We start from the raw sequence: 57305 nt of genomic DNA on the forward strand, positions 1-57305 counted from the left end.
GCGCGCCAGCTCCTCCACATACTTGTAGCGCTTGCCCGGCTTCTCCAGCGGCTTGGCGTCGCCCAGGACGTGCCAGTGGGACTCGATCCGCGCGGCTTCCCGGGCGTCGCGCAGCAGTTCCCCGCCCGGAGCGGGGCGGCCCTTCCTGCGGGACTTGCGGGTGGCTTTCGACTTGGCGCCGGAACCGGCGGGGGGCTCGGCGGCGGCGTTGGCGGCATCCATGGGCGGTCTCCGGCGGCTCGGTTTCTCCCGTTCCGCCGACGCTACGGGGCTCCGTCATGAAAATGCAACCGCCGCCCGGCGGGAGTGACAATTTTGCGCACATACCGTTCGCGTCTTCCGCGAACTCCTGACTCGTAAATCGGCGGTTAACCGACGCGGCCGTACCGTTCGACCGGCCGGCGGAGGCGGCGGGGCACGAACGGGTGGACGGGCGGTGGCGCAGGTCAGCAAGACATCGGGGGTACTGGGGCTGCGCAACCGGCTGCTGCTGCTGATCCTGGCGGTGCTGGCGCCGCTGGCGGCGCTGGTGGTGATGCAGAGCCAGGAGATGCGCCGCAGCGCCGTCGCCGGCGCCCAGGCGGAAAGCCTGGAGCTGGCGCGCATCGCCGCCCTTCAGCAGGACCAGATGCTGGAGCAGGTGCGCGCGCTCGCCCGCGCCGTGCGCGACCGCGTCGCCCGCCTGCCCGCCGACGCCTGCGCCGAACGGCTGCGCGACATCGCCGCGACGCAGCCCTGGATGACCAACCTGATCGTCGCCCGCGCCGACGGCGCGGTGGTGTGTGCGGCGCGCACCGGGCCCGGCCTGCAATCCCTGGGCGACAGCCCCTACCTGCGCGCGGTGGTGAAGGACCGGGCTCCGGTCGTCAGCGACTACATCATCGGCCGCACCACCGGCAAGCCGCTGCTGGCGGTCATGGAGCCGGTGTTCGGGCCCGACGGCGCGGTGGACCTCGTGGTGTCCACGGGCATCGACCTGGGCTGGGTGGGACGCCTGGCCGAGCAGGCGACCGAGGGCAGCAAGGATTTCGTCCTGGTGGTCGACGGCGCCGGCCGGGTGCTGGCCCGCTATCCGGCGGCCGACGATGCGGTGGGCCGGGACATGGCCCGCCATCCCTTCGTGGCGGCCATGCTGGCGGCATCGGAAGGGCGGCTGGAACTGCCCGATCTCGACGGGGTGGTGCGGCTGGCCGGCTTTACCCGGCTGGGGTCGACCGACCTGCGCATCGCCGTGGGAATGCCGCGGGCGGCGGTGCTGGACCGTGTCGACGCCGGTTTCCGGCGCAGTCTCGGCGCGCTCGCGGCGATCACCGTGTTGGCCTTCGCCATCGGCTGGGCGGGAGTGGAGCTGTCGGTGATCCGCTGGGTGAGCGGCCTGCGCGGCGCCGTCGACCGGATCGCCGCCGGCGACCGCACGGCGCGCGCCGCCGGCCCGGCGGGAACCAACGAGTTCGCCGTGCTGGCCGCGGCCTTCAACACCATGGCCGACCGCCTCGACGCCGCCTACGCCGACCTGGCGGGGCGCGAGGCGCGGTTCCGCGACCTGACCGAGGTGTCGACCGACTGGTACTGGGAAACCGGGCCCGACCACCGCTTCATCTTCGTGTCCTCCGGCGTGCGGGCGCTGAGGATCGCGCCGGAGGCGCTGATCGGCCGCACCCTGGAGGACGTCGCCGGCGACGCCGACCGGACCGAGAAGTGGGCCGCCTTCCGGGCCGGGCTGGACGCCGGGGAGCCGTTCCGCGACGTCGCCACCACCCTGTACGGCGCCGGCGGACTGGCGTTGCACATCGCCCTGTCGGGCCGGCCGTACCGCGATGCGGCCGGTGCCGTCGCCGGCTACCGCGGGGTCGGGCGCGACGTCACCGCCGTGATGGAAGCCCAGACGGCGCTGAGCGAGAGCGAGGCACGGTTCCGCCTGCTGGCCGACAACGCCTCGGACGTCATCGCCCTGCATGCGGCCGACGGATCCTATCTGTACGTCTCGCCGTCCAGCCTCCGCGTGCTGGGCTACGCCCCGGACGCCCTGGTGGGGCGCAGCCCGGCACCGCTCATCCACGCCGCCGACCGGGCCGTGGTGCGGACGATGCATCGGCACCTGATCGCGACGGGGGCGTGCGAACCCGTCACCTACCGCATGCGTCGCGCCGACGGCGCCTGGATCTGGGTGCAGACCGCCTGCACCCTGGTGACCGACGCCGACGCGTGGCCGCGCATCGTCACCGCGTCGCGCGATCTGACCGAGCGCGTCCGGCACGAGCGTGAACTGCGCGCCGCCCACGACAGCCTGGAGCAGCAGGCCGCCCGGATGGCGGCGCTGGCCGAGGACGTCGACCGCGCCCGCGAGACGGCGGAGGTGGCCAATTCCGCCAAGTCGCAGTTCCTGGCCAACGTCAGCCACGAGATCCGCACGCCCATGAACGGCGTCATGGGCATGACGGCGCTGCTTCTCGACACCAACCTGGATGCGGATCAGCGGGCCTGTGCCGAGGCCATCCGCGACAGCGCCGATTCGCTGCTCGGCATCATCAACGACATCCTCGACGTCTCCAAGCTGGAAGCCGGGCGGGTCGAGCTGGAGGAGGTGGACTTCGTCCTCGACGAGCTGGTGGACGGTGTGGTCGCCATCCTCGCCCCGAAAGCCCGCGAGAAGGGGGTGGAGATCGGTGCCGTTCTCGCACCGGACGCGCAGGGCGCCTACCGCGGCGACCCCACCCGGCTGCGCCAGATCCTCCTGAACCTCGCCGGCAATGCGGTGAAATTCACCGAACGCGGCTCCGTGGTCATCAGGGCGGCGGTGGAGACCGAAGGGGAGGACGGCGGTGTCCATCTCGCGGTCGCCGTCGCCGACACCGGCATCGGCATGGACGCCGGCCAGGTGGGCCGTCTGTTCGCCAAGTTCACCCAGGCCGACAGCTCCATCACCCGGCGGTTCGGCGGCACCGGGCTGGGGCTTGCCATCTGCCGCGAGTTGGTGGCGCTGATGGGCGGCACCATCGGCGTCGACAGCGAGCCGGGCAGCGGCAGCACCTTCCGTTTCTCCGTCCCGCTCCACCGCGCCGCCGCGCCGCTGGTCAGCGGCACCGGCCTGCCGGCCCAGCTCCGCGGCGTGCGCGCGCTGGTCGTCGATGACCTGGAGTTGAACCGTCACGTGCTCCAGCGCCACCTGGAGAGCTTCGGCATGACGGTGACCGCCGCCGCCGGCAGTGGCGAGGCGCTGGCCGCGCTGGGCCGTGCCTGGCGGTCGGCGACCTCGCCCGACGTTATCCTGGTCGATCACCTGATGCCCGGCATGGACGGGGTGACGCTCGCCTCGTGGATCCGCCACCATCCGCAGTTCACCGAAACCCGGCTGCTGCTGATCAGCTCCGCCGGCGAACCGGACACCGCCACCGACTCGATGCTGTTCGACGGGGTGATCGTCAAGCCGGTGCGTCCGGCGGCGCTGCTGGACGCGCTGAAGCGGGTCTTCGGCGTGCGCGGAGGACCCTGTGTCCCCTGTGCCGCCCGCGAAACGTATGCTGACGATGCCGACGCCGCGGCGGATCGCGGCGGCCGGCGGGTGCTGGTGGCGGAGGACAATCAGATCAACCAGCGCATTGCGCGCATGATGCTGGAGCGCGCCGGCTACGTCGTGGAGGTTGCCGAGGACGGGGCGCGCGCGGTGGAACGGGTGTTGACGGACGGTTTCGACGTCGTCCTGATGGACGTGCAGATGCCGGTGATGGACGGGCTGGAGGCGACCCGGCGCATTCGTGCCGGCGAGTCGGGGCGGCGCACGCCCATCGTTGCCATGACCGCCAACGCCATGCAGGGGATGCGCGAGGAATACCTCGCCACCGGCATGGACGATTACGTCGCCAAACCCTTCGATCGGAACGCCTTCCTCGCCACCGTCGCCCACTGGGCCGGGGCCGGGGTGCGGGTTTCGGCATCGGCTTCGGCCGCCACCGGCGACGACGGGGGGCCGCCGCTTCTCGACGCATCCGTGCTGGAGACCCTGCGGGAGCTAACCACACCCGACGAGTTCGCCGGGCTGCTGGACGGGTTCTCCGAACAGTGCCTGGAGCGGATCGCCGGCGTGCGCACCCTGGCCGGGGCGGAGGATCTGGCGGGACTGCGGGTGCAGGCCCATGATCTGGTGTCCACCGCCGGCAACGTCGGCCTGCGCCGGCTACAGACGCTGGCGGGGGAACTGGACGCCGCCTGCCGGGCCGGCGACCGCGCCGGCGCCGCGGCCCTCGCCATCCGCGTCGCCGATGTCGGCGGGGCGAGTCGGGAAGCGCTGCGGCAACGTTTCCTTACCTGCTCCGGAACCACCGGCTGAAACAACCCGTCAACCTGTGTCATATATGATAGTAGGCGATTGGGTGGCAGGGACGGTGCAGGCGATGAGCCAACCGGATAACGGAACCTTCGAGCAGGACCTGGCGGAGCTGTCCGAGCTGTACCGCGGCACGTTGCGGGACAAGGCGGATCGCATCGTCGCGGCATGGGCGCCGGCGCGCGACGGTGCCGCCGATGCCATGGCGGACCTGATTGCGTCCGTCCACACCCTGGCGGGCTCGGCGGAGACGTTCGGCTACGAGGAGGTGTCGCGGCTGGCCGGTGCCGCGGAGCGGCTGCTGCGCACCGCGGCGGGCCCGGACCATCGCATGGCCCCGGACCGCGCCGAACAGATTTCCGTCGTGCTGGCGGCCCTTCAGGCGGCCGTCGACGCCGGTCTGCGCCGGCGCCCGGCCATGGGCCTGACGGTCCGGGACGCCGCCGCCCGCGGCGGGTCGTCCACCGTGTTCCTGGTCGACGACGACGAACCCCTGACCCGCTGGCTGGCCGAAACGACGGAACCGTTCGGCTATCGCCTGCGCTGCTTCACCGCCATCGACGACGCGGCGGCGGCTGCTGCCCGGGAGCGGCCGGAGGCGGTCATCCTGGACCTCGGCCTGCTCGGCGTCGAGTCGCCCGGCGACGTGGCGGAGCGTTTCGGGGTGGGCGTGCCGGTGGTGCTGCTCACGGCACGTTCCGACTTCGCCGGCCGGCTTGCGGCGGTGCGGGCGGGGTGTGCCGGCTATGTGGTGAAGCCGGTGGACGGGCTCGACCTGGTGCACGCCCTGGACGACCTGACCGGCAAGCGCGAGGCGGAGCCCTACCGCATCCTCATCGTCGATGACGAATCGGCCCTGTCGGAGGTGTTCGTGCTGGCCCTGCGGCGCGCGGGCATGGAGGCGACGGCCCTGCACCGTCCCGACGGCATCCTGGAGGCGATGGCCGAGGTGGCGCCCGACCTGGTGCTGCTGGACGTCTACATGCCCGGCTGCAACGGCATCGAGATCGCCCAGGTGCTGCGCCAGCACCGCCGCTTCCTGGCCACCCCCATCGTCTTCCTGTCGCGCGAGGGCGACCGCGACCTGCAGCTTGCCGCCATGCGCCCCGGCGTCGACGATTTCCTGACCAAGCCCATCCGCCCCGACCACCTGGCCGAGGCGGTGCTGCTGCGGGCCGAGCGGGGCCGGGCGTTGCGCGCGGCCATGCAGGCCGACAGCCTGACCGGCCTGCTCAACCACGCCCACTTCAAGCAGCGCCTGGCCGCGGAACTGATGCGCGCCCAGCGCGGCGGCGGCCCGATGGCCGTGGCGCTGGTCGACCTCGACCATTTCAAGCAGGTCAACGACCGCTACGGCCATCTCGCGGGCGACCGGGTGATCCGCACGCTGTCCCGGCTGCTGACCCGCCGACTGCGCCGCGCCGACGTGGTGGGGCGCTACGGCGGCGAGGAGTTCGCCGCGGTGCTGCCCGACGCCGATGCGGCGACGGCGGCCCGCGTTCTGGAAGAGGTGCGGGAGGCGTTCGCCCGCATCGTCTTCAACGAAGGCGGGGCCTCCTTCTCGGTGACCCTCAGCGCCGGTGTCGCGCATTGCGACGACGGCTGCCCGACGACGGCCGCGGCCCTGCTGGCGCGCGCCGACGACGCCCTCTATGCGGCCAAGAGCGCGGGGCGCGACCGCGTGGTGACGGCCGCCTAAACCGGTTTCCCGAACTCCTCCCACAGGGCCCGCACCCGGTCGGCCAGCGTCATGGGATCGAAGGGCTTGGCGATGACGCCGGCGGCGCCCAGGGCGGTGTAGCGGCGGGCATCCTCGGGCGTGACGCCGGCGGTGACGAAGATCACGGGCAGGCCGGCCAGGGCGGGCTCGGCCCGCAGGGCCGCCAGGATTTCCGGGCCGCCGCTGCCGGGCAGGTTGACGTCCAGCAGCACCAGATCGGGGGCGAAGGCCAGCGCCGCGGCGACCGCCGCGGCCCCGTCCCGGCAGCCCTCCACCGTGAAGCCGCCGCGCCGGCCCAGCACGATCCCCGCCAGCGCCTGCAGCATCGGGTCGTCGTCGATGTAGAGGATGCGCCGCAGGGCGGAGGGCGGGGGCATGGGCGGTGGCTCCGAACGTCGCGCCGGTCAGTCTGGACCATCGGCGTGGCGATGTCACCGGTCCGTGCCGCGCTTTCCATGGCACGGCCGCGGGTGGACTGCTATAGGAACAACGGCGTAATCGCCCGGGAACGAACCGCACATGATCGCACCGAACCGGACATCGACCATCCTCGTCATCGGCGCACAGGGCCAGGTGGCCCGTGAGCTGGCGCGGGCGGTGCTGCCCCCGGGCTTCGCCCTGCACACGGTCGGCCGACCCGGCCTGGACGTCAGCGATCGTGCGGCGGTGCGGGAGTGCGTTCTCGGCTCCGGCGCCGCGGCGGTGGTGAACGCCGCTGCCTACACCGCCGTCGACCGCGCGGAATCGGAGCCGGAGATGGCCTTCGCCGTCAACGCCGCGGGGCCGGGCCACCTGGCCGCGGCGACGGCCGAGGCGGGTCTGCCGCTGATCCACCTGTCCACCGACTACGTCTTCGACGGAACCCGGCAGGGGCCCTACCGCGAGGACGACCCCGTGGCACCGCTGGGTGTCTACGGCGCCAGCAAGGAGGCGGGGGAGCGGGCGGTGCGCGAGGGCAACCCGCACCACGTCATCCTCCGCACCGCCTGGGTCCACAGCCCGTTCGGTGCCAACTTCGTCAGGACCATGCTGCGCCTGGGCGCCGAGCGTGACGAGCTGCGCGTGGTCGCCGACCAGCGCGGCTGTCCGACCGCCGCCGGCGATCTCGCCGCGGCGATCGTGGAGATCGTCCGGCAGCTCGTGGCGGACCGCCGCGACGACGCGTGGGGCACCTATCACCTGGCCGGGACCGGCGAGACCACCTGGCACGGGTTCGCCGAAGCGATCTTCGCCCGCGCCGCCCCGCGGCTCGGCCGCCACCCGGTGGTGCACGCGATCACCACCGCGGAGTATCCCACCCCGGCGCGCCGTCCGGCGAATTCGGTGCTGGACTGCGCGCTTGCCGGCCGCCGCTTCGGTGTCGCCCTGCGGCCCTGGCCGGAGGCGCTGGCCGCCGTGGTGGACGAACTGCTGCCCGCCACCTGATCGTCCTTCCTTGCGCCGGGGACGCCCCTGCCCGTGATCACCATCGCCCACCTCATCACCGGACTGCAGACCGGCGGTGCCGAGACGATGCTGGCGAAGCTGGTCCGCGCCATGGATGGGCGGCGCTTCCGCAACGTCGTCATCTCGATGACCGACGGCGGCAGCATCGCGTCGGAGCTGGCCGGGCGCGGCGTGCAGCTCCGGTCGCTGGAGATGAAACGGGGGGTGGCGGATCCGCGCGGCCTGGCCCGGCTGGTGCGGCTGCTGCGGACGGAGCGGCCCGACGTGCTGCAGACCTGGCTCTACCACGCCGACCTGATGGGCACCATCGCCGGGCGCATCGCCGGGGTGCCGCGCATCGCGTGGAACCTGCGCTGTTCGGACATGAACCGGCCGAACTACCGATGGATGTCGCGCAACCTGCCCCTGCTGCTGGCACGGCTGTCCGGCCTGCCCGACGCGGTCATCGTCAATTCCGTTGCCGGCCGCGCCGTCCATGAGTCCTACGGCTACCGGCCCCGGCGCTGGCAGCTCATCCCCAACGGCTTCGACACCGAGCGGTTCCGGCCCCGCCTGCAGGAGCGGGCGGCGCTGCGCGCGGAACTCGGCCTGCCCCGCGACGCGATCCTCATCGGCCTGCCCGCCCGTCTGGACCCGATGAAGGACCATTGCGGTTTCCTGGCCGCCGCCGCGACGCTGGCGCTGCGGGAGCCCTCGGTCCATTTCGTTCTGATGGGCGCCGGGCTGGAGGCGGGCAATCCCGCGGTGATGCGGATGGTCGGGGCGTGCGGCCTCGCCGACCGGGTGACGCTGCTGGGGGAGCGCCGGGACATGGACCGGGTGCTGCCGGCCCTGGACGTGGCGACCCTGTCGTCGGCCTTCGGCGAGGGGTTCCCCAACGTGCTGGGCGAGGCGATGGCGTGCGGCGTGCCGTGCGTCAGCACCGACGTGGGCGACGCCGCGATGATCGTCGGCGGCACCGGCGTGATCGTCGAGCCGCGCGACCCCGTGGCCCTGGCGATGGGATGGCGGCACATGCTGCGGCTGGGGCCGGAAGGCCGCATTGCGCTGGGGGCCGACGCACGGGCGCGGGTGTTGGCGTCCTTCTCGTTGCCGGTGATCGCCGCCAGTTACGAGGCTTTCTACGGCGACCTGGCGCAGCCATGCGACCACCCGGCGGCCCCCGCCCTTCCGGATTGCGCCTGACGGAACCCCCGCCTTTCCCTTCCTGTTGGCATGGAGGCGGAACTCCACGCCGACAGGGAGAGAGACGTCATGATTCGTGCATCCGTGCTGGGGGCGGCGCTGCTGGCCGCAACCGTCGGTCTGGCCGGGGCCCAGGGATTCGGAACGTCACAGGGCAACGCCCACGGCGGCCCGCAGGCCGCGGCCCCCGGTTATTCGCTGATGGCGCTGCAACGGGCCCTGCAGCAGGCCGGCTACGATCCCGGTCCGGTGGACGGCGCCATGGGTGCGCGCACCCGTGCCGCGATTCGCGCCTACCAGCAGGATTCCGGGCTTCCGGTGACCGGCGAGCCAAGTCCGGGCCTGTACGCACGCCTTTCCGGCGCCGCCACGGCCGGCTCCGCTGACGCGTACGGCCGGGCGCCGTCCGGAGCGTACGGTCAGGGCGGGACGTACGACCAGGCCCCTCCGGCCGTCCGGGGGCAGCTTCCTCCGGCCGGCGCCATGGCCGCCGATCCGGATCTGATCGCCGACGTGCAGCTTGCGCTGCGCCGCGAGGGCTACGGCATCGCCACGGTGTCGGGCACGCTGGACGCCGAGACGCGCGCTGCGATTCGCGCCTATCAGCGCGACTCGGGGCTGCCGGTGACCGGTGAACCCGATCGTCGCCTCCTCGCCGCCTTGCGGGACGGCGGCGGAATGGGCGCCGGCACCGGTGCGGGTGCCGGCTCCACGGGAGGACGCGCCGCCGTCGAGCCGCGGGACGCCGGGATGAGCGGCGTGGATGTCGCCCGCGAGGTCGAGGCGCGCCTGCAGAACAAGGGCTTCACCGTCGGTCCCGTGGACGGCGAGATCGACCCTCAGAGTGCCGAGGCCATCCGCCGGTACCAGAGCCTGCGCGGCTTCGAGCCCACGGGCATGGCGAGCCGCCAGTTGCTGGAGGATCTGCGGGCGTCCAACGTCACCGCCCAACAGGCGCAGCCCCGATCCGGCGAGGGGCTGGCCGATTCGCTGCTGCGGGGACTCGGCCGCCAGCTCGGGCAGCCGCAGCAATAGACCCGACGGGGGGCGGCTTGCCCCTTGCCGGGGACGGGATTGCCCGCGTACACCGCTGACGAGAGAGCGGTCCGCGCGGGAGTCCCGGCCATGGCACCGAAGATCGTCATCCTGACGGAGCCCAAACACTCCGTCGTCCTGCTGGCCATGATCGAGCATGTGGCGCCCGACGCCGTCGTGCGCTTCCTGTCCGACGAGCGGGACCTGCGGGACTGGTTCGCCACCGAGCCGCCGTCGCCGGAGCAGCCGGTCCGCTTCCTGGCCTTCTTCACCGCCGTGGTGGTGCCCCCCGACATCCTGGCGGGGCTGGGTGGCCCCGCCTACAATTTCCACCCCGGCCCGCCGGCCTATCCGGGGCGCTATCCGGTGGCCATGGCGCTCTACGACGGTGCCCGCCGCTTCGGGGCGACGCTGCACGTCATGAGCCCACGGGTGGACAGCGGCCCGATCGTCAGCGTGGTCGAGTTCGAGGTGGCGGACGACGCCGACCTCGACTGGCTGAACACCCGCACCCACAAGGCGGGCCTGCGCCTGTTCCAGCACGCCTGCCCGGCGCTGGTGCGCTCGTCGGCGCCGCTGCCGACGCTGGACCGCGCGTGGTCGGACCGGCGCTCCACCCGGCGCAGCGTCGAGCGGCTGTGCGACATCCCCCCCGATATCGAGCCCGACGAGCTGGACCGCCGCCTGCGCGCCTTCGCGCAACTGGCGCCGCAGCCGTTCCGCATGACGCTGCACGGCCGCCGTTTCCACCTGGTGCCGGACGGCACCGATCCCGGCTAGGACGGCATCGGCGGGCCGCACACCATGGGCGCCATCCACGACCTGATCCGCACCCACGGTTACGAAGCCGCCCGATCCCTGGTGGCGGAGGCCGACCGCCGGTACGTCGATCTGGCGGCCCGGGCGCTGGAGTTCGACCCGCGTGCCGTCGCCCATCTCTATTCCGGTTTCGCCATGACGGCGCTGCCCCACCGGCAGCCGGCCAGCGCACGGGACATCTGGCACCGCCGCAACGGCCCCTTCACCCTGACCGTCGAACCGGGAACCCTGCCGGCGCCGGTTGGCCGGCCGCCGCGGTTCGGTACCCCCTATGGCAGCCGCGCCCGGCTGATCCTGATCTATCTGCAGAGCGAGGCCATGCGCACCGGCTCGCCCGTGGTGCGTCTGGGCCACACCATGCGCGACTGGATGGAGCGCATGGGCGTGGCGTCGGGCGGCAGCAGTTACGCCGCCGTGCGCGATCAGGCCCAGCGCCTGTCCGCCTGCTCCCTGACCGTCGGCTGGACCAAAGGCGGTCCCCATGACGAGGTGCACCAGGCGGGCATCGTGGAAACCGCCATGCTGTCGCCGCGCCACATGCAGCGCGGCGCCTGGGACGAGTCGGTGCGCCTGTCCGACGCCTTCTTCGAGGCGCTGCGCCTCCACCCGCTGCCGGTGTCGGCCGCGGCCATCCGGGCTGTCCAGAACTCCAGCACGGTGATGGACACCTATGTGTGGCTGTGCCATCGCCTGGGGACGGTCAGCAAGCCGGTGCACAAGCCGTGGGCCGAACTGCGCCGCCAGCTCGGCCCGGAGTACAAGGAGGTCCGCCAGTTCCGGGCCAAGTTCGTGCCGGTGCTGAAGGAGGCGCTGGCCGTCCATCCCGGCGCCAACGTGGAGATCGGCGACGACGGCATCCTGCTGCTGCCGTCGGCCCCCGCCGTGGCCGTCCGCCGTCTGGTGATCATCGGCCGGCCGGTCGACCCCATGCGCTGGACCGGAATCTGAAAGCGCGCCGGGGCGGCGGCATCCGTCACGGTGCGCGCAGCACCACCAGCCCCATCTTCAGCAGCCAGGCGACGCTGCGCTGCACCCGCTCGCTCTCCCCGGGATGGGCCTGTTCCAGGTCGGCCAGCGTCAGCGGGCCGGCGGCCAGCCGGTCGAGAAGGGCGCGCAGCGCCCCGTCGTCGAGATGCCAGTAGCGGGCGAAGCTGTTGATCTCCAGGGAGCGCAGGGGCTTCAGCCGGGCCGGCGCGTCGGCGTCGGCCAGCGCCAGGACGGTGCCGGCGTCCATGGACCGGGTGGCGAATCCGGCGAACAGGGCATAGGGGTCCTGGTGCAGCGGGTAGGCGGCGTGGGCCACGCCCGCCTCGGCCCGGCGCACCTCCGTCAGCTCCGCCCACAGGGCCCGGTATTGCGCGGCGATCACCGGCCAGTCGTAGACGGTGCGCGCCCGCTCCCGCCCGGCGCCGCCGAAGCGCCGGCGCCGATCGGCGTCTTCGGCGAGCGTCAGGAAGGCGTCCGCCGCCGCCGCCACGTCCACGGCGATGCCCTGGCTCACGGCCCCCACATAGTTCTGGTAGCTCATGATGTGGGAGGCGTGCGGGCGGACGATGTCCAGGCCGCTGCCGGCCGGGGGCAGGACCGTGGGGATGCGGAATCCTGCCACGCCGTCGGGGATGGTGTCCTTGTAGCCGTCCCAGTCGCTGGCCACCACCGGCAGGCCGGCGGCCATCGCCTCGATGGGGGCCAGGCCGAAGGTTTCCTGCACGTTGTCCACCAGCGAGGTGAAGACGTCCGCGGCGAACCAGATGTGGGCCCGCACGTCGGGGTCGTTGCCGTCCACGAAATGGACCTTGACCGACGGCGCCGCGCCGGCGGCCAGGCGGGCGTACTGGGCGCGGTGGGAGTCGTGGGGGAACCAGCCGGCGAACACCAGGTGCAGCTTCCGGCGGCTGCGCCGGGCCGCCGACTCGGCGGCGGCCAGGGTGGCGAAGGGATGCATCTTCTCGAAGAAGGACAGCCGGCCCATCCACAGGATGGCCACGTCGTCGCCGGCGATGCCCAGCCGGTCCCGCCACGCCTGTCCGGCCGCCCGGCGCTCCGGCGTCGGCTCGAAGGCGTCGCAGTCCACCCCCAGCGGGATCACCGGCAGCCGCGGCAGAGGCGCGCGCGCGCCGCCGAAGCGGGCGCCGATGAAGTCGCCCCAGCTCTCCAGCAGCGCGGTGGTGGTGCGCAGCACGGCGGTGGAGGTGCACACCAGGGCGTCCCACGGCTGCACCGGGGCGGTCAGCACCTTCGCGATCACCTCCTGGGTCGCCGGCGGGGCCAGCGTGTGGATCAGGCCGCACAGGCTGTAGGCGCGCGCCTGCTCCGGCCGCCGCGTCCAGGCGAAGTGATAGATGTTGGGTTGGCCGTGCATCAGCACGCCGACACCGGGGGTGTCGGGGATGGCGTCCGGCCGCAGGACGGCGAGGCGGGCCTGTGTTGCGGCATCCAGGCCGAAGTGGCGGGCGACGTCCTGCGGGGTGCGACCGTCCAGCGCGCAGAAGCGCTGCGGCCGGTCCGGGCTTGCCGCGAGCTGGGCCGCGACCAGGGCGCGGATCAGGCCGGCGTTGGCGACGTCCTTGCCGAACAGGCGCGGGCCGGTGTTGCTGGTGCCCTCGGTCAGGAAGATGGCGGCATCGTGCATGGCGGGACCGGCGGATCAGGGGATGAAACCGGCCGTTTTCGCTTGGCCGGTGCGGCGGGAGCCGCTAAGCGTACGATTCGAATCGTCGAACTAGCAGGAAGGCGACGCCTTGAGCAATCCCGTGCGTGTCGGCGTGCTCGGCTGCGGCCGGGTTTCGCAGCGCTATCTCGAAGTGTTCCGCGACGAACTGGCGGACGAGGCGCAGGTGGTGGCCTGCGCCGACCCGGTGGCGGACAGGGCCCGCCGATTCGCCGATGCCCTGGGCGCCGCGGTGGTGGACGGCATCGACGGGCTGGCCGCGGCAAAGCCGGACCTGGTGTGCGTCCTGACCGAATCCGGCAATCACGCCCGCCACACCCTGGCGCTGATCGAGCGCGGGCTGAACGTGGTGGTGGAAAAGCCGGTGGCCCTGCGCCCCGACGACGCGCTGGCCATGCGCGACGCCGCGGCGGCGCGCGGGCTGATCTGCGCCGTGGTGAAGCAGAACCGCTACAACCCCGCCATGCGCTTCCTGCGCGGCGCGGTGGACGAAGGCCGGCTGGGCCGCATCGTGCTGGCGGGCGTGCGCGTCCACTGGTGCCGCACCCAGGCGTACTACGACGACCCCTGGCACGGGCGCTGGTCGATGGACGGCGGCGTGCTGGCGCAGCAGGCCATCCACCACCTGGACGCGTTGCAATGGATTGCCGGCCCGGTGGAGGCGGTGTGCGCCCACGGTCGCGCGGTGCTGAACCGGCTGGAGGCCGAGGACACGGCGGTGGCGGCGGTGCGCTTCGCCTCCGGCGCCATGGGCACCATCGAGGCCACCACTTCCGCCCGCCCGCGCGACGTGGAGGCGTCGCTGCACGTGGTGGGCGAGTCGGCGCTGGCGAAGATCGGCGGCATCGCCCTGAACCGCATCGAGACGTGGGAACCGGTGGAGCCCCGTCCCGGCGACGCCGAGGTGCCGGCCCACCACTCGCAGGAGGTGCCCAGCGGCTACGGCCTCGGCCACGGCCCCTACCTGCGCGGCGTCATGGACACCCTGCGCGCCGGGCGCACCGACGTGCCCGTGGGCGTGGACGAGGGGATGACGTCCCTGCGCCTGCTGCACGCCCTGTACGCCAGCATGGAGGAGGGCGGCTGGGTGTCGCTGGCCGACGCCCCCGTTTCCCGGCGCCTTGGCCTCTGAATCCGGCCTGGCCGCCGGCCGGGCCGCGCTGGCCGCCGGCCGCCCGGCCGAGGCGGCGGCGCTGTTCCGCCGTGCCCTGACGGACGATCCCGCGGCCATGGCCGGCTGGGCGAACCTGGCCGGTGCCCTGCGCCGCGCCGGCCCGGCCGCCGGAGGGGACGCCGAATCCGCCCTGCGCCGCGCCCTGGCGGTGGAGCCGCAGCGGGCGGAACTGCACGTCAACCACGCCAACCTGTTGCGCGCCGGCGGGGACTGCCCGGCGGCGGCGGCGGCGTTCCGCCGGGCGTTGGCCCTGCGGCCCGATCTGCCGGAGGGGCTGATGGGCGCCGGGCTGTGCGCCCACGACTCCGGCGCTTCCGGCCCGGCGCTGGACGCGGTGCGCCGCGCGCTGGTGCTGCGGCCCGACCACGCGGAGGCCCGGGTCAACCTCGCCGCCCTGCTGACCGCCGCCGGCCGGGCGGAGGAGGCGGGGGAGGCGTCGGCCGTCGCCGTCCGCCTGCGGCCGGCCGACGCCGGCGTGTGGCGCGACCGGGCAACCGCCCTGACGATGTTGGACCGCGGCGCCGACGCCCGGGCCGCGCTGCGCCGCAGCGCCGCGCTGGACCCGGCGGCGGCGGCGACCTGGCGGGCGCTGGCGCGGGCTCTGCGCGACGGCGGGGACGACTGCGCGGCGGCCGTCGACGCGGCGCTTCGCCGGACTCTGCGGCTCGACCCGGCCGATCCGGTAGCCGCCCTGGACCTGTCCGCCCGCCGGTTGGAGAACCTGTGCTGGGAACCGGCGCGCGCCGCGGCGGGCCAGGCCCTGGCGCATCGGCCGGACGACCGGTACCTGGCGCTTCGCCTCGCCGACGCGCTGAACCGGGCGGGGTGGCGGGGCGAAGCCGAACGCTGGGCGCGGCGCGCCCTGCGCCTCGTTCCCGAGGACGCGGACGCCGCGGCGATCCTGCTGGGTGTCCTGCGCGATGACGGCGCCATCGCGCCGGCGGCCGAACTGGGCCGCCGGGTGAGCGCCGCCTGGCCGGACAACCCCCGCATGCTGGTCAACGCGGCAGCGGCGCCGGCGTTGATGCTTGATTGGCCGACGGTGGAGCGGTTGGTGCGCCGGGCGCTGCGACTCGACCCGGGCTCGGGGCCGGCCTTTTACACCCTCGGCATGGCCCTCAAGGGGCAGGGGCGATTGGCGGAGTCGCTGGACGCCTACGATGCGGCGGTCCGACTCGCCCCTGAGGTGCCGCTGGAACGCCACAACCGGGCGATGACGCTGCTGGCCGGCGGCCGGGTGCAGGAAGGGCTGGAGGAGTTCGAGTGGCGCTGGCGTCTGCCCGACTTTCCGGCCGGGCGTCGTCTGCTGCCGCAGGCCAGCTTTCCGGTGCCGGTGTGGCAGGGCGAATCACTGGCCGGCCGGACGCTGCTGGTGTGGGCCGAGCAGGGCGTCGGCGACGAGATCTGGGACGCCGGCTGCCTGCCGGCGGTGATGGGGCAGGCGGAGCGCTGCATCGTCGAATGCGAGGACCGGCTGGTTCCTCTGTTCCAGCGCTCCTTTCCGGCCGCCACGGTGGTGGTGCGCACCGCCCCGCCCGATCCGGCAACGCGGTCGGCCGGGGTGCAATGCCCGATGGGCAGTCTGCTGCGGCACGTCTGGCCGGTGTATGGCGCTCCGGCGCCCGGCTATCTGAAACCCGATGCGGAGCGGACGGCGGAACTGCGGCGGCGCTACCGCCGCGACGGCCGTCCGGTGGTCGGCATCGCCTGGCGCAGCCGCAAGCCGGTACAGCACCGCTCCTTCGCAGCACCTCTGCGGGACTGGGCTCCGCTCCTGCGCCTTCCGGACCTTCACGTCGTCAGTCTCCAGTATGGCGACACGGAAGAGGATCTGGCGGCGGTGCGCCGCGACCTCGGGGTCACCGTCACCACCGATGCGACGGTCGACGCGCTGAAGGACCTGGACGGCTTCGCGGCCCAGGTGGCGGCATGCGATCTGGTGGTGTCCATCGCCAACGCCACCATTCCCATGGCCCACGCGGTCGGGCGCCCGGCGGTGGCGGTATTGCGCACCGATCAGTTCGATTGGCGTTACGAACACGGTGTGGACCGTCCGCGCTGGCTGCCGACGGTGCGGGTGGTCCGCCAGGCCGCACCCGGCGACTGGACGGCGGCCCTGCGTGAGGCGGCCGGGGCTGCGGCGGTCATTCTCGGCACCGCGGGCACGGACTCTTAAGTCCCGAAAGCCGCGACTCCTCAATCGGGTATCGGGTGGCACATCCATCTGTGCCTCTTGTGCAACACTGTAGCGGCACCATCGCGGCAGCGGCAATTTCGGATATCGTGGGTTGCGTGCCGTGCTTGCGTGCGCGGGTGGGGCACTGTACAAGGGATGCGCCTCGTGCTCCTTGGCCGGCAAGGGCCCGGGGCTCGTGAATTGAAGGGGGCGATGATGGACGATGGATCATTTGGTTCCGGTTGGAGCTGATCTCTGGTTCAGCCCCCCAACAATACTCGCAATAGCTTCGAAGCTTACGGGAGTTGAAAGAAATGGCGAATATCACGGGTACCACGTCGAGCGAGAGCCTTACCGGGACCTCTGGCGCCGATACGATCACCGGCCTGGCCGGTTCTGACACCATTCTCGGCCTCGATGGCGCCGACGTCCTCTACGGCAACCAGGGCAGCGACCTGATCTCTGCCGGCGCGGGCAACGACACCGTGTTCGGCGGCCAGGACAACGACACCATTTCCGGCGACAGCGGCAACGATGTCCTGTACGGCCAGCTCGGCAACGACCTGATCTACGGCGGCGTTGACGCCGACACCATCTTCGGCGGCCAGGGCAACGACACCCTGTACGGCGAAGACGGCGACGATCTGATCTACGGCAACCTGGGCAACGACCTTGTCTACGGTGGCGCCGGTGCCGATACCGTGTTCGGCGGCCAGGGCAACGACGCGCTGTTCGGCGATGCCGGCAACGACGTGCTGTACGGCCAGATGGACAACGACACCATCGACGGCGGTGACGGCAACGACACGCTGTTCGGCGGCCAGGGCAACGACATCCTCAGCGGCAACACCGGTGCGGACCTGCTCTACGGCAACCTCGGCAACGACACGCTCTACGGCGGCGCGGGCAGCGACACCCTGTGGGGTGGCGACGGCAACGACCTGCTGGTCGGCGGCTCCGAGGCTGACGTGCTGTACGGCGACGCCGGCAACGACTTCCTGAGCGGTGACCAGGGCAACGACACGCTGTTCGGCGGCCAGGGCAACGACACGCTGCTCGGCGATGACGGTGCCGACCTCCTGTACGGTGGCCTGGGTGACGACAGCCTGGTCGGTGGCGCTGACAACGACACCCTGTTCGGTGGCGATGGCAACGACACCCTGATCGCCAACAGCGGTGCGGCGAACCTGATGTACGGCGATGCCGGCAACGACTACATCGCCTTCACCGGCGGTGCGGGCGGTGTCGCGTATGGCGCCGCGGGCAACGACACCATCGACGCGGTCGGCGCGACCGGCAACGTGACGCTGTTCGGTGGCGACGGCAACGACGTCATCACCGGTGGCAGCGGCGCCGATCTGCTGTACGGCGATGACGGCAGCGACACGCTGGTCGGCGGCGCCGGCAACGACATCCTGTATGGTGGTGGCGGCAACGACTACATCGTCGGTGGTTCCGACTCCGATGTGATGTACGGCGGCGACGGCAACGACACGCTGGTCGGCGGTCACTTCGGTGGCGTCGACACCATGTACGGCGGCGACGGTGCGGATCGCTTCGCGTTCACCGGCACCACCAGCATTGCCGCCGCGACGGCCGTGGCGCAGATCTACGGCTTCCAGGACGGTCTCGACAAGATCGTTCTGTCGGGCTTCGGCTCTGCCGGCACGGTGTTCGCCGTTGGTCCGGGCTCGGCGTTCATCGCGTCGCCGGTCGCCAACACCACGACCATCATGTACAACTCGACGGGCGTCAACCAGATCACCGTTCTCGTTCAGGGCAACGGTCAGTACCTGACGCTGCAAGTCCAGGGCGTGAGCACGCTGGACCTCGACGACTTCCAGTTCTGATCCCCGCAAGGGACCCGAACCGGGAAAGGGGGGCGTCCTTCGGGGCGCCCCCTCTTTTTTTGTGGCAAGGGTGCGGTTGTTTCGTTCTGTTCCCACCGCTCCCGCGCCGTTTTGCCGTATGGTGGCCGGCGGCGACGCGTATGACATCGGGCGAGTGGACGAGGCATGACCCTGCTGACGAATCGAACTGAAAGCGACGATCCCACCATCGAAGCGGCACGCCAAGCCCTGCGCACCGGCGAGGTTGACCGGGCGGAGGCCCTGGCCAGGGCGTGCCTGGACACCGATCCCGCGTCCGTCGGCGCCCTGAACCTTCTGGGTGCCATCGCGATTCGCCGCAAGCGCCCGGCCGAGGCGGTGCGGCTCTACACCGCGGCCACCGAGCAGGATAAGGGGCCGACCTCGGCACTCAATCTGGCGCAGGCGCTGGAGTTGGCGGGTGACCGAACCGGGGCGGCCGCCGCTTACCGGGTGCTGCTCGACCGCTTTCCCGATCATCCCGCGGCACGGGCCCGTCTCGTCAAGGTGCTGTTCGCGGCGGGTGATGCGGACGGCGTGGCCGGGGCCGTGTCCGGCCTATCCGCCGGAGGGATTGCGGTCCTCGACGCCGAAGCGTCGTTCCTTGCGGCCATGAGCCTTCTGCAACGGGGTGACGAGCATCGCGCAGGGGCGTTCCTGGACCGGACGCTGGCGGTCGACCCCGCGCACACCGGGGCGCGCCGACTGCTCGGCGGCCGTATGATGGCGCAGGGACGGCACGCCGACGTGATCGGTGTCCTGACGCCGCTCCTGGAGCGGGAGCCGGCGAACGCCGAGGTTCACATGCAACTCGCCAGGGCCCACGAGGCTCTGGGCAACCGGCAGGATGCCGTCCGTCACTTCCGGCAAGCGGCCGAAGATCCGGCGTTCGCGCCGGAGGCGGGGCGTGCGGCCGGTTCCATCCTGCACGCACAAGGCGATCATGTGGGCGCCGCGGACTTGCTGGGTGCCGCCCATCGCGCCGACCCGGCGAATGTGTCTCTGGCGGAGCGGCTCATCACCAGCCTGCTCGCCCTGAAACGTCCGGCTCACATCGTTGCGGTGGCGCGTGCGGTGCTCGACACCGGTCCGGCCGACATCGCCGTGTGGAACAACATGGCGGTCCATATCAAGGCCGCCGGCGACAAGGACTTGGCTGTTCGCTATCTACGGGCCGCCCTGTTGCGGGACCCCACGAACACGTCGCTTCTCTACAACGCCGGCCATACGTTGAACGAGATGTCGCACGCGGAGGAGGGGGAGCGCCACCTGCGCCGGGCCGTCCGCATTGATCCGGGCTACGCCAAGGCTTGGAACGCGCTGTGCGTTTCCCTGTCCATCCAGTTCCGGCTGGACGAGGCGGAAGCGGCCGTGCGCACCGCGCTGCGCCTGAACGATGCGAGCAAATCCGCGTGGCTGAACCTGGCGATCGTGCTGCGCGGCCAGGGCTTGTTCAGTGAGTCCATCGACTGCTTCCGCAAGGCCCTGGCCATCGATCCCCGTTACATCGAGGCCAACCACAATTTGGCGCTGACGCTTTTGATGGTCGGCGAGATCCGGGAAGGCTTCCAGCTCTATGACTGGCGTTTTGCCCTGCCCGATTTCCCGTCGCCGAAGCGGGCCTTCCCCCAGCGGGAATGGACCGGACAGGATCTGAGCACCGCCGGGCTGGTGGTCTACATGGAGCAGGGGATGGGGGACGAGGTCATGTTCTCCTGGTACCTGCACCACCTCTCCGGACGTGCCCGCCGTTTGGTGGTCGATTGCGATCCCCGCCTGATCCCGCTGTTCGCCCGCAGCTTTCCCGCGATCGAATTCGTCCCCCGCTCCCTGCGTCCCGATTCCCGGGCTCTGGCCCCCGACATCCGCTACAAGCTGCCGGCGGGGCACCTGCCGAAATTCTTCTGGGTGGAGACGCGGGAGCAGATCAACCGGACCTGTCACCTGGCCGGCCGGCCGTACGTTCGCACCGACGGCTATCTCCGCGTCGACCCGGAGCGGCTGGCCCATTGGCGGGCATGGCTGGCCGAGCGGGCCGGGGGACGCCCGCTGGTGGGGATCTCCTGGCGCAGCGCCCTGCACACCCGCACGCGTGACATGCAGTACCTCGCTCCCGACGAGATCGCCCGTGTCTTCGGCGACGGCGTTGCCGTGGTGAACCTGCAATACTCCACCGCGGACGAGGAGCTGGACGCCTTCGCGGGTCTCAGCGCCCGGCACGGCTTCCGCTTCATCCACCCCGAAGGCATCGACCTGAAGAACGACCTGGACGACGTGATGGCGCTGACCGCGGCGCTGGATCTGGTGGTGACCCCGCTGATCTCGGTGGCCTGGATGGCCGGCGCGCTGGGCGTGCCCACCTGGGTGTTCCGCACGTCCGAGGTGTCGCGCATCTGGCAGCAGTTCGGCATGCCCTATATCCCCTGGTGCCCGAGCATGCGGCTGTTCTTCCGCCATCCCCTGGCCCCGTGGGAGCAAACGCTGACCACTGTGCGCGGCGAACTGGACGCCTGGCTGGCCACCCGCTGAGGGGCGGACCGGTCATACGGCTTCCAACAGATCCTACGGATCTGCGGAAGCCGTATCAGCGACCCGGCCGGGTGGCCAGGGCCGCGGCCACCGCCTCGATCAGCGGCGGCCAGTCGCCCAGAGCCTCCTGGCGGAACAGCCGGGCGGTGGGATACCAGGGGGAATCGGATCGTCCCGTCAGCCAGCGCCAATCCGACCGGGCGGCCAGCAGAATCCACACGGGCTTGCCCATGGCACCCGCCAGGTGGGCCACCGACGTGTCCACCGTGATGACCAGGTCGAGTTGGGCGACGACCGACGCCGTCACGGCGAAGTCGGCCAGGCGCGGCCCCAGGGGCTCCATGCGGGGATCGTCCGCCACCGCGTCCTTCTGCAGGGCGTAGAAGTCGATGCCGGGCACATCGAGCAGCCGGGCGAAGGTGCTGAAGGGAATGCTGCGCCACGCATCGCGCACATGGCGGGGGTTGCCGGCCCACACCAGACCGACCCGCGGCCGCCCGCGGTCCGGCAGCGTGACGGCCGGCGTGGCCGGTGCGGCAAGGTAGGGGATCGGGGCGGGCACGGTGTCCGGCGTGGTGCCGAAGCGGGCCGGCAGGCTCATCAGCATCTCGGCCGTATCGAAGCCGTTCAGACGCCCCGTCGCCACCGCGCTGACACCGCGCGCCGTCTCCAGCAGGGCGCGCAGGGGAGGCTGGCAGTTGACCACCACCCGGGCACCCCGATCCGCCAGAAGGCCCGCGTACCGCACGAACTGGATGGTGTCGCCGATCCCCTGCTCGGCCACCAGCAGGATGGTCCGTCCGTCCAACGCCTCACCCGACCACACCGGCCGGCCGGCGCTTTCCATCCATTTCAGGAACTCCCGGCGGGCGTAGCGCCGTTCGTAATGGGCAAAGCCCTCGCTCCACGCCCCCGCCTGCATCAGCGCCAGGCCAAGGCCGACCTGCATCTCATCCTCGTTCGGGGCGAGCGCCACCGCCCGACGGTAGGCGTCCAGGGCAGCGTCCTGATCGCCGGCGCCGCGCCGCGCATTTCCCAGGTTGAACCACAGCTTGGCCGAGTCCGGACGTTGCGCCAAGGCGGTCCCGAGCAGCCCGGTGGCCAGGTCGAACCGGTAGAGGTGCTGAAGGGCGCGTGCCCGTTCCGCCAGGGCCGGGATGTGGTCGGGCCGCGCGCGGATGATCTGCCGGTACAACTCGGCCGCCCGCTCGTATTCGCCCCGGGCCATGGTTCGCTTGCCCAGGGCCATCGCATCGCGCAGGGACACCGAGCGTTCGGTGGTTCCGCTCACAGCTCCGTCTCTTCCCGCCAGAACGCCAGCAACTCCCGCTCCATGCGGTCCAGCCCGTAGCGGCGGGCGGTCGCCAGCCCGGCCTTGAGACGGCGGGACGATTCGGGTACGGGATTTTCGCACAGGTCCATGGCGCGGGCCAGGGCGTCGGCGCAGCCGATCCAGTCCTCGGCGCGGCACCAGAACCCGTTGTCGGCTGTGGCGAACTCGTCACCGCCGCCGCCGGTGAAGCCCACCACCAGGCTGAGCGAGGCCATCGCCTCCAGCGGTGGCAGGCCGAACCCCTCCAGCCGCCCCAGTGCGAGGAACACCGGGGTCTCCGCCAGGATGCGGGCGACCTCGCGGCGGGGCACGCCGTCGATCGTCACCCAGGGAAGCCGGGCATAGCGCGGATGGCGGCGGCGGAAGGTCTCGCGGATGAAGTTGGCCTCCACCGGCATCTTGCGGGGCATCACCGCGATCTGCCGCCGCTTGTTGCGCTCGGGGCGGAAAAGGTCGGTGTCGATGCCGTTGTGCACCACCGGGACGCGCGCCAGTCCCAGGGTGGTGCGCAGATACCCGGCGATGACCTGACCGCAGGAGAACACGGTGGAGACGTTGAAGCGGTCGTAACTGCCGCCTGCACCCAGCCCGTAATAGACGTAATGGTGATTCTGGCAGAACACCACCTTGCGTCCCGGCTTGTCCGCCATGGCCGTGAGAACATCGTTCCATGGCTCGGGGATCACCAGGATGTCGGCCGCGTCGGGGGTGAAGGACTCCCCCATGGCGATCACCGGGACGCCGGCGTCGTAATAGTCCGGCTGCATGTCCCGCCGCACCAGCAGCGCCGCGTCGAATCCGTTGCGCACGAGGATGCGCACATGTTCACGGGCGATGATGGTGCCCCCGGTCGGCTTTTCCGGGTTGTCGGTGACGTACAGGATGCGGCGCGCCGGCATGTTTGTTCCGGTTGACGTTCGATGGGACGGGATGGCCGGCGATCACACGGACGGCATCTGTATGATGCCGTCCGTATGCCCTTTTCGATCAATGCCACGGCATTGATCTGCCGGGTCTGACGGCCGGAACAGAATCGACGTGATCATGGTCCGGCCGTGTCAGGGTTCGCGCAGCGCCAGTTCGAAGCTCTGCAGCAGCGGGCTCAGCCAGTAGGTGAGCAGCGTGCGCTCGCCGACCGAGATCAGCGCCGTCGCCGGCATGCCCGAGGTCAGCTCCACATCCGGCAGGATGGTCTGCTGCGACTCCTTGTCCAGCTTGATCAACGCCCGGTAATAGGGCTGGCCCGTCGCCGTGTCGGTCACGGAGTCCGCGGACACCGAGAACAGCGACGCCTTGATCGGGTGGGTGTAGCGCTGGCTGAAGGAGGTCAGGCGGACCTGGACGTCGGACCCGATGACCACGTTGTCGATGTCGCGCGGATTGACCCGGGCTTCGACGATCAGCTCTTCGTCGTCCGGCACGATGTCCATCAGCACCTGGCCGCCACCGACGACACCGCCGACGGTGTGGATCTTCAGGTCGACCACCTTCCCCGACCGCGGGGCGGTGATGACGAGGCGCTTCAGCGTGTCCTCGGCGATGACCCGCCGTTCGCGCAGATCGTTGACGGTGATGCCGATGGCGCGCAGTTCATTGGCCACGTCGCGGTCGAACTGCTGGCGCAGGTCGATGATCTGCAGCTCCATCTCGCCGATGCGCTGCTGGGCGCGGGCGATGGACGCGTCGGTGGTGCTGATCTGGCCTTCCAGGCTGACCAGGTTGCGTTCCAGGGCCAGCAGGCGCGGCAGCCGCTCCAGCCCCTTGTCGTGCAGTTCGCGCACGCCGGCGGTCTCGCGCCCGATCAGGCCGAGCTGCTTGACCAGCGACTCCCGCTGGCCGCGGAACGCCTCGATCTCCGTGCGCGTCTGGGCGATCCGTTCCTGCAGGATGCGGGTCTGGCCCTCCAGCGTGGAGCGGCGGCTGTGGAAGACGTTGGACTGCGCCTCCACCATGTTCGCGACGTTGGTGTCGTTGCGTAGGGCCAGGATCTCGTCGGGGAAGACGATGGCCGGCAGGCGGTCACGCTCCGCCAGCAGACGGGCCTCCTGGATGCGGTGGGCGTAGTACTGGTTGCGCACCATCTCCAGTTCCGCCTCGGCGCGGACACGGTCCAGGCGCACCAGCACGTCGCCGGCCTGCACCTGCTGCCCCTCGCGGACCAGGATCTCGGCGACCACGCCGGCGGCGGCGGGCTGCACGGTCTTGCGCGCGGTGTCGACGCGCAGGCTGCCCATGGCGATGACGGCGCTGCCCAGCGGCGCGATCGCCGCCCAGCCGCCGAACCCACCGAAGAACAGGATGATGATCAGGTAGCCGACCAGGCTGGCGCGGCGCCAGGGGACCGGCTCCGACCGGATGGTGGTCGGCGGGGCGGCGGACGCGGGGACCGGCAGGGTCCCCATGGCCGGGGTGAGGCTGCGGCTCATGGCTGGTTACCCGTTCGCCTGCTTGGAGATCATCGTGACGTTGGGGGCGGGTGCCGCCGGCGGCTTCTGGCCGGTGATCAGCGGCAGGATCTGATCGCGGTCGCCCAGGCGCTGGATGGTGCCGTTCTGCAACACCATCACCTTGTCGGCCACCGCCAGGATGCTGGGGCGATGGGCGATGATGATGATGGCGGATCCTCGCTCCTTGGCGGCCAGAACGGCCTTCAGCAGCGCCTGCTCGCCCGCCGTGTCGAGGCTGGCGTTGGGCTCGTCCAGCACCAGCAGGCGCGGGTTGCCGTACAGCGCGCGGGCCAGGCCCACGCGCTGGCGCTGGCCGCCCGACAGCAGAGCCGCCCCGTCGCCCACGTCCGTGTCGTAGCCGCGGGGCATGTGCATGATCATCTCGTGCAGGCCGGCCAGCTCGGCCGCCTCGATGATGGATTCCGGGGTGGCGTCGGGGTCCAGGCGGCAGATGTTGTCGCGCAGGGGACCGCCGAACAGCTCCACGTCCTGCGGCAGGTAGCCGATGTAACGGCCCAGATCCTCCGCCGGCCAGGACGCCATGTCGGCGCCGTCCAGGCGGACGTTGCCCTGGGTCGGCGGCTGCAGGCCGACCAGCAGGTGGGCCAGCGTCGACTTTCCGGCGGCGGACGGGCCGACGACCCCCAGCACCTGCCCCGGCTCCACCGTGAAGGACACGCGCGACAGCACCGGACGTTCCGCGCCGCGCGGATGGAACCACACGTTCTCGGCCGTCAGCAGGCCCTTGGGGTTGGGCGGCACCACCGTGGCGCGCGGGCGCCCCGCGGTGCGGCGCAGGATGTCCTGAAGCTCCTTGTAGTTCTGCTGGGCGTCCTTCAGCCCGCGCCAGTTGGAGATGATCTGCTCCAGCGGCATCAGGGCGCGGCCGGCCAGGATCGTCGCCGCCATCATGGCGCCGCCGGTCAGCGTGCTGCCCGGCGTGATGATCTCCAGCGCGGCGGTGGACATGATGCTCATCTGGATCGCCATGCGCGCGTACTTGGAGGTGGCGGAGATGAAGGCCGCCTTCTTGCTGGCCGATCCCTGCTCGTGCAGGACCTCCGCGTTGCGCTCGCTCCAGCGCGCCAGCACGGCGGGGGTCATGCCCATGGACTCCACGACGTTGGCGTTGCGCACCGCCGCCTGCACCCGCTTCGTCGCGCTGGCGTGCGCCCGGTTGGCGCGGGCCAGGGCCGGGCGGGTGACCCAGTTGTTGGCCAGCGTCAGCAGCACCAGGATGGCGGAGCCGATGACGGCCACCACGCCGATCCAGAAGTTCAGGACGAACAGCACGGCCAGGAACACCGGGATCCACGGCGCGTCCATGATCACGTAGATCTGCTGGCCCGACAGGAAGCTGCGCAGGGCGTTCAGCTTGTTCAGCGCGTCGATGCCGCGCGGGTTGCCGCGGATCAGCGCGTTGGCGATGCAGGCGTTCAGCAGCGCCGGGCTGAGGCGCCGGTCGATCCACGCGCTGAGGTGGATCAGCACGTGCGAGCGCGCCACGTCGACGCCGAGCTGGATCAGCAGAGCGAAGTTGGCGATCAGGAACAGGAACGCCAGCGTCGCCAGGCTGTGGCTGTTCAGCACCCGGTCGAACACCGAGAACATGTAAAGCGGCAGCACCAGGATGAACAGGTTCACGACCAGGCTGAACACGCCGGCGGCGATGAACGCGCTGCGGCTGGCGCTGAACACCTGGCGTATCAGGTCCTCGCCGGCGGTGGCGGCCGGAGCTGGCTTCTTGCCGATCACGCTCATACTCGTCGGTTCCTGGGCTCGTGGTCCGGGGGTGGTGCCGGGATCATCGCATCATACGGAATCGGCGGGCGAAAGGGGCAGGGCCTTTCGCAGTGCCAATTAAGACTTACGCGCGACCACCCCTTTTCATCGACGCCAATCGCGTCGGCGGCGCGCATTGCTGCCCTTTGCGGGCGGGCGGTCGCCGTGCGCTCATCGCGCATTGATCCGTTCATGGGCGACAGTGTATAGCCCTGAGCCGCGTCGGGAACCAGCCGTTTCTTCACCGGCTTCCGGCGGCGCCCCGAATTCGCAGCAGCGGACACCGCACGGCCCGACCATGAAGATCCTGTTCATCCACCAGAACATGCCGGGGCAGTACAAGCACCTGGCGCGGCTGCTGGCCGATGATCCATCGAACCAGGTCGCCTTCATCACCAAGGACGGCAAGCCGGACATGCCCGGCGTGATCAAGGCGGCGTACAAGCCGTCCCGCGAACCGCACCCGTCGACCCACCATTACCTGCGCCAACTCGAAGGGCACGTGCTGTACGGCCAGGGGGTGGTGCGGGCGGCGCTGGGGCTGCGCCAGCGCGGTTTCGTGCCCGACGTCATCTGCGCCCACACCGGCTGGGGCGAGGCGATGTTCATCCGGGACGCCTTTCCCGACAGCCCGATGCTGGCCTATTGCGAGTTCTACTACCGCGCCGTCGGGGCCGACATCGGCTTCGACCCCGAGCAGGCGGCCGACGTGGACAAGATGGCGCGCACCCGCTGCCGCAACGCCCACATGCTGATCGGCATGGAAGCCATGGACTGGGGCATCACCCCCACCCGCTGGCAGTGGAGCCTGCACCCCGAGGTTTTCCGGGAGCGCATCTCCGTGATCCATGAGGGGGTCGACACCGACCTCTGCCGCCCCGACCCGGCGGCCACGCTGACGCTGCCCGACGGCCGGGTGCTGAGCGCGCGGGACGAGGTGATCACCTACGTCGCCCGCAACCTGGAACCGTACCGCGGCTTCCCCACCTTCATGAAGGCGCTGGAGGAGGTGTGCCGCCGCCGCCCGAACGCCCACGTGATCATCGTCGGCGGCGACGAGGTCAGCTACGGCACCGCACCGGCCGACGCGCCCAACTGGCGCGAGAAGATGCTGGCCGAGGTGCGCATCGACCCGACGCGCGTGCACTTTCTGGGCCGCGTCCCCTACGACCGCTTCCTCAGCGTCCTGCGCATCTCGCGGGCGCACGTCTACCTGACCTACCCCTTCGTGCTCTCCTGGTCGATGCTGGAGGCCATGGCGACGGGCTGCCTGATCATCGGCTCCGCCACCGCCCCGGTGCAGGAGGTGATCGAGGACGGCCGCAACGGTCTGCTGGTGGATTTCTGGAACCCGCGGGCGGTCGCCGACCGGCTCGACGAGGCGCTCGACAACCCGGAGCGCATGGCCGACCTGCGCGCCGCCGCGCGCCGCACCGTGCAGGACCGCTACGATCTGCGCGGCGTCTGCATCCCCGCCCAGATGAAGCTGATCGGGGACGTGGCGGCGCGCCGCCGCCCCACCGGCTTCGGCGCACCCTGAGGCCGGGGCGGTGGCCGCCGGCCTGATCGCCGCGGCCGCTGCGGCCGCGCGGCGCGGCGCTTTCGCCGAGACCGGCCGCCTGCTGGAGGAGGCGCTGCGCCTCGGCGACCGCTCCGCACGGGTGTACTACAACCTGGGCGTGGCGTACGGCCGCCTCGGCGACGGCGCGCGGGCTGCGGCCTGCCACCGCCTGGCATTGGTCGACGAGCCCACCCATGCCGGGGCGCTGGCCAACCTGGGGCAGGCGCTCCGGGCGGCCGGCGCCGGTGCCGGCGCGCAGGCGGTCCTGCGCCGGGTGGCGGTCCTGACGCCGGACGACGCACGGGCACACAACAACCTCGGTCCGCTCCGCATGGATGCCGGCGACGACGACGGCGCGGCGCATGTGCTGCGGCGGGCGGCGGCGCTGGCGCCGGCCTACGGCCATGCCTGGTACAATCTGGGACTGCTGGCCCGCCGCCGCGGCGACGGCGGTGCCGAAGCCCTGTACCGCCGCGCCGCCGCCTGCGGCGACGCCCCGGTGCGGACCTGGTTCGAACTGGGCGTCATCGCCCATCAGCGCGGGCGCGCCGACCTGGCGGCGGATCTGTACGCTCGCACCCTGGCCGCCGACTCCGGCGATGACGACGCCCGCGCCAACCGGATGATGGCCTTGCAGGAGGACGGCCGCCCCGACCAGGCGATGGCCGAGGTGGACCGGCTGCTGGCCCGCCGGCCGGACGATCCCCGGGCGCTCTACGTGCGCGGCTGGACCCGGCTGCTGCGCGGCGAGCTGGCGGCGGGATACCCCGATTACGACCAGCGCTGGCGCCGGCCCGACCCGGAGCTGCGCCAACACCGTTTTCCGGTTCCCCTGTGGGACGGCGGAACCCTGCCGGCCGGGCGCCGCCTGCTGCTGTGGGGGGAGTTCGGGGTGGGCGACGAGATCATCATGGCCGGGCTGCTGGACGAGGTGCTGGCCCGCGGTCTTTCGGTGGTGCTGGAGACGGACGTCCGCTTCGTCGGGCTGTTTGCCCGCTCCTGGCCGGCGGTGACGGTGGTTCCCCGCACCGACCCGCCGGACCCCCGCACCCTGGCGCCGGAGATCGCGGCGCAAAGCTCCACCATGCGCCTGCCGGTGCTGCTGCGGTCGGACGCCGCGTCCTTCCGCCCGCACGCCGGCTATCTGCGGCCCGACCCGGAGCGGGTGCGCCGCCACCGCGCCGCCTTCGCGGCCGCGGGGCCCGGCCGCACGGTGGGCCTGGCCTGGACCAGCGGCAACCCGCGCACCGGCGGCCGCAAGTCGATCGCGCTGGAGCGCTGGGCGCCGGTGCTGGCGGTGCCCGGCGTGCGGTTCGTCAGCCTGCAGTACACCGACGCGGCGGAGGAGATCGCCGCCGCCCGCGCCGGCGGCCGCACCAACCTGTGGCCCAATCCCAACCCGGCCCTGCGCGACGATCCGGAGGATCTGGCGGCCCAGATCGCCGCCCTGGACGCGGTGGTGACCATCGCCGGCATCAACGCCCACATGGCCGGCGCCCTGGGGCGCCCCGGCCTGGTCCTGCTGCCGCGCACGCCCCTGTGGTTCTGGTTCGACCGTGGCGAGGACTGCCCCTGGTACCCGAGCCTGCGCCTCGTCCGCTGCACCGTCGACGGTGACTGGGACACCCCCATCGCCCGGCTGGCGCAGGATCTGCGGCGGCTGGTCGGCGGGTAGCGCCCGCCGCCGTCAGGGCCCTCCCGTCACGTCGATCACCATGCGGTGCCCGCGCTCGCCGGACGGCGGAAAGTGCGCGGCGTACTTCACGCGAATGGCGCCGTCGCCGCTGAGCGTCAGCCGGGTGCCGCCGCTTGCCAGGGGTTCCGCGCGGAAGGCCAGTGCCGGGGCGGCACGCGCCAGGGTGCCGCGGCGGGCGGTCGTCCAGGCCACGTGCGGCAGATCGACGATCAGCGTGCGGGGGTCCGCCTGGCGAGGCGCCGGCCGCTCCGCCGGGCCGGACAGGTCGAGGACGATGCGGGTGGCGTCGGGATGGGTGCCGAAGCGCAGGGCCGTGACCGCCGAACCCGGTGCGGCGGCCGTGGCCGGAGCGGGCATCGGCGCGGCGGCCTGGGGTGCCGGAGCGGGCTGCGGCGGCCGCGGCTTGGGCGGCGGCACGGCCACGGTCACCGCCACGGCGGCCGGCGGCTCCGGCGGGCGCGCAGGCACCGCCGCGGGTGGCGGTGCGGGGGGCGCGGCCGCGGCCCGGGCGGGCAGGCGCACCTCCGTGCCGGCGGGCAGCCAGACGTCGGGCAGCTCGGGGTTGGCGGCGCGCAGCGTGGCGGAGGTGTAGCCGGTCACCTCCGCCACCCGCGCCAGCGTGCCGCCGCTGCGGATCACATAGCGGATGTCAGACCCGGGCGGGGGTGACGCGGGGGCGGGAAGGGCCGGGGCCGGGGGCCCTGCGGATGGTGCCGGTTCAGCCATCGCCGGAACCGGGGCGGCCGGTGCGGGCTCCGGTGCCTCGGCCGTCTGCGGTTCGGCGGAGTCCGGGGCAGGGGGGTACAGGCCGGCGGTGCGGCCCTCGGCGCGGCCGAACAGGCGGTAATGCTCGTACCCGCTGGAGAAATCGCCGAGCCGGACGGCGTCGGCCACGTCGGCATAGGCCGCGAGATAGGCGTCCTCCCGCCAGCCGGCGGGCGGTGCCAGATCCTCCCACACCGCCTCGTCGGGCGCCGCCCCGAACAGCGTCCGGGCGAAGTCGCCGCGCACCCCCATCCGGTGGGCCAGGGTGGAGGCCCACCACGGCAGCAGGGCGACGACCAGCAGCGCGACGACGCTTTTCCACATGGGCGGCGGCCGGCGGGGGCGGTCAGCGGCCGCCCTTCTCCTTCAGATAGCGGTAGGCCTGGTCGGCCAGCCACAGGTCGAAGGCGTCGTGGATGTCGATGCCCGACGCGGTGTCCGTCACCTCGACGATCTCCACCCGGTCGCCGATGCGGCGGCCGCTGCGGATCAGGTCCGACCGGCTGGCGCAGGCCAGGCCGGTGTCCTCGCGGTAGATGGGGGTGCGGGTCTGGCGCGGCCCGTAGACGGCCATCCAGTCGAAGACCCGCTTCAGTTCGCCCTCCGGCGTGCGGTACCAGAAGTTCTTGTGGGTCTTGTAGGCGGCGAAGACACTCTCCAGCTCCGGCCGCTCCTTCAGCAGGGTCACCGCGCGGGTGATCCAGGCGGGGTCGCGGAAGATGTCGGTGGGCTGCAGGAAGACCACGATGTCGAAGGGTCCGTCCACCGCCTCGGCCCGCTCCAGCGCGTCCTTCAGCACCGGCTCGGTGGGGGTCAGGTCCTCCGCCAGCGACGGGTCGCGCAGGAAGGGCGCCCAGGCGCCGGCGGCGACGGCAGCGTCGCGGATCTCCTCGCTGTCGGTGGTGATCAGCACCCGGTCGCACACGCCGGACTGCACCGCGTGCTCCACCGAATGGGCGATCAGCGGCTTGCCGCCGACGGGCAGCACGTTCTTGCCGGGCAAGCCCTTGGAGCCGCCGCGGGCGGGGAGGATGGCGATGACGCGGCTCATTGGATGCTGTCCTCCAGGCTTTCGAGTTCGCCGGCGATCACCCGGGCGACCGCCAGGCTCACCGAATCACGGATGTCGACCAGGCCCCAGAAGCGGTCCACCACCTCGAACCCGACGGAGTCGCCCAGCCGCCGGCCGTGGCGCAGCAGGTGCGGGCGGGTGGCGAGGCCGAGGCCCACCATCTCCTGGTAATAGGTGCGGTCGCGGTGGTCGCCGCCGGGGCTGAGCGCGGTGATGGTGTCGTCGGCGTCGAGATGCCAGAGGTTGGCCTTGAACTGGCGCACGCACACCACGCTGTCCAGGTGCGGGCGGGCCCGCAGGTTCTCCACCGTGCGCCCCACCAGGCCGCGCGGGCGGAAGGGGTGGGTGGCTTCCAGCACGGCGACGACCGCCGCGTCCGGCCGCAGGTCGTTCATCGCCGCCAGCAGGGCGGGAACGTAGTCGTGGACGGTGCGGTCGTGGACCACGACGCCGCGGCCGAAGGCGCGCGCCGCCGCCTTCACCTCGTCCGCGTCGGTGGTCACGGCGACGGTGGCGCCGGGCAGCTCCTCCACCGCCGCCGCCAGGGTGCGTTCCAGGCTGGAGCGGCCGGCCAGAGGCTCCAGCAGCCGGTCGGTGCGGCCGCCGGCCAGCACGGGAACCAGCACGATGGGGGACGGGTCAGGGGCGGCCATCACCTGGAACTCCGGATGATCTCGATGACTTCGGCGACCCGCTTGGCGCGGCCCTCGTCGCGGCCCTGGTGGATGCCGTGGTGGTGGTAGACGCGCATGTGCGGCTCGTACACGATCTCCCAGCCGGCACCGATCATGCGCCGGCCCCATTCGCGGTCTTCGACGCCGCGGATCTCCTCGTCGAAGGGCTGGTCGCGCCAGATCGACTTGCGGATGCCGGAATTGGCGTTGTGGAAGAAATAGTCCTTGCGCTGGCGCACCCGCTCCTCGCGGAAGGTGGTCCACAGGTCGCGCCGGTCCATGTAGGAGGTCTCGGGCAGCGGCTCCTGACGGCCGTAGACGCCGCACACCCGCTCGTCCCCCTCCGGCCCCAGGTGGGCCAGCAGGTAGTCGCCCCACAGCTCATCCACCGGCACGCAGTGGGCCGACACCAGCGCCACCACCTCGTGGCGGGCGGCCTCGATGCCGATGTTGAGGGCGCGCCCGTAGGTGAACTCGGCGCGGCCGATGTTCAGGACCGTGGCGCCGAAGCGCCGGGCGATGGGCACGGTGTCGTCGGTGGACTCGTTGTCCACCAGGATGATCTCGATATCCGGCACGCGCTGATTCCGCAACGCGGTGCAGCAGCGGCCGATCCAGGCGGCTTCGTTCTTCGAGCGGAGGACGACGCTGATCATCGGAGGTCCATGGCGGCGGCCGCGGCGGCGACCGGGAAGCGGTCGCCCGATCAACTACCGCATCCATGGCCCTCCTTACAACCGGCGCTTCAGGCCGCCAGCCATTCCGCCGCGGCCGACGCGGGATCGACGCCCAGCAGCGTGACCGTCGTGCCCCGGCCGGTGTCCAGCCGGGCGCTGCCGTCCTCCGCCGCCGACCACACGAGCACGGGGCCGTGCATCACCAGCACAATGCGGTCGCCCGCGGCGGCGTCGAAATCGACGACCACGTTGTCGCCGCCCCCGGTCCCGAAGACGAAGAGGTCGGCCCCGGTGCCGCCGTCCAGCGTGTCGTTGCCGGTCCCGCCGTGCAGCACGTCGTCGCCGGCCCCGCCCATCAGCAGGTCGTCGCCCCGGCCGCCGAACAGCGTGTCGTCGTCGCGGCCGCCGTGGATCACGTCGTCGCCCGCGTGGCCGTAGAGGATGTCGGCGCCCTGATGCCCAAGGATGGTGTCGTCCGCCGCCGAGCCGCGGATCAGGTCGTAGCCGGGGCCGCCGGCCAGCGGGGCACCGCTGCCGTCGCCCGTCAGTTCGCGGTCGAAGCCGTAGAGCCGCTGCACCGCCGCCACGTCCACCGGGCCGGGCATGGCTGGGAAGTGGCCCTCGGCGGTCCCGACATAGGACATCACCGTCAGGGAATGGTCGCCGTCGAGCCCCAGATGGTGCTGGTGGGGATGGGACAGGCCCAGCACATGGCCGATCTCGTGCAAGGCAATCCACAGGGATTCGGCGGGGCCGTGGAGGTCCGGCGTGTCCGGCAGGCCAACGAAGCCGCGCACGATGGCCGGAAGCGGCTCCTCATCGGCCCAGAACACCGACCAGCCCTTGGCGTTGTGGGGTGCGTCCAGGTCGGCCAGGGTGGTGAACTCGATGTCCGCCCGCTCCGCCGAGCCGACCTGAACCAGGTCCAGCCCGCTGACCCGGTCCCAGTTCTCCATGGCGGAATGGATGTAGGGGGTCCAGGCCTCCAGGGGTCCGTGGACGTAGTAGGTCAGCTCGGTCTTTGTCCAGTGCCAGCCGGCGGGATACAGAATGGCGCTCGCGTCCATGCCCCTCGTCCTCGTCGAACGCACGACCGCCCGCCGTCGGAAGCGGGGTGTCCCTCTTCCGGCGTGTCGATCGGTGTGCGCGTTGTTTGCGTGATCCGGGATCGCGCCCGGCGGTGGGCAAGATGTGAGGGGCGCCGGACAAATCCCCATTGCGTAAAAGAAAGGATAGGCGGCGCAATGGTTCCCGCGCGATCGGATCATGTAATTTATGCAGAAGGGGTGTGGTCACCCGATACGGGACAACGTTTCGGCCGGTCCGAGACAACTCCTGTGGGCTAGGAAACCGGATGATCTGATTTCTATAGCCGTTGGGGGTGGTCCCTGTGCGGAATCTGCATGACGAGAGTCCGTGCGGCGCCGGGCGCAGGCGGACCAGTTCACGGTTCCATATGGAAAACTACCGGGAAGCATTGTTTCCACCGGCGAACGGACGATCAGCTCAAATCCGGTGTATAGAGATAATCATTCGCATATGAGATCGGCATCGAGATCATACAGGGATCTGTCGCCGGGGCGGCATTGTGCCGCGGTGCGGTACAATCGGCGATGCTGCATTGCGAAATCGCTTAACGAACGCTTTCCGGGGCGTATACTGTCAGGGACGCGTCGCTTCGCGGAGACGGAACCAATGGATCGCAAGGACACCTTGATCGACCGGCGGGCCGTGGTTGGCCGCAACGGCCTGGACGCCCTCATCGCCACCCTGCGGGGCGAGGGGTATGCGGTCATCGGGCCGCAGGCCCGCGACGGCACCATTGTCTACGATCCCATCGACTCCACCGCCGATCTTCCCATCGGGCTGGCGGACGACCAGGACGGCGGCCGGTACCGGCTGGTCGAGGGGGCGCCCGGCGCCCTGTTCGGCACCACGGTGGGGCCCCACACCTGGAAACGCTATCTCTATCCGCCCCGCCAGGCCCTGTGGTCGGCCACCGCCGACGGCGCGGAGGGCGGCTTCGCGGTGACCGTGCCCGACACGGCAGCACCGCGTTACGCCTTCTTCGGCGTGCGCCCGTGCGAGCTGAAGGCGATGGCGGTGCAGGACCGGGTGTTCGGTGCCGCTCCCGACGCGGCGGGCCGCCCGGCGGACTACACCGACCGCGGCTACGCCGCGCGGCGGGCGGCCGCGTTCATCGTCGCCGTCAACTGCGGGCGGCCCGGCGGCACCTGCTTCTGCGTGTCCATGGACGGCGGGCCGAAGGCGGAGGCCGGCTACGACCTGGCGGTGACGGAGCTGCTGGGCGACGGCCGCCACGACTTCCTGGTGGAGGCGGGCAGCGAGCGCGGCGCCGCCGTGCTGGCGGGGTTGCCCGGCCGACGGGCGGAGATGCGCGACCTCACCATGGCCGAGGCGGCGCTGCTGCACGCCCGCACCGCCATGGGGCGGGAGATGGTGCCGGGCGTGGCCGACCTGCTGGCCGGCAACCTGGAACATTCGCGCTGGGACCATGTGGCGGCGCGCTGCCTGTCGTGCGCCAACTGCACCATGGTGTGCCCCACCTGCTTCTGCTCCACCGTGGAGGACACCACCGACCTCGCCGGAACCACCACGGTGCGGGAACGGCGGTGGGATTCCTGCTTCACGCTCGACTTCTCCTACATCCACGGCGGCAGCATCCGGCGCGAGACGCGCTCGCGCTATCGCCAGTGGATCACCCACAAACTGTCGACCTGGCACGCGCAGTTCGGCACGTCGGGCTGCACCGGCTGCGGGCGCTGCATCACCTGGTGCCCGGTCGGCATCGACATCACCGAGGAGGCGCGCGCCATCCGCGACGGCGGACCGTCGGGCGGCGGCGGCCACACCAGCCGGAAGGAGGGATGACCGATGGTCCAGGTCGACGGGTTGGATCGTCTGCTCCGGGAGCACCCGTTCTTCCGGGAGTTCGACGCCGAGGCGCTGGCGCTGATGGCCGGCTGCGCGCGCAACGAACGGTTCGAGGCGGGGCAGGTGATCCTGCGCGCCGGTGATGCGGCGGACCGCTTCTACATCCTGCGCCACGGCGACGTGGCGGTGGAGGTGGCTATCCCCGGCCGCGGCCGCCGGCCGCTGGAGACGCTGCACGCCGGCGACATCCTCGGCTGGTCCTGGCTGGTGCCGCCCTACCGGCTCACCTTCGACGCCCGTGCCCTGACGCTGGTGCGGGCCATCAGCCTGGACGCCGCCTGCCTGCGCGCGAAGATGGAGGAGAACCACGAGATGGGCTACCGCCTCCTGCAACGCTTCGTGCCGGTGATGGCGGAACGGCTGACCGCAGCGCGGTTGCAGCTTCAGGACCTCTACGGGCCCTCCGCGGCCCCGGTCCTGTAGGGGAGGACGGCCATGGGAATCGACCTGCCGGACCCGGCCGTGATCGCGCCGGCCGCCCCCGCCCCCGCCCCCGCAGCCGCCGCGGACCCCATGACGCCGCGCCCCTTCCGGGTGCTGCGCACCAAGCGGGAGCTGTCGGACACCTTCACCCTGTGGCTGGAGGCCGCCGACGGCACCCCCTTCGCCTTCCGGCCCGGCCAGTTCAACATGGTCTACACCTTCGGCGTCGGGGAGGTGCCGATCTCCATCTCCGGCGATCCCGCCGACCCGTCCGTGCTGGTGCACACCATCCGCTCCGTCGGCAAGGTGACGGAGGCGCTGGGCCGTCTCGGCCCCGGCGCCACGGTGGGCATCCGCGGCCCCTTCGGCTCCGCCTGGCCGGTGGAGGTGGCGGACGGCCACGACGCGGTGTTCGTCGCCGGTGGCGTCGGCCTGGCGCCCCTGCGCCCGGCCATCTACCGGGTGCTGGCCCAGCGGGCGAAGTACGGCAACGTGGTCATCCTCTACGGTGCGCGCACGCCGGAGGACATGCTGTTCGCGCGTGAGCTGCAACAGTGGCGGGGCCGCTTCGACGTATCGGTGCACGTCACCGTCGACCGCGTCACCGGCCACTGGGGCGGCAAGGTCGGGGTGGTGACCAACCTGATCAAGGCCGGCGGCTTCGACCGCCGCGACGCGGTCGCCTTCGTGTGCGGGCCCGAGGTGATGATGCGCTACGCCGCCGAGGCGCTGGTGGAGCGCGGCACCGCGCGGGAGAATGTGTGGCTGTCCATGGAACGCAACATGAAGTGCGCCGTCGGCTTCTGCGGCCACTGCCAGTTCGGCCCGACCTTCGTGTGCCGCGACGGCCCGGTCTACCGGTACGACGCGCTGGAGAAGCTGCTCACCGTGTGGGAGCTGTAGCCATGCCCAATGCCCGCAAACCCGCGCCCACCCGGCCCAAGCTGGCGGTGTGGAAGTTCTCGTCCTGCGACGGCTGCCAGCTCTCGCTGCTCGACTGTGAGGACGAGCTGCTGGCCGTCGCCGGGGCGGTGGAGATCGCCTATTTCCTCGAAGCGACACGCATGGAGATCAAAGGCCCCTACGACGTCTCGCTGGTCGAGGGCTCCATCACCACGCCGCACGACGCCGCGCGCATCCGCAAGATCCGCCGGCAGTCGAAGGTGCTGATCACCATCGGCGCCTGCGCCACGGCCGGCGGTATCCAGGCCATGCGCAACTTCCGCGACGTGGAGGCGTTCACCCGCGCGGTCTATGCCCATCCCGAATACATCGACGCGCTGGCCACCTCCACCGCCATCCAGGACCATGTGGCGGTGGATTTCGAGCTGCGCGGCTGTCCGGTGAACAAGTACCAGCTTCTCGAGGTGCTGAACGCCTTCCTGAACGGCCGCAAGGCGGTGGTGCCGGCGCACAGCCAGTGCGTGGAGTGCAAGATGAACGGCAGCGTCTGCGTCATGGTGGCGCACGGCACGCCGTGCCTCGGCCCGGTGACCCAGGCCGGCTGCGGCAACCTGTGCCCGGCCTGCGACCGCGGCTGCTACGCCTGCTTCGGCCCCAAGGAATCCCCCAACACCGCCAGCCTGGCCAACCGCCTGCGCGAGCTGGGCCTGGACCGCCGTGACCTGGCCCTGGCCTTCCGCTCCTTCACCGCCAACGCCGAAGCCTTCCGGCAGGAGGGGGACGTGCATGATGAGCGCTGAGGTCCGCCCTCCCTCGCCTCCGGCGGGGGAGGGAACCCGGAACGATCACGCAGGCATCAACACCGGCATCCTCGGCAACCCCGAAGGCGTCGCCGCGACGATCCCGGGACACATCGCAGAGGTGAACCCATGACCGTCCTCGAATCGGCCCCCGGCACCCGCACCATCAAGGTCGATGCGCTCGCCCGCGTCGAGGGCGAGGGGGCGTTGTACGTCCGGGTCCGGAACGGTGTGGTCCGGGACGTGAAGTTCCGCATCTTCGAGCCGCCGCGCTTCTTCGAGGCCCTGTTGCAGGGTCGTCCCTATTCCGACGCGCCCGACATCACCGCGCGCATCTGCGGCATCTGCCCCGTCGCCTATCTGATGGGCGCCAGCCTGGCCATGGAGGAGGCGCTGGGGGTGGAGGTGCCCGACACCATCCGCCGCATCCGCCGCCTGATGTACTGCGGCGAGTGGATCGAGAGCCACGTGCTGCACGCCTACCTGCTGCACGCGCCGGACTTCATGGGGTTCGAGGATGCCCTGCAGATCGCCAGGGTCCACCCCGGCGTGGTGGAGCGGGCGCTGGAGCTGAAGAAGCTGGGCAACCGCATCCTGGAGGTGATCGGCGGGCGCGCCGTCCACCCCGTGAACACGAAGGTCGGCGGCTTCTACAAGGCGCCGCGCAAGGCCGAGGTGCGCGGGCTGGCCGAGCCGCTGAAGCGGGCGGTGGACGACTCCCTGGCCACCATCAGGCTGTTCGCCGGGCTGGAGTTCCCCGCCTTCGAATACGACTACACCTTCGTCGCCCTGCACCATCCCGAGGACTACGCCATCGAGCGCGGCCGGCTGGTGTCCAACCGCGGCCTCGACATCCCCGTCAGCGCCTTCGAGGACCATTTCGACGAGGAGCACGTAAAGCACTCCAACGCGCTGCACGGCGTGCTGAAGGACGGCAGCGGGCCGTACATGACCGGCCCGCTCGCCCGCTACGCCCTCAACCACGACCAGCTTTCGCCCCTGGCCCGCGAGGCGGCGGCCGAGGCCGGTCTGGGCCGCGTCGTGCGCAACCCGTTCCAGAGCATCCTGGTGCGGGCGGTGGAGACGCTGTACGCCTGCGAGGAGGCGCTGAAGCTGGCCGAGGCGTACGAGGAGCCGGCGCCGCCGTCCGCCCCCGTCACGGTGCGCGCCGGCAGCGGCACCGGCTGCACCGAGGCGCCGCGCGGCATCTGCTGGCACCGCTACGACCTGGACGCCGAGGGGCGCATCCTCACCGCCCGCATCGTCCCCCCCACCGCGCAGAACCAGAAACAGATCGAGCGCGACCTGTGGGGCGTGGTGGCGGCCAACCTCGACCTGCCCGACGATCAGCTCAAGTGGCGCTGCGAGCAGGCGATCCGCAACTACGACCCCTGCATCTCCTGCGCCACCCATTTCCTCACCCTCACGGTTGAGCGGGAGTAGGCCGGGTCACCAGCCGGATGGCGATCGCCACCGGCACGATGCCGAGCAGGTCGGGCAGGTGCACCGGCTCGCCCAGCAGCGCCCAGCCGAACAGCAGGCCCAGCGGCGGCATCAGGAAGTGGTAGGCGCTGGCCGCCGTCGCCGTGGTGCGGGCGATCAGCGCGTACCACAGCAGATGCGCGCCGATCGACACCACCACCACCAGATAGGCCAGCGACAGGCCGAGCGAGGCGGTGAGGGTGACGGCGCCCGCATCCTCCAGCGCCAGCGCCACCGGCAGCAGCACCACCCCGCCGGCCAGCGTCTGCACACCGCCGTTGACCGCCAGCCCGGCCGGCGGCGCGTGGCGCTTGTACAGGAGCGTCCCCGCCACCATGGCGACCAGCGCCCCCACCGCCAGCAGGATGCCCGCGGGATCGTCGGCCCCGCCGTTCAGCCGCCCGCGCACGATGATCCCGACGCCCAGCACCCCCAGCACCAGCCCCGCCCCCTTGGCCGCGGTCAGCCGCTCGCCCAGCAGCGGCGCCGCCACCGCAGCGGTCAGCACCGGGGCGGAACTGACGATGATCGCCACCAGCCCCGAGGACACCGTCTCCATGGCCACGAAGCAGAGCCCCAGATAGAGCGCCGTGTTGACGACGCCGAGTGCCGCCAGAACCAGCCAGCCCCGTCCGTCCAGCCGCCGCAGGTGCCCCAGCGCGGCGGCGGCGGCCAGCAGCACCGCGCCGGCCAGCAGGAAGCGGACCGACAGCATAAGCAGCGGCGGCGCGTCGGCCAGGGCGATCTTGCCCACCGCGAACGCCGAACTCCACCCCAGGCAGAAGGGCACCACCAGGGACAGCGGCGCCCCGGTGCTGCGCTCCCCCGCCGCCTGTTCCCCTGCCGGCACCGTGCCGGCCATGGCCCGTGTCATCGCTCCCTCCGTCGTTGTCGCAGGGAAGAGACTGGGCGCGGGGTATCGCATTGGGAAATGAAATGGTATGATCGAATCCATTCACAAAATGGATGAATGGCGATGGCCGAACTGGACCTGACCCTGTTGCGCACCTTCGTCTCGGTGGTCGAAACCGGCGGTTTCACCCGGGCCGGGGAGCGGGTGCACCGCACCCAGTCCACCATCAGCCAGCAGGTCCGCCGGCTGGAGGAGGCGCTGGGGGTGACGCTGCTGGAGCGCGGCACCCGCTCCGTCGCCCTGACCGACGAGGGGGAGCGGCTGCTGGCCTACGCCCGCCGCCTGCTGACCCTCAACGACGAGGCGCGCGCCGCGCTGGCCACCGGCCGCGAGGCGGTGGAGGTGGTGCGGGTCGGCGTGCCGGAGGACTATGCGGTGGATCGGCTGCCCGCCGTGCTGTCCGCCTTCGCCCGGCGCAACCGGCGCTACCGGCTGGACGTGCGTTGCGACATCAGCGTGCGGCTTCGCCACGGCTTCGAGACGGGCGAGCTGGACGTGGCGCTGCTGAAGCAGGAACCGGGCCGGCCCGGCGCCACCGCCGTGTGGCGGGAGCCGCTGTGCTGGGCCGCCGGTGCCGGTCACGAGGTGCACCGGGACGACCCGCTGCCGCTGGTCCTGTTCCCGCTGGGCTGCGTCTACCGCCACCGGGCGGTGCACGAGCTGGACGCCGCCGGCCGGCGCTGGCGGGTCGCCTACTCCAGCCCCAACCTGTCGGGGGTGCAAGCGGCGGTGCTGGCCGGGCTGGGGGTCGGGGTGCTGGCGCGCTCCTCCCTGCCGGCGGGGGCACGGGTGCTGGGCCCGGCCGACGGGCTGCCGGCCCTGCCCGACACGGAACTGGCGCTGCTCGCCGCGCCGGGAGCGGGTGACGGGGCCCGGCTGGTGGCGGAGCTGCTGTCCGGGTCGCTGGCCGGCGGCGACCATCCGCGGGAGGCGGCGGCATGAGCCCCGCGTGGTCCGGCACGCTCGTCCTCGGCATCGGCAACCGTTTGCGCAGCGACGACGGGGTGGGCCCCCGGGTCGCCGACCGCCTGGCCGCGGCCGGGGTGGCGGCGGCGGAGCATTCGGGCGAAGGGGCGGGGCTGATGGCCGCCTGGGAGGGGGCGGAGCGGGTGGTGCTGGTGGACGCCACCCGCTCCGGCGCCGCTCCGGGGACCCTGGTGCGCCTGGACGCCACGGCGCAGGCGCTGCCGCGCGACCTGCTGCGCTGTTCCAGCCACCTGTTCGGCGTGGCCGAGGCGGTGGAGACGGCGCGCGCCCTGAACCGCCTGCCGCCCGTCCTGATCGTCTACGGGATCGAGGGGGGGCGTTTCGACTTCGGCGAGTCGCTGACCCCCGCGGTGGCCGCCGCCGCCGGGGAGGCGGCGCGGCGCATCGCCGGGGAACTGGGGGTGGTGCTCACGCCGGAACCCGGTCCAGCGTAGCCGCCAGCCCGTCCAGCAGCCCGGTGCGGCAGCCCATGCCGAAGGCCGCGCGCAGGCGCGCGGGATCGCCGATGGACACGCGGATGTCGCCGGGCCGGGCCGGGTGGTGGATGCGACCCACCCGGTAGCCCGCCAGTTCCTCCAGCACGGAGGCGAGCATGGCGATGCTGGTCGGCCGGCCGGTGCACAGGTTGAAGATGCCGGCCCCGCGCGGCCGGCGCTCCATGGCGGCGGCCAGGAACTCCACCACGTCGCCGACATAGACGAAATCGCGCACCTGCTCGCCGTCGCCGTGGATGTCCAGGTCGCGGCCGCGGGCGATGCGCTGGGCGAAGATGGAGATGACGCCGGAATAGGGCGAGCGCGGGTCCTGGCGCGGGCCGTAGACGTTGAAGAAGCGGAAGCCCACCGTCGGCACGCCGTGGATCGACCAGGCCACGCGGCCGTGCAGTTCGCAGCCCAGCTTGTCGGCGCCGTAGGCCGACAGCGGCCGGGTCTCCGCGTCCTCGCCCAGCGGAGTGACGGGGTTGTCGCCGTAGACGGCGGCCGAGGAGGCGTAGACCACCGGCACCGGCGCGCCGGCTCCGGCGGTGCGGGCCGCCTCGAACACGGTGACGGTGCCCATCATGTTGGTGCGGTGGGTGTCGCTCCACGCCTCCTTGGAGCGCTGCACCGAGGCCACCGCGGCGAGGTGGAAGATGCCGTCGACGGCATCGGCGGCCTCGCGCACCGCCGCCGCGTCCGCCACGTCGCCGACCACCAGGCGGGCCGCCGCCGGCTTGTTCTCCAGCCGGCCGGTGGACAGATCGTCGAGGATGGTGACGCGATGCCCGTCGGCCAGCAACCGGTCGGCCAGGTGCGATCCGATGAAGCCGCAGCCCCCGGTGACCAGATAATGCGCCATTCGGTGCTCCCTTTCCGCTGCCGGCGCCGGCCGTACCGCCGGCGCCCCCGCAACAACGGCGATCATCGTCCAAAGGTGCCGCCGTGGCCAACGCCTCTTCGGCGTTACCTGCGACCGGTCCGCCGTCGCGGTCGGCGGAAGCCGTTCGGCGAATCGCCGGTCGATGACGGTCGTGTTGCAACGGGACAGGCGCCATCGCTTGTTCAACAGGCTTATCCACCGGGTTGCCAACAGAACTGTGGATAACTCCGGTCAAGCCGGCCCGGCGGCTCTCGTTGCCTCCTCCCGGTACCCCCGGTGCAACCGGAACGTGACGGCCGGTTTATGTCTGTCTGCCGATCCGGGCGTCGCGCCGGACCGGGAAACACAGCCAAGCCCCGGCGCGGAAGCCGCGGGCCGGCACATTGACCAAAGCCTGCAAATCTTCCGGCGTATTCATGCTCCGGTGGAACGGTACTCTTCTCGCCCGGCGGGATCTTGTTTCGTACCCCTGAGACAATCCATCGCACCCGGCTTGCGCAAAACGATCAAAATACGCCTTTATTGTTTTGAGATTCGCTGCACAGCGCGGGCCCCGCGATTGGTGATGCTAGCTACTATTTAAGGTTGATATTCCGCGCAAAAGGCTGCGCATTATTCGGCATTGTCTGAGGGGTTCGCATTATGGGGTCGCCTAGAAGAATTGATACGCGGGTGCTTTTGTGTGCCGTTGCGACCATAATCGTTGTCGCGGCTCGTCTGGCGCTGGCGAGTCGGAGTGAATATTGTGGCGTTACGGATTCCTGCGTCTATCTCGCTTTGGCGCAATCGCTGGCTTCGGGTGGGGGCCACGACCTTCCCTTTGCCTGGACGTGGCTGACCAGCGTGACGGCGTTACCGCACCCGGCCATCGACTACTGGCGGCCGGGCACTGCCTATTTCCTGCTGGCTGTAGCCCCATTCATCGGTGTGACGCTGTTTTCGGGTGCGGTGGTCCAGGAAGTCCTGAGCATCGGGATCGCCCTGGCCGCTGCCGCCATGGCCCGGCAGTTCACGCCGGAGCGGACGGTCGCGACGGCGGCCTATTTGATCGGCCTGACGCTCTCGCCCCTCTGGTGGGCCCACCTCACCCCTGACAGCATGATCCTGTACGGGTGTCTGGTCGGATGGTTTCTGGTCCTCGTGGCCGATCCCGGCGGCGGTCCGGGCCGCATGACCCTGGTGCTGCTCCTGGTTGCGGCCGCCACCCTCACCCGGAACGATGCCGTCCTCCTTGGCGTCCCGCTTGCCGTGTCCATCGTTATTGCCGTGCACCGCCTGCGGCGGTCGGGAGAGACCGGATGGCGCCCGTTCTCGCCGCTGCTGGCCCTTGCACTGTTTCCCCTGGCCCTCCTTCCCGCTCATCTCCTCAACGCGGCTTTCCTCGGAAACGCCGATTCGGGCAGCCTGAAGATCGCCCTGTTTGTCACCGACCTCCGGCAGTTCCAATGGTACGGGCACACCCCGGGGATTGACGGCCTGCCGGCCGAAGGGTGGGGCCGGCTGTTGGCCCTGCGTGCGGAAGCTGTGGCGGTCACCGCCGTCCGCATCATGCGCCACTTCGACCAGGTGGCTACCTTCGCCGCGGCAGCGGGGGCGGTGTTGCTGCTGATCCGGCCGGGCTGTGTCCGCAACCCGGCCGCGCTCATGCCTGCTGCCGGTTTCGTTCTTGCCGCCTTTGCCGCCTACACGCTGGTGATGCCCGGCATCGGCACGCACGCCTTCCTGCGCACCTATTTCGGACTTCTGCCGGTGCTGGCTGCACTGGCGGCGTTGGCGCTGTGGCACTTCGCCCCGTCGCCGCGAGCCGCGACCGCGGGGTTGATGCTGATCCTTCTGTTCTCGACCGTGGACGGACTGTCGCACGCACGGCGGTTGCTCGCGGAGAATGCCGGCGCGCGCGACCGGATGGTGACGGTGGCGTCTGTGCTCGAGGGTATGCCCGTACCGGGACGCCCGGTTCGGGTTCTGATCGACGACCCGGCGCAGTTCCACGTCACGACCGGGGTGCCGGCGCTGCCCCTGCCATCGAATGGCGTTCCGGCGGTGGCAAGGGCGGCGCTTGATCACCGGGTCAGCCACGTCGTGGCCCCCCGCGCGCTCGGCCCGGATCTCATGCGGGCACTGGGAGGTGCCGCGGTCGAGGTGCCGGGGACGGATCTGATGGTGCTGCCGCTCGATCCGCAACCGGGTGGCGGCAATCCCGGCAACGTGAGCCGGGAGACGCCGGCAGCTTTGAACGACGCCTCGGCGGCGCGACGGGTCATGCAAACGACATCAATCTATCGGTAGCCCACCGGAACCGGTCACACCATACGCGCCGTCATTCTCCGGCATGGCCCATTGAGAACCGGACCGGCCGGGCGGTCTTGCCACTGCGGGGCGATTTATGGTAAATGCGGGGTATGATCGACACCCGACGCACCGGCGACCGCGGCCATGAGCCGATTCAGCCCGATTCCGGCGGTGGCCGTCTGGCGCCCACCGGGCCCGGCGCCCGCGTGGCGCGCGCCGGCGAGGTGGGCGGTCGCCAGCGCATACCTACGGTCCGCCAGCTTGCCGGCCTGCTGGTCAACGGCATCCTCACCCTGCCGCGCAACTACCGCCGCGGGATGTTCCTCGACATCGTGGTGTGATGGGCTCATACGGCCGGAAAAAGCTCCGGTCCATTGGTTTCCGGCCGTGAAACCCGACAGATCAATGCTTTGCATGGATCGATAGCGTGATACCGACGGCATCATTCTGATGCCGTCGGTATCACGCCCTCACTGCGGCGCCACATAGTCCCGCACCCGCTCGCCGAACAGCCGTTCGGCCAGGAAGACCGGCAGTTCGTGCTGCGGCAGGCACAGGCTGGTGGAGCGGTTGTGCAGCACGTGCAGGCACAGGCCCGTCGTGTCGGGGCGGGCGGTGAACCGGAAACGGGCGCGGGCCTCGCGGGCGAAGGGGGCGTCCTCCAGGGCGGCAAGGGGCGGGAAGCGCACCGCCTCCCACACCCGGCGGCGGTAGGCGTAGGAGAATCCGTAGCCGATCAGGTTGTCGTCGGTCGCCGGCGCGTCCTGCTCCACCCGCGAGCGCGAGCGGCGAGCCCAGCGGAAGTGGGGGCCGCCCTGCGCGGTGTCCCAGTAGCCGAGACGGCCGTGCACCGCGGTGTAGAGAAACCAGCCGGACAGCTTGGCAAAGTCGTATCCCTCCTCCAGCCAGCCGACCAGCATGTCCACGTAGCCGGGCGCGTAGAGGTCGTCGTCGTCGAAATGCACGATGAATTCGCCGCGGGCGTGCTCCAGCAGGATGTTGCGCTTCTCGCCCAGCGGCACGCGCCGGTCGGTGTACAGGTAGCGCAGCCGCTCGTCCTGCCGGGCGCTGAGATAGGGCGACGGCTCCGGGCTGTCGTCGAGGACCAGCCATTCGATGTCCGTCCGGGTCTGGGCGGTGACGCAGGCGTGGCACCGCGGCAGCCATGCCTCCCGCAGGAAGGTGGGGGTGACGATGCTGACGAGCGGCCGTGCGGCCATGGCCGGAACCTCCGTTGAACGCGGCGCGGCGGCCGTGTAGACAGGCGGCATGGCCTCCCTCCGAGACGCCCTCGCCGCCGCCGTCGGCCACCACCGGGCCGGCCGGCTGGCCGACGCCGAAGGGCTCTACCATAGCATCCTGCGCGCCCGGCCGGACCACGCCGATGCGCAGCACCTGCTGGGCGTGCTGGACAGCCAGCGGGGACGGCCCGCCGCGGGGGCGGCGCGCCTGCGCCGGGCCCTGGCCCTGGCCCCGGCCGACGGGGACTTCCTCAACGATCTGGCGCTGGCCCTGCGGGCGTGCGGCGATGCCGACGGTGCCGCCCGCGCCTTCGCCCGCGCGCTGGTCGGCGATCCCGGCCTGGCGGAGGCGGCCTACAATCTGGGCAACCTGCGGCTGGCGGCGGGCGACCCCGCGGCGGCGGCGGCCTGCTACCGCCACGCCCTGGACCGCCGCTCCGCCTATCCCGACGCCTGGAACAACCTGGGCACGGCGCTGCTGGCCCTCGGCCGGGCCGCCGACGCCGCGGTTTGCTTCGCCAACACGGCGACCCTGGCGCCGGAGCGGCCCGATGCGCGCATCAACCGTGCCAACGCCGAGGCGGCGCTGGGCCGTACGGGCGCGGCAGGGCGCCTCTACGGGCAGGCCCTGGCCCTGGCGCCCGGCGACGCCGACGCCTGGTACAACGCCGCCGTGTTCGCCCTGTCCGGGGCCGGCATGGACGCGCCGGTGGTGGCCGGCCGGCCCCTCGACCGGGAGGGCACGGCGCGCGGGCTGGCCGGGCTGCGCCGGGTGCGGCGCCTCGACGCCGGTCACGCCGCCGCCGGCGACGCGCTGATCGGCGCCACGCTGAAGTTGCTACAGGCGGGGCTGGCCGACGACGGGCTGGTCACCGCCGCCGCCCGGGCCGCCCCGGCGGCCCTGCGCCGCGATCCGCGCGACACCCGCGCGGCCGCCGCCATCGCCTATCACCTCTACCGCCGCGGCCGCAGCGATCTCGGCGCGCGCTTCATGGGCCGGATCGCCCGCCGCTTCACGCCGGCAGAGGCGATGGAGGACTTCGAGCTGCGGACCTGGTCGATGGTGCGCGCCGGGCGCGGCTTCGTGGCCGGGCTGCCGGCCGCGGCGGCGCTGGCGGACCGGTTCGCGGCCGTGGAGCGGGTGTTCGAGCCGCCCGGCGGCGACGGCCCGCTGCTGTTCGTGGCCTGCGACGATGGCTATTACCGCCGCTTCGTCGGTCCGCTGCTGGAATCGGTGGCGGCCCGCGGCGGGCCGGCGGTGCAGGTGCACGTCATCGACCCCTCGCCGGACACCGACGCCGACCTGGACGCGCGGCGGCAGCGGATGGCGCTGGGCTACAGCCGGGAACGGGTCGATTTCACCGGCTGGGACCGCCACCGCCGCACCACCTATTACGCCTGCATCCGCTTTCTGCGCCTGTATCAACTTCTGCGCCACAGCGGGCGGCCGGTGGTGCAGGTGGATGCGGACTGCACGGTCGAGGGTGACCTCGGCGCCCTGGCGACGGCGCTGGACGGCCACGACGTCGGGCTGCTGCGCGACGGCCGCCGGCGCGGTCCGACGCGGGAGATCGTGGTGTGCTTCGTGTGGGTTCAGCCCACGCCGGCCGGTGAGGCCTGGCTGGAGCGCACGGCGGCCTATGTCGGCCATTTCCTGGCGCAGGGGCGCGGCTACTGGATGCTCGACCAGGCGGCCCCCTTCTGCGTTCTGGAGGCCACGGCACCGGTGGTCCGGTGGTTCGACTGGCTGGATTTCCCGTGGGTGCGCTTCATCGGGGAGAAGTGATGCCTCCCCCGGCACACGCCGGGGGAGGATCGGGAACGGCTGTATCAGATGTCCTCGTCGCCGCCGAAATCGCCCCAGTCGGACGAGTCGTCCACCGGCGGCTCCTCGTAGGCGGCGGGTTCGGGCGCGGCTGCCGGAGGCTCGGCGGCGGCGGCCTCGCCGCCGCCCATGAAGGCATCGGCCAGCATGTTGCCGATCAGCACGCCGCCGGCGACGCCGAGCGCCGTCTGCATGGCGCCGGCCAGGAAGCCGCCGCCCTGGCGGCCCTGCTGGGCGTAGCCGGCGATGCGGGGATCGACGCCCTGCGGACCGGCCTGGCGGTTCCACGGGGAGCCGGGGCGGGCCGCCGGCGCGGGGGCCGGGGCCGGGCGGGCACCGCCGCCGAACAGGCCGCCGAAGATGCCGCCGCCGCCCGCGGGACGCTCGCGGAGCTGCTGCTCCAGCTCCTGCGTGCGGGCCTGGGAAGCGGCCAGCGCCTGCTCCATCATGACCATCGCCTGGGTCATCAGATAGGGGGACGCCGGCTGGCGGTTCACCTGGTCACGGATGTAGGACTCCGCCTGGGCGTCGCGCGGGCCGGACTGGGCCTCGGCCTGGCGCAGCTTGGCGAAAAGCTCGTCGATGATCTGGCGTTCGGTCTGGTCCATGGTCGTCCTCTGGGGTCGTCCTCTGGGGTCGTCCTCTGGAATCGGGAATGACGGAAACGGCCGCTGTGGCGGCCGCTGCCGGGCCGGGACGTCAGGACGCCCCGAGCCCGGCTTCACCGCCGGACTATGTGCGGATGCGGCCGCATCACTCGTCGCGCTGCCCCATGAGCTGCATCAGCATCTGGAACAGGTTGATGAAGTTCAGGTAGAGCGACAGGGCGCCCATCACGGCCAGCTTGGTGTTGGCCTCCTCGCCGTAATGCTCGGCGTAGGACTCCTTGATGTTCTGCGTGTCGTAGGCGGTCAGGCCGGTGAAGACGATGACGCCGATGACCGAGATGGCGAACTGCAGGGCGCTGGAGCCCACGAAGATGTTCACCAGGCTGGCGATCACGATGCCGATCAGGCCCATGATCAGGAACGAGCCCATCTTCGACAGGTCGGTCTTGGTGGTGTAGCCCCACAGGCTCATCGCCGCGAACATGCCGGAGGTGATGAAGAACACCCGCGCGACGCTGGCACCGGTGAACACCAGGAAGATCGAGGCCATGGACACGCCCATGACGCCGCAGAAGGTCCAGAACAGCGTCTGCAGCGACGACGCGGACATGCGGTCGAAGCGCCAGGACAGAACCATGATGAAGGCCAGCGGCGCCAGCATCACCACCCACTTCAGCGGCGTGGTGAAGATCGGCACGTACAGGGCCGGGGTGCTGGACACGCCGAAGGCCACGACGCCGGTCAGCGCCAGGCCCAGGACCATGAAATTGTAGACCCGCAGCATGTGGCGGCGCAGGCCTTCGTCGAAGACGGCGGCATCGACGGCGGGGGCCGCGGCGCCCCACCGGGTCTGTTGCGGGTTCTGATCGAACATGTGCGGAAGCTCCCTATTGACGTGCGGCGAACGACCGCACCCGGTCGCGAACGACGAACGGGTGCGCACCGGCGCCGCACTGGCACGGACGGATTGTTTTTTGGGAAGGACGCGCGGGCGCGGGGGAGAGGACCATTCCGGGACGGCCGCCGCGGGGGCAAACGGCCGGGCGACCGTTCCACCACAGCACCGGCGTCTTCATCGAAACCTCCAGATGCGGTCACGCCCGTCGGCGCAAGAGCAGGTGAAGGCATCCGACATCACGGCCGACGACTCGACCGCCAGAGGGGCCCGGATCCTTGTTGCGCCGCAGACATAAGGAGATGCCCCTACCCCGTCAAGAGGGGGAGGGCGGGAGTCGCGCATCGGTCACGGCATCGCGCCCGCCCGGGCGGAGGCGACCGCTCACAGCAAAAGAGCCGTCCCACGGGGGAACGGCTCCGGAAGGCCTACCGGCCCCGATGGCCTCGGGAACCGGACGATATTGTCGGCGTCGATAACATATGGGGTTTCGGCCCGGGATTCCAAGCCCTTTGTGGTCGAATCATCACACGGGGCGCGGCCGTTTACCCGCGGTTGTTGTCGCGGGCCGGCGGCGCCTATACTCCGCTCCCGGACCGTCGACCGACGGGCCGACCGCTTCCGGTTTCCAGCACCAGGATCAGCCATGGCCATCAGCAACGCCGCCCCCGGCAAGGACATCTCCGCCGAGGATCTCGCCTCCAAGTTCCCGCTCGCCGCCAAAAAGGACCCGGAGCACGTCACCCGCTTCTCCGTCGCCGGTGTCGAGTTCGGCGGTCCGCTGGTGCCGATCATGGCCGGCCCCAACACGGTGGAGAACGAGGCGATGATCGTCGACACCGCCCGGGCGGTGAAGGCGGCGGGCGGCCACATCCTGCGCGGCGGCGCCTTCAAACCGCTGACCTTCCCCTACCGTTCGGAGAAGTACTTCGAGACCCGCGAGCAGGGGCTGGAATGGCTGGCCCGGGCGCGCGAGGCCACCGGCCTGCCCGTCATCACCGAGGTGATGGCGACCGAACACCTGCCCGCCGTCGCGGCGGTCGCCGACATCCTGCAGATCGGCACCCGCAACATGCAGAACTATCCGTTGCTGTCCGCTGTCGGGCAGACCGGCAAGCCGGTCATGCTGAAGCGCGGCTTCGGCAGTTCGCTGCGCGACTGGCTGGGGGCGGCGGAGTACATCATGGTGGAGGGCAACCATCAGGTGATCCTGTGCGAGCGCGGCATCGTCGCCCCGCACACCCACCGCGGCACCTCGCGCTTCCTGCTCGACCTGCAGGTGGTTCCGGCGGCCAAGGAGGTCACCCACCTGCCGGTGGTCACCGACCCTTCCCATGCCACCTTCTGGCGCCCGTGGGTGAAGCCGATGGCGCTGGCCTCCATCGCCGCCGGCGCCGACGGCGTGATGATCGAGGTCCATCCCGACCCCGTCAACGCCGCCGTCGACCCTCTCCAGCCCGTCGACTTCGCCGAGTTCGCCGAACTGATGACCGCCATGCGCGCGGTCGCCGCGGCGGTGGGGCGGCAGGTCTGAGAAGGCCGCCGCCGGGACCGGGGGCAGCGTGTTCGCACCGGGCCCCCACCCGTCAGGGGAGGGGTGATCCGGAGCGCCGTCGCCTGTTGGCGTGAGACCACCACGGCGACGGGCGATGATGGACAGGCACGGGGACGGACGACGGCGAACTTCGGACGCGCTTCTGCTGGCGCTGTTCGTGCTGGCGGGAGTGACGACGCTGGACCGGTTCGGGCGGCCGACGCCCGGCGTATCGCTGGACGAGCTTCCCGTCCGGACGGCGGGCCTGGACCCGCCGCCGGCCGCGGAGCGGGTACGGCCGGCAGCACCGGTCCCCGAATACGACCGGGTGGCCGCCATGCTCGCCACCATCCGGGTGGAGCCGGAGAACCGCCGCGGCTTCGATCCCGCCGCCTGGCCCCACTGGCTGGACCGCGACGGCAACTGTCTGGACACCCGGGAAGAGGTGTTGGTCGCCGAAAGCCTGGAGCCCGTGCGCTTGTCCCTCGACGGCTGCGCCATCGTCTCGGGTCGCTGGCGCGACCCCTATTCGGGGGAGCAGTTCACCAACCCGCAGGACATGGCGATCGACCACCGCGTGCCCCTGCGCGAGGCGCACGCCAGCGGCGGCCACGCCTGGGATGCCGAGCGGCGCGCCGCCTTCGCCAATGATCTGGACGGTCCGGACACCCTGGTCGCGGTGTCCGCCGCCACCCGCCGGGCCAAGGGCGCGCGCGGGCCGGAGGAGTGGCTGCCCGCCGATTCGTCGGCCCTGTGCTCCTACGTCGTCGGCTGGGTTGCGGTGAAGGCGCGGTGGGAGCTGTCGATGGACGCCCGCGAACGGATGGCGGTCGGCAACATCCTGGCCAACTGCCACGCCCGGCTGGCCCGGGGCGGCACCCGGTGATGCCGCCCGGGGCCGCGTGTCAGCGCTTCGCGTCGCCGTAGCCTTCGGCCTTGCGGCGGTCCTCCTCGACCTCGCGGGCCATCTCGTCGCCGATCTTCGGGTCGATGGCCTTGGCTTCCTTCGCCAGGTCGCGGGCTTTGGCGGTGTCGCCGGCCACCGCCTTGTCGATGGCCCGGTCGGCCAGGTCGCGGGCCTTGCGGTGCTCCGGGCTCTGCTCGTGCTTGCCGGCCATGGTCGGATCTCCTGAATCGGTTGGGGGGAGCGGATGGTCCCCCGTCAACCGCAGGCGGTCAGGCCGGGTTCCCCGATCCGGAGGCCGCCGCGCCGCGCCGGCATTGCAGCACGCTGAACAGGCCGAACGGCGGCACGGTGTCCATGGCCTCCACCTCGATGCGCGAGCCGGAGAGCAGGGCATCCAGCGTGAAGTCCGGCCGCCAGCCGAGCTTGCGCGAGAACGGCGCCAGCCCCCGTTCCACGGTGCGGCGCAGGCCGGGCTTGTCCTCGGCGAAATGATTGACGATGACGATCTCGCCGCCGGGGCGGCAGACCCGCTCCAGCTCGGCCAGCGTGCCCTGCGGGTCCGGCACGACGGTCAGCACGTACATGGCGGCCACCACGTCGAAGCTGGCATCGGCGAAGGCCAGCCGGCCCGCGTCCATCTCCAGCAGCCCTTCGACGTTGGTCAGCCCCTCGCGCTGCACCCGATTGCGGGCGACGGTCAGCATCTCCAGGGACAGGTCGATGCCGACGATGTCCAGGTCGCGCCGGTAGTCGGACAGGGAGATGCCGGTGCCGACCCCCACCTCCAGCACGCGGCGTCCGCCCTGCCGGTTGATCCGCGCCACCGCGGCGTGCCGGCCCGACGCCAGAATGCGACCGAACACATCATCGTAAATGCGGGCGTAGCGTCGGTACGCGTTTCGGATCGATTCGGTATCCACGCTGTTCCTCCCCTGGTGATCTGCCCTGCGGACGCGGGCGATTGCGCGGCGTGGGATGAAACCTCATCTTAGGGGCCATGACCAGCACCGACACACGCACGAACGGCCAACCGGCGCCCGGGGGCACCGGTTCCGACCCGAGCGATTCCCGGTCCAAGGCCGACCGCATCATCGGTCGCCGCTTCGATCGGGCCGAGCGGCTCCTGCCCGAGTCGCTGCGCGCCTGGCTCGTCCACCTGCGCCAGCCGTCGGCAAGCTGGATCCGCATCCCGGTGGGGGTGCTGCTGGTGATCGGCGGGCTGTTGGCCTTCCTGCCGGGGCTGGGCATCTGGATGCTGCCGCTCGGCCTGCTGTTGCTGGCTCTGGACGTGGCGCTGCTCAAGCGCCCCACCGCCCTGATGGTGGTGTCGGGCGAACGGCGCTGGCGCCGGCTGCTCCGGTGGTGGAACCGGCGCTAGACCACCCCTGCCGGATCATCCCCACGGGCTGCGGCGGTCGCCCGAGTCGGGAACGCTGCCGCGCCGCCGGATCGCCTCGCCGGCGGGCATGGTGGTGAAGGCGCGGCTGTGCGCCGGCTCGAACAGGGGCACGTCGCGGCGGCGGAAGAAGGGGATCAGCACCATGCCGGCGATGAAGCCGCCGACGTGGGCCCAGAAGGCCACGCCGCCTTCGGCGCTGGTGGGGGTGGCGACGCCGCTGAGGATCTGGCCGATGAACCAGACGCCCAGCACGATCAGGGCCGGCACGTTGATCACCGTGACGAACAGCAGGATCCACACCAGCACCCGGACATTGGCGCGGGGGTGCAGCACGAGATAGGCGCCCAGCACCCCGCCGATGGCGCCGCTGGCGCCGATCATCGGAATCTCCGAGGTGGGGTTGGACAGGCTCTGCGCCAGCGCCGCGGCGACCCCGCACAGCAGGTAGAACACCACGAAGCGGCCGCGCCCCATGCTGTCCTCGACGTTGTTGCCGAAGATCCACAGGTACAGCATGTTGCCGCCCAGGTGCAGGAGGCCTCCGTGCAGGAACATGGAGGTGAACACGGTCATCCAGGGCGGCACCGCGGCGATCTGCGGCGGCAGCTCGGCGTGACCGAACAGCAGGGCGGGCACCAGCCCGTAGGCGTAGACCGCCAGGGCCTCCGCCCGCGGCGCCAGCGAGAACTGCCATGCGAAGACCAGCAGGCAGAGCGCCACGATCGCCATGGTCACCACGGGACGGCGCCGCGTCGGGTTGTCGTCGTACAGCGGAAAGAAGAACATCGCGGGTCCCCGTCGGGTGTGGCCGGCGCCACCGTCGCGCTCAAGCCTACCCCACCCCAACGCCGGCACGAAGCCCGCGGTTCCTCATGCCGGGTTCGGAACGTCCCGGTGTCCGAATCCGATATCGGCCGCCATGCAGCGGTCAGGCTTGTCCTGACCGCGCCTCACAGGGCCGACATGACCGCGCCGTAGCGGATCATCTTGCCCATCGCCACCAGGGCGAGGAACAGCCACAGGTTGACGCGCAGGATGCCGGCGACCAGCGTCAACGGATCGCCGATGAACGGCATCCAGGCCAGCAGCAGCGACCACACGCCCCACCGCTCGAACCAGCCGGACGCCCGGTCGATCAGCGCGGGCTTGACGGGAAACCAGCGGCGGTCCCGGAACCGCTCGATGGAGCGCCCGAGTGCCCAGTTGACGGTGGAGCCCAGGGTGTTGGCGACCGTCGCCACCACCAGCAGCCAGAACGTGGAGTAGTGGCCCGACAGGTGCAGGCCGATCAGCACGAACTCCGACTGGATCGGCAGGATGGTGGCGGCCCCGAACGCGGTCAGGAACAGGCTGCCGTACGCGACGAGATCGTTCATGCCGGTCCGGCGCCCCTTGTCCGCGACGTCATCCGCCCCGCCCTGCAAACGGCGCAGCCGCCCGTTGGTGCCACCGCCGCGCACGGGGAAGGACGCCGGACCCATTCATCCCCCGAATGGCCTGCCGGCGCAACCGTGGGAGACGGGGCATGCGCCGGCCGCAAGGTCGTGCCGCGGGACACAACCATTCCACGGATTGCACGGATGACATCGGATGCCACGGATCGTGACCACCGGCGATGCCGCAGGGCCCCGGATTGAGAGATCCGTGCAATCTGTGTCCTGATCCGCGCAATCCGCGGTCGAATGGCCGGCAACTCCCGATGTGCCCGAGCGGACGGAATCCTTGCCGGCCTTGTCATCCATCGACCGATGGTCACGGGAGGCGATCCGATCTATCCCGCCGGCCGCGACACGATGTCGTAGCCGATCATCGCCAGCTTGACGGTCCGGGGGATCGCCGCGCGGCCGGACAGGTACCGGCGCGCCGTCGCGGGGGCGAGGCCCAGCGCCTCGGCCAGGGCGGCGGGGGAGAGGCCGCGGCGGGCGGCCCAGCGGTGGAGGCGCCGGGCATCCTGCTCCAGACCCAGCGTCCACAGGGTGTCCGCCGCCAGTGCGGCGTCGCCGGGCCAGTGCAACGCCTCGCCACCATCGGCCACCGCGACGGCGCGAAAGGCCCGGTCGGAGTCGGGGGCGTGGCCGGCGAGGTCGATGTCGTGCAGCGTGCCGTCGGACCAGGTGACCACCACCACCCGGCCGGCGCCGGGGGTGGCGGCCACGATCCGCCGCGGTGCCGCCGCCCCGGCCCCCGCTCTTACCGCCATGCTCCCAGCCCCGCCGTGCCGCCTCAACCGGCGTCGAGCGTACGCGCCGAGGAGGAGGCGCGCCAGAGGTCGATGCCACTGTCGACCGCGTGGGCGTCGATCTCCCGCAGCTCCTCGGGCGTGAAGTCGGGGATCTTCAGGGCGTCCAGCGAGTCGTCGAGCTGCTGCACCGTGCGCGCCCCGATCAGGGCCGCGGTCACCTGCGGCCGGCGCAGCACCCAGGCGATGGCCATCTGGGCCAGCGTCTGGCCGCGCCGCCGGGCGATGGCGTCCAGGGCGCGGATGTGGGCCAGGGTCTCCGGCGTCAGGAACTGCTCCTTGAAGGTGCGCCCGCGGGTGACCCGCGCCCCCTCGGGCACGCCGTCCAGGTACTTCGACGTCAGCAGCCCCTGGGCCAGCGGCGAGAAGGCGATGCAGCCGATGCCCAGTTCCTCCAGCGTGTCCAGCAGCCCGCCCTCCACCCAGCGGTTCAGCATGGAGTAGGAGGGCTGGTGGATGAGGCAGGGGGTGCCCAGTTCCTTCAGGATGGCGGCGGCGCGGCGCGTCATCTCCGGCGAGTAGGAGGAGATGCCCACGTACAGCGCCTTGCCCCGGCGCACCACGTGGTCGAGCGCGCCCATCGTCTCCTCCAGTGGCGTGCGCGGGTCGACGCGGTGGGAGTAGAAGATGTCGACATAGTCCAGCCCCATGCGCCGCAGGCTCTGGTCCAGACTGGCCACCAGGTACTTGCGTGAGCCCCAGTTGCCATAGGGGCCGGGCCACATGTCGTAGCCGGCCTTGGTGGAGACGATGATCTCGTCGCGGTACGGCCGGAAGTCCGCCGCCATGACGCGGCCGAAGTTCTCCTCCGCCGAGCCGAACGGCGGGCCGTAGTTGTTGGCCAGGTCGAAATGGGTGACGCCGCGGTCGAAGGCGCGGCGCAGGATGGCCCGCCCCGTCTCGAACACGTCGGCGCCGCCGAAGTTCTGCCACAGCCCCAGCGAGATCGCCGGCAGGTCCAGGCCGCTGCGGCCGCTGCGGCGATAGCTCATGCGCTCGTAACGGCCGGGGTCGGCGCTGTAGATCGGTTGCATCGTCAGTCCTGTCGGTCATGCCGGCCGCACGCGGCCGGGATCGGGTCGGGGCCCCTCACCAGTTCCACAGCGTGCCGTCGGCCAGCCGGGCCACCGGCAGGTAGGCGGGGTTGTAGGGGTATGTCGCGGCCAGCTCCTCGTCGATGTCGACACCGTGGCCCGGCACCTCGCCGGGGTGCATGTAGCCGTCCTCGAAACGGTAGGCGTGGGGGAACACGGCGTCGGTCTCCGGGCAGTGGGCCATGTGCTCCTGCACGCCGAAGTTCGGCACCCACAGGCCGAAATGCAAGGCGGCCCCCATGCACACCGGCGACAGGTCGGTGGCGCCGTGGCAGCCCGTGCGCACCTGGTAGAGCGCCGCCAGGTCGGCGATGCGGCGCAGGTGCGTGATGCCGCCGGCGTGCACCACCGAGGCGCGGACGAAGTCGATGAGCTGGTTGGTGATCAGGTCCTTGCAGTCCCAGATGCTGTTGAACACCTCGCCCACGGCGATGGGCGTCACCGTGTGCTGGCGGATCAGGCGGAAGCAGTCCTGGTTCTCCGCCGGGGTGGGGT

50 protein-coding genes (2 of these 50 running past the window's edge) are annotated in these 57305 nt (G+C 71.5%); 26 read left to right on the top strand and 24 right to left on the bottom strand.

The window, feature by feature from the left end:
- A protein-coding gene (ppk2, locus tag G472_RS0110020) for a polyphosphate kinase 2 (protein ID WP_029008285.1) crosses the window boundary here: on the bottom strand, positions 1–222 show its 5' end (the start). 735 nt of this gene lie to the left of the window's left edge; the window shows 222 of its 957 coding nt (coding positions 1–222); the start codon lies at positions 220–222; the stop codon falls past the left edge of the window.
- 214 nt (positions 223–436) lie between these two features.
- Between ppk2 and G472_RS36980 the strand changes: the two genes are divergently transcribed.
- Positions 437–4327 carry a response regulator gene (locus G472_RS36980; protein ID WP_051340646.1) on the top strand — a complete coding sequence of 1297 codons (3891 nt, stop codon included), beginning with the start codon at positions 437–439 and terminating at the stop codon, positions 4325–4327.
- A 64-nt stretch (positions 4328–4391) separates the two neighbouring features.
- Positions 4392–6023, top strand: coding sequence for a diguanylate cyclase (locus tag G472_RS32290; protein WP_169732800.1), 1632 nt, complete (start codon positions 4392–4394; stop codon positions 6021–6023).
- Here G472_RS32290 and G472_RS0110035 read toward each other — a convergent pair.
- Entirely contained in the window at positions 6020–6421 is a 402-nt protein-coding gene (locus tag G472_RS0110035; RefSeq protein ID WP_029008286.1) for a response regulator, read from the bottom strand. The genes G472_RS32290 and G472_RS0110035 overlap by 4 nt on opposite strands.
- Positions 6422–6563: 142 nt before the next feature.
- Between G472_RS0110035 and rfbD the strand changes: the two genes are divergently transcribed.
- The 5 genes from rfbD (at position 6564) to G472_RS32305 (ending at position 11477) form a co-directional block, all read left to right on the top strand.
- Positions 6564–7469: a dTDP-4-dehydrorhamnose reductase gene (rfbD, locus tag G472_RS0110040; protein WP_029008287.1), complete on the top strand. Its 906-nt coding sequence runs from the start codon at positions 6564–6566 to the stop codon at positions 7467–7469.
- A 33-nt stretch (positions 7470–7502) separates the two neighbouring features.
- Positions 7503–8675, top strand: a complete 1173-nt coding sequence (locus G472_RS32295) for a glycosyltransferase (protein ID WP_156927061.1) — start codon at positions 7503–7505, stop codon at positions 8673–8675.
- 69 nt (positions 8676–8744) lie between these two features.
- Complete coding sequence (locus G472_RS0110050) at positions 8745–9710, top strand: peptidoglycan-binding domain-containing protein (protein ID WP_029008288.1); 966 nt, start codon at positions 8745–8747, stop codon at positions 9708–9710.
- Between the two features lie 90 nt (positions 9711–9800).
- Positions 9801–10490, top strand: a complete 690-nt coding sequence (locus G472_RS32300) for a formyltransferase family protein (protein WP_051340647.1) — start codon at positions 9801–9803, stop codon at positions 10488–10490.
- A 24-nt stretch (positions 10491–10514) separates the two neighbouring features.
- Positions 10515–11477, top strand: a complete 963-nt coding sequence (locus G472_RS32305) for a replication protein RepA (protein WP_035691810.1) — start codon at positions 10515–10517, stop codon at positions 11475–11477.
- Positions 11478–11502: 25 nt separating this feature from the next.
- Here G472_RS32305 and G472_RS32310 read toward each other — a convergent pair whose 3' ends face one another.
- A complete protein-coding gene (locus tag G472_RS32310; protein WP_051340648.1) occupies positions 11503–13161 on the bottom strand; it encodes a glycosyltransferase family 4 protein in 1659 nt (552 codons plus the stop codon).
- A gap of 109 nt (positions 13162–13270) precedes the next feature.
- Between G472_RS32310 and G472_RS0110070 the strand changes: the two genes are divergently transcribed.
- The 4 genes from G472_RS0110070 to G472_RS0110085 all read left to right on the top strand — a co-directional run bounded on the left by G472_RS0110070 (position 13271) and on the right by G472_RS0110085 (position 20947).
- Complete coding sequence (locus G472_RS0110070) at positions 13271–14332, top strand: Gfo/Idh/MocA family protein (protein WP_029008289.1); 1062 nt, start codon at positions 13271–13273, stop codon at positions 14330–14332.
- Entirely contained in the window at positions 14322–16550 is a 2229-nt protein-coding gene (locus tag G472_RS0110075) for a tetratricopeptide repeat protein (protein ID WP_029008290.1), read from the top strand. Before G472_RS0110070 ends, G472_RS0110075 begins: the two co-directional genes overlap by 11 nt.
- 314 nt (positions 16551–16864) lie before the next feature.
- Positions 16865–18400 (top strand): calcium-binding protein, encoded by a 1536-nt coding sequence (locus G472_RS32315; protein ID WP_051340649.1) that lies wholly within the window; start codon positions 16865–16867, stop codon positions 18398–18400.
- A 165-nt stretch (positions 18401–18565) separates the two neighbouring features.
- Positions 18566–20947 (top strand): tetratricopeptide repeat protein, encoded by a 2382-nt coding sequence (locus tag G472_RS0110085; RefSeq protein ID WP_029008291.1) that lies wholly within the window; start codon positions 18566–18568, stop codon positions 20945–20947.
- Positions 20948–21002: 55 nt separating this feature from the next.
- Here G472_RS0110085 and G472_RS32320 read toward each other — a convergent pair whose 3' ends face one another.
- The 4 genes from G472_RS32320 to G472_RS32335 form a co-directional block, all read right to left on the bottom strand.
- Positions 21003–22238 (bottom strand): tetratricopeptide repeat protein, encoded by a 1236-nt coding sequence (locus tag G472_RS32320; protein WP_051340650.1) that lies wholly within the window; start codon positions 22236–22238, stop codon positions 21003–21005.
- A complete protein-coding gene (locus tag G472_RS32325; RefSeq protein ID WP_035691813.1) occupies positions 22235–23179 on the bottom strand; it encodes a glycosyltransferase in 945 nt (314 codons plus the stop codon). The genes G472_RS32320 and G472_RS32325 overlap by 4 nt, the downstream gene beginning before the upstream one ends.
- A 159-nt stretch (positions 23180–23338) precedes the next feature.
- The gene (locus G472_RS32330; protein WP_051340651.1) at positions 23339–24706 is read right to left on the bottom strand and encodes an HlyD family type I secretion periplasmic adaptor subunit; all 1368 of its coding nucleotides are present in this window, start codon (positions 24704–24706) and stop codon (positions 23339–23341) included.
- Between the two features lie 6 nt (positions 24707–24712).
- Entirely contained in the window at positions 24713–26488 is a 1776-nt protein-coding gene (locus G472_RS32335) for a type I secretion system permease/ATPase (protein ID WP_084536555.1), read from the bottom strand.
- A gap of 319 nt (positions 26489–26807) precedes the next feature.
- Between G472_RS32335 and G472_RS0110110 the strand changes: the two genes are divergently transcribed.
- Together G472_RS0110110 and G472_RS36985 are read left to right on the top strand one after the other, a co-directional pair.
- Positions 26808–28049, top strand: coding sequence for a glycosyltransferase family 4 protein (locus G472_RS0110110; RefSeq protein ID WP_029008292.1), 1242 nt, complete (start codon positions 26808–26810; stop codon positions 28047–28049).
- Positions 28050–28059: 10 nt separating this feature from the next.
- Entirely contained in the window at positions 28060–29745 is a 1686-nt protein-coding gene (locus tag G472_RS36985; protein ID WP_029008293.1) for a tetratricopeptide repeat protein, read from the top strand.
- A 12-nt stretch (positions 29746–29757) separates the two neighbouring features.
- Here the strand turns inward: G472_RS36985 and G472_RS36990 are convergent, their stop codons facing one another.
- The 5 genes from G472_RS36990 to G472_RS36995 form a co-directional block, all read right to left on the bottom strand.
- On the bottom strand, positions 29758–30855 hold the full coding sequence (locus G472_RS36990; protein WP_029008294.1) for an AMIN domain-containing protein: 1098 nt from the start codon (positions 30853–30855) through the stop codon (positions 29758–29760).
- A 22-nt stretch (positions 30856–30877) separates the two neighbouring features.
- The gene (locus tag G472_RS0110125) at positions 30878–31582 is read right to left on the bottom strand and encodes an acylneuraminate cytidylyltransferase family protein (RefSeq protein ID WP_029008295.1); all 705 of its coding nucleotides are present in this window, start codon (positions 31580–31582) and stop codon (positions 30878–30880) included.
- Positions 31579–32256: an NTP transferase domain-containing protein gene (locus G472_RS0110130; RefSeq protein ID WP_029008296.1), complete on the bottom strand. Its 678-nt coding sequence runs from the start codon at positions 32254–32256 to the stop codon at positions 31579–31581. Before G472_RS0110130 ends, G472_RS0110125 begins: the two co-directional genes overlap by 4 nt.
- Positions 32256–32933 (bottom strand): glycosyltransferase family 2 protein, encoded by a 678-nt coding sequence (locus G472_RS32350; protein ID WP_051340652.1) that lies wholly within the window; start codon positions 32931–32933, stop codon positions 32256–32258. The genes G472_RS0110130 and G472_RS32350 overlap by 1 nt, the downstream gene beginning before the upstream one ends.
- Positions 32934–33022: 89 nt before the next feature.
- Positions 33023–34021 (bottom strand): matrixin family metalloprotease, encoded by a 999-nt coding sequence (locus G472_RS36995; protein ID WP_051340653.1) that lies wholly within the window; start codon positions 34019–34021, stop codon positions 33023–33025.
- A gap of 628 nt (positions 34022–34649) precedes the next feature.
- On the opposite strand from G472_RS36995, the gene G472_RS32360 reads away from it, so the two are divergent.
- From G472_RS32360 to G472_RS0110165, 5 genes are all read left to right on the top strand, one after another.
- On the top strand, positions 34650–35846 hold the full coding sequence (locus tag G472_RS32360; protein ID WP_035691814.1) for a 4Fe-4S dicluster domain-containing protein: 1197 nt from the start codon (positions 34650–34652) through the stop codon (positions 35844–35846).
- Positions 35847–35849: 3 nt separating this feature from the next.
- Entirely contained in the window at positions 35850–36332 is a 483-nt protein-coding gene (locus G472_RS0110150) for a cyclic nucleotide-binding domain-containing protein (RefSeq protein WP_029008297.1), read from the top strand.
- A gap of 12 nt (positions 36333–36344) precedes the next feature.
- The gene (locus tag G472_RS0110155) at positions 36345–37235 is read left to right on the top strand and encodes an FAD/NAD(P)-binding protein (RefSeq protein ID WP_051340654.1); all 891 of its coding nucleotides are present in this window, start codon (positions 36345–36347) and stop codon (positions 37233–37235) included.
- A 2-nt stretch (positions 37236–37237) separates the two neighbouring features.
- Positions 37238–38035, top strand: coding sequence for an NADH-quinone oxidoreductase subunit B family protein (locus G472_RS0110160; protein ID WP_029008299.1), 798 nt, complete (start codon positions 37238–37240; stop codon positions 38033–38035).
- Between the two features lie 129 nt (positions 38036–38164).
- Positions 38165–39478 (top strand): Ni/Fe hydrogenase subunit alpha, encoded by a 1314-nt coding sequence (locus tag G472_RS0110165; protein ID WP_029008300.1) that lies wholly within the window; start codon positions 38165–38167, stop codon positions 39476–39478.
- Here G472_RS0110165 and G472_RS32365 read toward each other — a convergent pair.
- A complete protein-coding gene (locus tag G472_RS32365; protein WP_211100173.1) occupies positions 39459–40391 on the bottom strand; it encodes a DMT family transporter in 933 nt (310 codons plus the stop codon). The genes G472_RS0110165 and G472_RS32365 overlap by 20 nt on opposite strands.
- 102 nt (positions 40392–40493) lie before the next feature.
- On the opposite strand from G472_RS32365, the gene G472_RS39745 reads away from it, so the two are divergent.
- Both G472_RS39745 and G472_RS39750 read left to right on the top strand, forming a co-directional pair.
- Positions 40494–41372 carry a LysR substrate-binding domain-containing protein gene (locus G472_RS39745; RefSeq protein ID WP_051340655.1) on the top strand — a complete coding sequence of 293 codons (879 nt, stop codon included), beginning with the start codon at positions 40494–40496 and terminating at the stop codon, positions 41370–41372.
- Positions 41369–41851: a hydrogenase maturation protease gene (locus tag G472_RS39750; protein ID WP_029008301.1), complete on the top strand. Its 483-nt coding sequence runs from the start codon at positions 41369–41371 to the stop codon at positions 41849–41851. The genes G472_RS39745 and G472_RS39750 overlap by 4 nt, the downstream gene beginning before the upstream one ends.
- Here G472_RS39750 and G472_RS0110185 read toward each other — a convergent pair.
- Complete coding sequence (locus G472_RS0110185) at positions 41826–42755, bottom strand: NAD-dependent epimerase/dehydratase family protein (protein WP_029008302.1); 930 nt, start codon at positions 42753–42755, stop codon at positions 41826–41828. The genes G472_RS39750 and G472_RS0110185 overlap by 26 nt on opposite strands.
- 798 nt (positions 42756–43553) lie before the next feature.
- Between G472_RS0110185 and G472_RS0110190 the strand changes: the two genes are divergently transcribed.
- Complete coding sequence (locus tag G472_RS0110190; protein WP_029008303.1) at positions 43554–45065, top strand: hypothetical protein; 1512 nt, start codon at positions 43554–43556, stop codon at positions 45063–45065.
- A gap of 113 nt (positions 45066–45178) precedes the next feature.
- Positions 45179–45409 carry a hypothetical protein gene (locus G472_RS0110195; protein WP_029008304.1) on the top strand — a complete coding sequence of 77 codons (231 nt, stop codon included), beginning with the start codon at positions 45179–45181 and terminating at the stop codon, positions 45407–45409.
- A 129-nt stretch (positions 45410–45538) separates the two neighbouring features.
- On the opposite strand, the gene G472_RS0110200 is transcribed toward G472_RS0110195, so the two are convergent.
- A complete protein-coding gene (locus G472_RS0110200; protein ID WP_029008305.1) occupies positions 45539–46288 on the bottom strand; it encodes a glycosyltransferase family 2 protein in 750 nt (249 codons plus the stop codon).
- A 49-nt stretch (positions 46289–46337) separates the two neighbouring features.
- Between G472_RS0110200 and G472_RS37000 the strand changes: the two genes are divergently transcribed.
- A complete protein-coding gene (locus G472_RS37000; protein ID WP_029008306.1) occupies positions 46338–48095 on the top strand; it encodes a tetratricopeptide repeat protein in 1758 nt (585 codons plus the stop codon).
- Between the two features lie 44 nt (positions 48096–48139).
- On the opposite strand, the gene G472_RS0110210 is transcribed toward G472_RS37000, so the two are convergent.
- Both G472_RS0110210 and G472_RS0110215 read right to left on the bottom strand, forming a co-directional pair.
- Positions 48140–48742: a DUF2076 domain-containing protein gene (locus tag G472_RS0110210; protein WP_029008307.1), complete on the bottom strand. Its 603-nt coding sequence runs from the start codon at positions 48740–48742 to the stop codon at positions 48140–48142.
- Between the two features lie 145 nt (positions 48743–48887).
- Positions 48888–49616 carry a Bax inhibitor-1/YccA family protein gene (locus G472_RS0110215; protein ID WP_029008308.1) on the bottom strand — a complete coding sequence of 243 codons (729 nt, stop codon included), beginning with the start codon at positions 49614–49616 and terminating at the stop codon, positions 48888–48890.
- Positions 49617–50283: 667 nt separating this feature from the next.
- Here G472_RS0110215 and aroF point away from each other — a divergent pair.
- Together aroF and G472_RS0110225 are read left to right on the top strand one after the other, a co-directional pair.
- Positions 50284–51171: a 3-deoxy-7-phosphoheptulonate synthase gene (aroF, locus tag G472_RS0110220; protein ID WP_035691816.1), complete on the top strand. Its 888-nt coding sequence runs from the start codon at positions 50284–50286 to the stop codon at positions 51169–51171.
- 115 nt (positions 51172–51286) lie between these two features.
- The gene (locus G472_RS0110225; protein ID WP_029008310.1) at positions 51287–52057 is read left to right on the top strand and encodes a hypothetical protein; all 771 of its coding nucleotides are present in this window, start codon (positions 51287–51289) and stop codon (positions 52055–52057) included.
- 19 nt (positions 52058–52076) lie between these two features.
- Here G472_RS0110225 and G472_RS0110230 read toward each other — a convergent pair whose 3' ends face one another.
- Both G472_RS0110230 and G472_RS0110235 read right to left on the bottom strand, forming a co-directional pair.
- Complete coding sequence (locus G472_RS0110230) at positions 52077–52289, bottom strand: hypothetical protein (protein WP_029008311.1); 213 nt, start codon at positions 52287–52289, stop codon at positions 52077–52079.
- Between the two features lie 58 nt (positions 52290–52347).
- Positions 52348–52998, bottom strand: coding sequence for a class I SAM-dependent methyltransferase (locus G472_RS0110235; protein ID WP_029008312.1), 651 nt, complete (start codon positions 52996–52998; stop codon positions 52348–52350).
- Positions 52999–53075: 77 nt separating this feature from the next.
- Here G472_RS0110235 and G472_RS0110240 point away from each other — a divergent pair, with 77 nt between their 5' ends.
- Positions 53076–53456, top strand: coding sequence for a hypothetical protein (locus G472_RS0110240; RefSeq protein ID WP_245593447.1), 381 nt, complete (start codon positions 53076–53078; stop codon positions 53454–53456).
- Positions 53457–53471: 15 nt separating this feature from the next.
- On the opposite strand, the gene G472_RS0110245 is transcribed toward G472_RS0110240, so the two are convergent.
- The 5 genes from G472_RS0110245 to manD all read right to left on the bottom strand — a co-directional run.
- A complete protein-coding gene (locus tag G472_RS0110245; protein WP_029008314.1) occupies positions 53472–54263 on the bottom strand; it encodes a rhomboid family intramembrane serine protease in 792 nt (263 codons plus the stop codon).
- Positions 54264–54427: 164 nt separating this feature from the next.
- Positions 54428–54958, bottom strand: a complete 531-nt coding sequence (locus G472_RS0110250; protein WP_425387979.1) for a YqaA family protein — start codon at positions 54956–54958, stop codon at positions 54428–54430.
- Between the two features lie 290 nt (positions 54959–55248).
- Positions 55249–55677 carry a helix-turn-helix domain-containing protein gene (locus G472_RS32380; RefSeq protein ID WP_156927063.1) on the bottom strand — a complete coding sequence of 143 codons (429 nt, stop codon included), beginning with the start codon at positions 55675–55677 and terminating at the stop codon, positions 55249–55251.
- A gap of 23 nt (positions 55678–55700) precedes the next feature.
- On the bottom strand, positions 55701–56750 hold the full coding sequence (gene mgrA / locus G472_RS0110260; RefSeq protein WP_029008316.1) for an L-glyceraldehyde 3-phosphate reductase: 1050 nt from the start codon (positions 56748–56750) through the stop codon (positions 55701–55703).
- A gap of 55 nt (positions 56751–56805) precedes the next feature.
- A protein-coding gene (manD, locus tag G472_RS0110265; RefSeq protein WP_029008317.1) for a D-mannonate dehydratase ManD crosses the window boundary here: on the bottom strand, positions 56806–57305 show its end. It continues 706 nt past the right edge of the window; the window shows 500 of its 1206 coding nt (coding positions 707–1206); the start codon falls outside the window, past its right edge; the stop codon is at positions 56806–56808.

Source organism: Azospirillum halopraeferens DSM 3675, assembly GCF_000429625.1.
Classification (GTDB): Bacteria; Pseudomonadota; Alphaproteobacteria; order Azospirillales; family Azospirillaceae; genus Azospirillum; species Azospirillum halopraeferens.

Coding starts and splice junctions, on each gene's coding strand:
- G472_RS32380 (WP_156927063.1), bottom strand. CDS start 55,677: ATGGCGGTAAGAGCGGGGGCCGGGGCGGCGGCACCGCGGCGGATCGTG.
- G472_RS32325 (WP_035691813.1), bottom strand. CDS start 23,179: ATGCCGGCGCGCCGCATCCTGTACGTCACCGACAACCCGGAAAAGCCG.
- G472_RS0110215 (WP_029008308.1), bottom strand. CDS start 49,616: ATGTTCGATCAGAACCCGCAACAGACCCGGTGGGGCGCCGCGGCCCCC.
- G472_RS32300 (WP_051340647.1), top strand. CDS start 9,801: ATGGCACCGAAGATCGTCATCCTGACGGAGCCCAAACACTCCGTCGTC.
- G472_RS36990 (WP_029008294.1), bottom strand. CDS start 30,855: ATGTGGAAAAGCGTCGTCGCGCTGCTGGTCGTCGCCCTGCTGCCGTGG.
- G472_RS32365 (WP_211100173.1), bottom strand. CDS start 40,391: ATGACACGGGCCATGGCCGGCACGGTGCCGGCAGGGGAACAGGCGGCG.
- G472_RS0110160 (WP_029008299.1), top strand. CDS start 37,238: ATGCCCAATGCCCGCAAACCCGCGCCCACCCGGCCCAAGCTGGCGGTG.
- G472_RS37000 (WP_029008306.1), top strand. CDS start 46,338: ATGGCCTCCCTCCGAGACGCCCTCGCCGCCGCCGTCGGCCACCACCGG.
- G472_RS0110200 (WP_029008305.1), bottom strand. CDS start 46,288: ATGGCCGCACGGCCGCTCGTCAGCATCGTCACCCCCACCTTCCTGCGG.
- G472_RS0110150 (WP_029008297.1), top strand. CDS start 35,850: ATGGTCCAGGTCGACGGGTTGGATCGTCTGCTCCGGGAGCACCCGTTC.
- G472_RS0110050 (WP_029008288.1), top strand. CDS start 8,745: ATGATTCGTGCATCCGTGCTGGGGGCGGCGCTGCTGGCCGCAACCGTC.
- G472_RS32305 (WP_035691810.1), top strand. CDS start 10,515: ATGGGCGCCATCCACGACCTGATCCGCACCCACGGTTACGAAGCCGCC.
- G472_RS36995 (WP_051340653.1), bottom strand. CDS start 34,021: ATGGACGCGAGCGCCATTCTGTATCCCGCCGGCTGGCACTGGACAAAG.
- G472_RS0110225 (WP_029008310.1), top strand. CDS start 51,287: ATGATGGACAGGCACGGGGACGGACGACGGCGAACTTCGGACGCGCTT.
- G472_RS0110240 (WP_245593447.1), top strand. CDS start 53,076: ATGACCAGCACCGACACACGCACGAACGGCCAACCGGCGCCCGGGGGC.
- G472_RS0110130 (WP_029008296.1), bottom strand. CDS start 32,256: ATGGCCGCCCCTGACCCGTCCCCCATCGTGCTGGTTCCCGTGCTGGCC.
- G472_RS0110250 (WP_425387979.1), bottom strand. CDS start 54,958: ATGGGTCCGGCGTCCTTCCCCGTGCGCGGCGGTGGCACCAACGGGCGG.
- G472_RS32335 (WP_084536555.1), bottom strand. CDS start 26,488: ATGAGCGTGATCGGCAAGAAGCCAGCTCCGGCCGCCACCGCCGGCGAG.
- G472_RS0110110 (WP_029008292.1), top strand. CDS start 26,808: ATGAAGATCCTGTTCATCCACCAGAACATGCCGGGGCAGTACAAGCAC.
- G472_RS0110035 (WP_029008286.1), bottom strand. CDS start 6,421: ATGCCCCCGCCCTCCGCCCTGCGGCGCATCCTCTACATCGACGACGAC.
- G472_RS32315 (WP_051340649.1), top strand. CDS start 16,865: ATGGCGAATATCACGGGTACCACGTCGAGCGAGAGCCTTACCGGGACC.
- rfbD (WP_029008287.1), top strand. CDS start 6,564: ATGATCGCACCGAACCGGACATCGACCATCCTCGTCATCGGCGCACAG.
- G472_RS0110210 (WP_029008307.1), bottom strand. CDS start 48,742: ATGGACCAGACCGAACGCCAGATCATCGACGAGCTTTTCGCCAAGCTG.
- G472_RS32350 (WP_051340652.1), bottom strand. CDS start 32,933: ATGATCAGCGTCGTCCTCCGCTCGAAGAACGAAGCCGCCTGGATCGGC.
- aroF (WP_035691816.1), top strand. CDS start 50,284: ATGGCCATCAGCAACGCCGCCCCCGGCAAGGACATCTCCGCCGAGGAT.
- G472_RS32360 (WP_035691814.1), top strand. CDS start 34,650: ATGGATCGCAAGGACACCTTGATCGACCGGCGGGCCGTGGTTGGCCGC.
- G472_RS0110165 (WP_029008300.1), top strand. CDS start 38,165: ATGACCGTCCTCGAATCGGCCCCCGGCACCCGCACCATCAAGGTCGAT.
- mgrA (WP_029008316.1), bottom strand. CDS start 56,750: ATGCAACCGATCTACAGCGCCGACCCCGGCCGTTACGAGCGCATGAGC.
- G472_RS39745 (WP_051340655.1), top strand. CDS start 40,494: ATGGCCGAACTGGACCTGACCCTGTTGCGCACCTTCGTCTCGGTGGTC.
- G472_RS32290 (WP_169732800.1), top strand. CDS start 4,392: ATGAGCCAACCGGATAACGGAACCTTCGAGCAGGACCTGGCGGAGCTG.
- G472_RS32330 (WP_051340651.1), bottom strand. CDS start 24,706: ATGAGCCGCAGCCTCACCCCGGCCATGGGGACCCTGCCGGTCCCCGCG.
- G472_RS0110125 (WP_029008295.1), bottom strand. CDS start 31,582: ATGAGCCGCGTCATCGCCATCCTCCCCGCCCGCGGCGGCTCCAAGGGC.
- G472_RS0110155 (WP_051340654.1), top strand. CDS start 36,345: ATGGGAATCGACCTGCCGGACCCGGCCGTGATCGCGCCGGCCGCCCCC.
- G472_RS32310 (WP_051340648.1), bottom strand. CDS start 13,161: ATGCACGATGCCGCCATCTTCCTGACCGAGGGCACCAGCAACACCGGC.
- G472_RS39750 (WP_029008301.1), top strand. CDS start 41,369: ATGAGCCCCGCGTGGTCCGGCACGCTCGTCCTCGGCATCGGCAACCGT.
- G472_RS0110185 (WP_029008302.1), bottom strand. CDS start 42,755: ATGGCGCATTATCTGGTCACCGGGGGCTGCGGCTTCATCGGATCGCAC.
- G472_RS0110195 (WP_029008304.1), top strand. CDS start 45,179: ATGATCGACACCCGACGCACCGGCGACCGCGGCCATGAGCCGATTCAG.
- G472_RS0110245 (WP_029008314.1), bottom strand. CDS start 54,263: ATGTTCTTCTTTCCGCTGTACGACGACAACCCGACGCGGCGCCGTCCC.
- G472_RS0110230 (WP_029008311.1), bottom strand. CDS start 52,289: ATGGCCGGCAAGCACGAGCAGAGCCCGGAGCACCGCAAGGCCCGCGAC.
- G472_RS0110085 (WP_029008291.1), top strand. CDS start 18,566: ATGACCCTGCTGACGAATCGAACTGAAAGCGACGATCCCACCATCGAA.